Raw genomic sequence first — 57,671 nt, 5'->3', positions numbered from 1 at the left:
CCACCTCGACGGCCTCCTCTACACCGACCGCATGCGCCCCGACGTCCACCCGATCCCGGTCGAGGAGTACCGGGGTACCGGCTCGAAATGGGCCTACTAGATCAGTAGAGTGGTAGGGTTACCGTTCCAATTTTGCGGCACCAAATAGTGAAAGCATGGCCCCCGGATGGTCTCAGATGACTTCCAGGTCTCGGCATTTAAAAAGACCAAAGGCGCTATTTCCGACGGAATGGTCGCTTTTTCTTCGATGTCTGGTGTCGGCGTCGCTCGTTTTTTGCTGTGCTGAGATTTTCTCGCACGGCTCGGGTTTGCGGGTGATGTACTCCTAGTACTCGCCGGCAGTCGGCGAGGGTTTTCTCGTACATCGGGATGGCCAGCTTCAGATTGCCCGCTAGCCGATGGGCGTAGGCGAGGTTATTGCGGGACGTTAGAGTGTTTAGGTGATCTGCGCCCAAAACTCGAACCCACCCTGCAATTGCCCCCTCATGTAGCGGGATTGCTTGCTCCGGATTCCCTGAAGACGCGTATGCACTCGCGAGGTTATCCTGCGCGGTCAGAGTTTCAGGATGCTCCTCGCCCAAGATTCGGAGAAAGCTGGTGAGGACCTGTTCGTAGATGGGAATGGCCCGCTCTAGATCTCCTGCTTGCCGATATGCGGTGGCGAGGTTATTGCGCTTAATTAGGGTCTCAGGGTGTTCATCGCCCTGCACCCGGATGCCATCGGCCAGAGCGCGCTCGCACAGTGGGATCGCGCGGCCAGGGTTTCCTGCCTGGCGGTAAGCGGCGGCGAGGTTGCTGCGCAAGGTTAGTGCACCAGGATGGTCCTCGCCTATGACTTGCGCGTAGACCTCTAGGGTTTGTTCGTACATCCTGATCGCTCGATTTAGTTCCCCTGCCAGGCGGTATGCAGTGGCAAGGTTGTTTCGAGTAGTCAGGGTGCTAGGATGCTCTTCGCCATGGATCTGAATACACTTTTTGAGTGTCGTTTCGTACAGCGGAAAAGCCTGCTTCATTTCCCCGGCCGACACATAGGCGTATGCGAGGTTGTTTTGTGCCGTCAGGGTGTTAGGGTGCTCCTCGCCAAGGAATTTAATGCTGTCCGCAAGGGAATCACTGTAAAGTTGAGTGGCTCGTCTAATGTTGCCTGCGGCGTGGTGAGCGGTGGCCAGGTTATTGCGGATAGAGAAGATCCCCAAGTGGCCCTCGGGAAGGGTTTCAAGGGAATGGGTAAGGGTTTTCTCAAATAGTTCTATTGAATCTCGAAGGTTCCCCGACAGCTTGTATGCGCCAGCAAGAGCACCTTGTGTGACCAAACGGTTGGGATGGGTCACTTCTGGGGCTCGAGTATGGCTCGCCAGAACGCTTTCTAGTATCGGGATAGACCGTTTCGGATCTCCGGTCAATTGGTACGCTTGGGCTAGGTTGACCCGAGCGGTCATAGTGTCCGGGTGGTCCTCCCCCAGTAGGTGGGCGCTGTCGGTGACGAGCTGCTCGAACAATGGCGCTACCCGCTTTAGCTCACCCGCCAGTAGATATGCCTGAGCAAGATTGTTCCGTGCGGCAAGCGTGTCCTGGTTCTCCGGGCCAACCGTCTGTTCGAGGATTGCCAGAGCGCGTTGGATGCGCGGGAGAGCGCGGTCGATTGAGCCTGCGCGAAGGAGAAACTGACCCGTCTGGCTAAGGAGGCGGGCAGCGTCGGTGGTGTCGGGAGCAATTGAGGGGCGGTCGGAGAGGGCGTCGATATGAGGGAGTAAAGCGCGCCAGACGGGCCACGAACTCGGGTCTTCTGCATTGCCGTCAGGAATGGCGTCGGCTAGGCCAGCAGTGGCCTGGATGCGGGCATCTGCGATGTCGGCGGCTTGACGGTGAGGATCAGCCGGATCGGGAGTGCGGGCCACTGCTTGGACGAGCCGGTGGACCGTGAGGGATTCGTCGTGGAGAGTGATCATGCTGTGCGCCGCCAGCCGCCCGAGGGCACGAAGCAGTGCGGGGGCCGGTGCCAAATTAGTCAGGAGACTGCGGGGAATGGCGTCGGAGGCGTACCAGGCCAGAATCCGCAGGATCCGCCCTGAAAGCGGCTCGTCGGCCATACGGTCCAGCGAAAGGTGCCAGACCCGAGCCACGGTGCGTGATGCATCGCCGCCTTCGGTGGCGCTGGCATATAGGTCTGCCGGGTAGCGTGCCAATAGGTCCAGATATGCGCGCGGAGTGGTGCCGGTTTCGGCACAGAATGCGGCAGCCTGTTCCACTGCCAAGGGCAGATACCCCAGTGCGGCGCACAACTCGTCAGCACCGCCGGCGTCGCGGAATCCCTGGCCATGGGTAAAGATTTTGATGAACAGCGCGACGGCATCCTCATGGGGGAGGACATCCAAGGCGACTTGGCTTGCCGTACCATGCCAGCCGGTGGCCCGTCGACTAGTGATTAGGAACCTGCCAGTCGTTGCCCTCGCCAGCAGCGGCTTGATGTCTGCGGGATCGGCCACATTATCCAGGATCAGCAGCCAGCCCTTGTGACTGGCGAGCCACTGTAGCGCTCTCTCGCAGAGTGCTTCTTGTGGAAGTACTTGAGCCAGTGCGGGTTGAAGCGCTGTGGCTAAGAGGGCCAGACCAGCTTCGATAGATGTTGAGCTGTCCGCAGTGATCCACCAGACTGGGCTGTAGTCAGGAGCCCTGGTGGCGGCCCAGTGGGCTGCCAGTGTAGATTTGCCGATCCCGCCCATACCGTGAAGGGCCTGAACGACCACGGCTCCTGGGACAAGGACCGCTTGGTCGAGTAAAGCCAGCTCCCGACTACGGCCAACGAATAGCCCCGGAGCCCGTGAGACATTTGTCAGCCCTGGCGGGCAGGCCAGCGACGCTGGTGGTGTAAACGCCTCGTTGGGCAAGGTGATTGCCTGCTCGAACTGAATCCCGATTGCGCCGGCGCCGGTTATTGCCTGCTTGATGTCTCGACCTGCAGCGATCGCCCCCTGTCCAGAGGCACTCACTAAAGGCCCCGATAGGACACGAGGCGTAGCAGGCTTGCCGTGGTCCAAGCCGCTCATGACGATGTGGGTGGGGTCGCTGTATCCCCAGTAGAGGCGTATCCGATGTCTCCGCCTGCAGCAACGGACCGGTCCCCTGACGCTCGTACTGAACCGCGCGGTGCTGTTCTTGTTGACCCCAGGAGTCCTACTTCGCCCGGCGTTGACTGTGCGGAGTCGCCAGTGACGACCGTGCCGATGCTCCCGCCAGCCGCGACTGAGCGATGTCCTGGCGCAGACGTTGAAGGCCCGCGCGGCGTCTGTGCGGGTTGGTTTCCGAAGAGTGTGTACACAGAGATCCCGAGGCCTGCCAGCGCGACGATGGTTCCAGCGATGCTTGCCATTTGACCGGCCGTATCCAGATCTAGCGTCACTGCAACCACGATCAGCCCAACTGAGGCTGCAGTCCCGACTGCAACGCCGGACCAGCCCCATGCGTTCGTCCGTCCCGTCATGCAGCCATCGTTGCTCACGGGGCTTAGTTATGTGGCGGAATGCTGAGACTTCCCTCAACCTGGAGGACCGCCTATGCGGTCGGCCCACGTGGCTGACGTGCTGAGTGTGACGTGACGCGCAAGCCCAGTCTCTCAACCGCCGCGTAGAACATGTGTAAGCGACAGCCGGAGCCCACATGCGTCAGCCCTCGGGCCTGCCCATCGGCGGATCAGGTCCGCGGAAGGTGGGGCGTGGGCACATCGCCAGAAGGTGGCTGGCCTAGCGATCGGGAGCCTGCGAAAGCTACATCGCAGCCAAGTTGGTTTGCTCGGTGGCAGGTGGCGAGCCGAGATCTTGGGTCTGAGTGATTGAACATGGCGACAGGTTCCGGCTTGGTCCGCAGACAGTCCGCAGGACGCTCGACCTTGGCCGTCGCTTGCCATCGTTCACCAACCAGGAAGTTCCTGGTCAGAGGCATGATCGGCTTTCCGTCGCAGGTCGGGTTCGGCCGACATTGGTTCCGCTTCAACGTCTGACCGGGTAGCGCAACTCCCGTACGAGGGGCCGGACTTCCGTCGAAAGTCCGGCCCCTCCGGCGTTGTCCGGCCCGGCTCCGCGACGTCCAGGAGTGGTACGCTTTCCCGTACCACTTTGCGGAAGGGGTTGCCCATCATGTCCATCACCGCAAGCGAGGCGCGCCGAGATCTCTTTCCGTTGCTCAAGAAGGTCAACGAGGATCGCGAGGCCATCGAGATCGTCTCCAAGCACGGGAATGCCGTGCTCGTCTCCGCCGAGGACTACGCGGCCCTGCGCGAGGGCTCGTACCTGCTGCGCTCGCCTGCCAACGCCCGGCGGCTGCTCAAGGCGTACGAGAACGCCCTGGGGCGGACGAACCTCGCCGAGCGTGAGCTGATCGACCCCGACGTGGCCGACTCGGGGCCGGGTGCCAGGTGAGGCTCGTCTTCGAGGAGCAGGGCTGGGAGGACTACACCTCTTGGCTCAAGAGCGACCGGAAGATCCTCGCCCGGTTGAACAGGCTCATCGAGGAGACCCTGCGGGACCCGTTCTCGGGCATCGGCAAGCCGGAGCCGTTGAAGTTCCACCTGCCGGGCGCCTGGTCGCGGCGGATCGACGACGAGCACCGCTTGGTCTACCTGGTCACGCAGGACGAGATCATCGTCCTCGCCGCCAGGTACCACTACTGATCACGGTTCGCCGGAGGGGCCGGACTTCCACGGGAAGTCCGGTCCCTCCGCGTTGTCGGTCAGGGGTGGACGGTGAGGGTGAGGGTGCCGTCGGGGGACGGGGTGACGGTGACGGCGGTGAGGGTGGGGGCGAGGGCGTCCGGGTGGTGGGCGGCGGCGCGGGGGCCGATGCCGATGACGCGCATGCCGGCGGCGCGGGCGGCGGCGATGCCGGCGCCGGAGTCCTCGAAGGCCACGCAGTCGGCGGGGGCGAAGCCGAGGGCGGCGGCGCCCTTGAGGAAGCCCTCGGGGTCGGGCTTGCTGGCGCCGACGGACTCGGCGGTGACCAGGACGGGCGGCATCGGCAGGCCGGCGGCGTCCATCCGGACCCGGGCGAGGGGGAGGTCGGCCGAGGTGACCAGGGCGTGCGGCAGGCCGGCCAGCGAGGCGAGGAAGGCGTCGGCGCCCGCGACCTGGACGACGCCCTCGGTGTCGGCCCGCTCCTCGGCGAGCATCAGCTCGTTCTCGGCGAGGTTCTCCTCGACCGGGCGGTGCGGCAGCAGTTCGGCCATGGTCGCGTGGCCCTGGCGGCCGTGGACGACGGTGAGCGCCGCGACGGGGTCGAGGCCGTGCCGCTCGGCCCAGCGGGTCCAGCAGCGCTCGACCACGGCGTCGGAGTTGACCAGGGTGCCGTCCATGTCGAGGAGGAGGGCGCGGGTGGTGAACCGGACGGGGGTGGCGGTCATGGGGCGGCTCCTGGAGGCGGGGCGGAGAGGTGAGCTCTTTGTTCCTCGATGATACAAAAGATCACGGGAGCAGGTGGGCGTTGACCGCCCGGGCCTCCTCGGCCAGCTCCGGCAGTTCCACCACCTCGACCCCGGCCGCCTCCAGCAGTGCGGTGCCCTGGCAGTCGGTGACGAAGAGGTCCGGCTCGCGCCAGGCGACCACGACCCGGGGCACGCCCGCCGCGATGAGCAGCCGGGCGCACGGCACCGGGCGGGAGGCGCGCTGCCCGCAGGGCTCCAGGCTGCTGTAGACGGTCGCCCCGCGCAGTCGGGGGTCGCCCGCCGGGAGCTTGGCCAGGGCCGCCTCCTCGGCGTGGTCGTGCGCGTCCGCCTCCCGGCTGTAGCCCTCCGCCAGCACCTCGCCGTCGGCGCCGACGACCACCGCCCCGACCGAGAAGGCCGTCCCCGAGGGCGGGCAGCGGCGGGAGAGTTCGACGGCCCGGCGCAGGTGGTCGAGGTCGGTGGCGGCGGGGTGGGTCACGGCGCGGGCTCCTTCGGGGCGTACCTGAGCAGGACGACGTCGCCCACCGTACGTGCCTCCAGCAGCCGCATCCGCCGGGTCGGGCCGCCGGGGAACGCGGCCGGGCCGACGAACCGCGGCGCTCCGGGCTGGCCGACCAGCAGCGGGGCGACGGCCAGCTGGAGCTCGTCCGCCAGGCCCTGGGCGAGGAACTGGGTGTGCACCCCGCTGCCGCCCTCGACCATCAGCCGGCGCACCCCGCGCGCGCCCAGGTCGTCCAGCACCGCGCCGAGGTCGACCGAGTCGCCGAGCGAGACCACCTCGGCCAGCCCGTCGAGCCGGGGCCGCAGCACCGCCGCCCCGGCCGCGGTGGTGTAGGCGAGCTTCGCGCCGCCGGTGTGCCAGAACCGCAGGTCGGCGCCGAGGGCGCCGCTCGCGCTGAGCGTCACCTTCAGCGGGTGCTCGGGCCGCCCGGCGGCCACCCGGGCGGCCCGTCGCGCGGGGTCGTCGACCAGCAGGCGCGGGTTGTCGGCGCGCAGGGTGTTGCCGCCGACCAGGATCGCGTCGGCGGCCGCCCGCTCCTGGTCGACCCGGTCGAAGTCGGCGGCGCCGGAGAGCAGCAGGCGGTCGGGGGAGGCGTCGTCGAGGTGGCCGTCGAGGGAGACGGCGGCGCTCAGCAGGACGAAGGGGCGCTGGCCGGGGCCGGGCATGGGCGGACCGTTCTGTCGGGACCGTTCGGGACCGCTCGGGACCGCTCGGGGCGGTTCGGTCGGGCGCCTCCACGGTACGGCCGCCGGTGCCGGCGGGGCCGCCCTCCGATCGCTATGTGAGACGGTTCTTCTCGCCATGCGGGATGGAGCGTAGCGTCGGGGCATCGCGGAAACGGAAACGCCGACCACGTCTCAGGGGGACCCCATGCCCGGACCGCAGCCTGCCGCCGCCTACACCCACGGCCACCAGGAGGCCGTGCTGCGCTCGCACCGCTCCCGTACCGCCGCCGACTCGGCCGGCTACCTGCTGGCCGAACTGCGGCCCGGCCAGGCGCTGTTGGACGTCGGCTGCGGCCCGGGCACGATCACCGCCGACCTGGCCGAGCTGGTCGGCCCCACCGGGCGGGTGGTGGCCGTGGACGCCTCCGCCGAGGTGCTGGAGCAGGCCGCCGGGTACGTCGCCGGGCGCGGTCTGGCCAATGTCGTGTTCGAACTGGCCGACGTGCACCGACTGCCGTACCGGGACGGCGAGTTCGACGTGGTGCACGCCCACCAGGTGCTGCAGCACGTGGCCGATCCGGTGGCCGCGCTGCGCGAGATGGGCCGGGTGACGGCGCCCGGCGGGCTGGTCGCCGCCCGGGACGTCGACTACGCCACGATGACCTGGTTCCCGCAGGCGCCGGCGCTGGACCGCTGGCTGGAGCTCTACCGGCGGACCGCCCGGGCCAACGGCGGCGAACCGGACGCCGGACGGCGACTGCTGTCCTGGGCCCGGGCGGCCGGTCTGACCGACGTCACCGCGAGCACCGGCACCTGGACGTTCGCGACGCCCGAGCGGCGCGCGTGGTGGGCCGGGATGTGGGCGGACCGGGTGACCGGGACGGCCTTCGGCCGGACGGCGGTGGAACGGGGCTTCGCGGAGCCCGCCGAGCTGGAACGGATCGCGGCCGGCTGGCGGGAGTGGAGCGCCGCCGGCGACGGCTGGTTCTCGATGATCCACGGCGAGGTCCTGGCCCGGGTCGGAGCGGAACGGCCGGGGCCGTCATGACGGAGCGGCCGGAGCGGCCGGGTCGGTAACGGCGGGGCGGTAACGGCGGGGCGGGCGTTCGGAAAGATCAGGTAAAGTCGCGCGACCGTTCAGCTCGGGCCCGTCCGGCCCGCGGGGCGGTGTCGAGAGCCGAAACGCCGAGTCGAGGCCCGCCCCGGCGGGCCGGGGGAGTCCACGTGTCCGAGCCTGAGTCCGCGCCGCCCGCCGCTCCGGGGCCGGACCCGCGGGTGGACTTCCGCAAGGACCCGGGGCCCGCCGAGGAACGGGCCGCGGCCGCGCGGCCGCCGGGCCCGGCGGAGGCCGGACCGGCCGACCCCTGGGCCCCGCCGGTCGAGGCCGGCCCCCCGTCCCCGTCGGCCCCGTCCCCACTGGCCCCGCCCCAGCCGCCGCCCCCGCCGCTGCCCGCCGGCGGCTGGGCCTCGGTGCCGCCCTCCGCCGAGTCCGGCCTGCGGCCCGGCCACCCCCACCCCTACGCCCATCCCCGGCCGGGCCCGCCCGCGCAGCCGTACCCGCACCCCTACCCGCCGTACGTCCTCGACCCGTACGCCCCCCGGCCCGAGCCGCGCACCAACGGCTTCGCCGTCGGCTCGCTGGCGACCGCGCTGAGCCTGCTCTCGCCGGTGGCCCTGGTGTTCGGGATCCTCGCGCTGGTCCAGATCAAGCGGACCGGCCAGCGCGGCCGCGGCATGGCGGTGACCGGCCTGGTGCTCGGGGTGGCGGGCACCCTGCTGCTGTCGCTCCTGCTGGGCGCGGGGGACTTCGGCCCCGCGCGGAACGGACGGGGTGACCGGTACGCGGCCAAGCCGCCCGCCGGGTCGGTCCGCTGGTCGGCGCTGAAGGCGGGGGACTGCTACCTCTCCTCCGGGACGAGCGGGCAGCCGGACGAGAACGGCGACGAGACGGTGTACTGGGTGCGCCGGGTGGCCTGCGCGGAGCGGCACAACGGCGAGGTGGCCGGCACCGTGAAGGTCCCGGAGAGCAGCGGCGCCTACCCGGGCGCGACGGTCGTCCGCGAGCGGGCCGCCGCCCTGTGCCGCAGGGTGCTCGACGACTACGCGCTGGACCAGTGGGCCGTCCCGGACGGCATGGACGACGTCTACCTCTACCCGAGCGCGGGCAACTGGGCGGCCGGCGAACGGTACGTCACCTGCGGCTTCGAGGACCCGGACGACCAGCACCTGGGGACGGTCCGCACCGACCGACGCAGTCTGACCTCCGTCCAGCTGGCCTACCTGGAGGCCGTCCGGGGCTTCAACGCGGCCTACCTGGACACCCCGAAGCAGGACGTGGCGGTCGCCGAGGCCGAGTACCGGTCCTGGGCCCGCCGGATGGCCGCCGCCTCCCGGGCCGAGGCTGCCGCGCTGCGCAAGCCGACGGCGGAGTGGCCGACCGACGTCCAGGCGAAGATGGACAAGCTGGCCGAGACCCAGTCCCAGGCGGCCGTCGCCTGGGACGCCGCGGCCTCCGGCGGCGACGTGGCGGGCGACCTGCGCCGGGCCCGGGCGCTGGTCGCCAGGACGGTGCCGGTCAGCGTGGACATCCGGCGCTCGCTCGGCCTGTCCACCGGCGAGCAGGTGCCCGACCTCCGGGTCTGAGCCCGCCCGCCCCGAGAGGGCGGGGCCGGGCGCCGGGTTACCCGGCGTTAACCCCGCCCGTACCTGCCGGTAGCGCGGGAGCCGTAGGGTCACCCCGGTGTCCCCGGCCCGACCCCCACGCCGGCCGGGGACACCGCGCCGGACCCGGACCCCGGTCCGGACCGGGGTCCGGACCGGGGTCCGGGCCCGAACCGCGCCACGGCCGGGCCCCACCCGCTACCCTCCCGCCATGGGCACCTTTCGGGTGATGCGGCAGGACGACAACGGCAACCGCTTCCTGGTCGCCGGGAACCTGGCCGAGGCCGAGGCGCACCGCCTGGCGGCCGAGTTCGAGGCGCGCGGCCACAAGCAGCTGTACTGGGTCGAGGCCCAGGACCAGGACCCGGCCCCGTAGGGTCGGGGGCATGGAACAGGCCGGTGAGACCACTGTCGGAACCCCGCCGAGGATCGTCGTCGGCGGGGTGCTGATCCGCGGCGGCCGGGTGCTCGCCGCCCGCCGCAACGCGCCCGCGTCGGTCGCCGGCCGCTGGGAGTTCCCCGGTGGCAAGGCCGAGCCCGGCGAGACCGAGGCGCAGGCGCTGGAGCGCGAGCTGCTGGAGGAGCTGGGCGTACGGGCCAGGGCGCTGCGGCGGCTGTCCGGCGGGTGGGCCGTGCGGCCGGGGCTGGAGCTGCGCTTCTGGGCCGCCGAGCTGCTGTCCGGTGAGCCGAGCGCGCTGGAGGACCACGACGAGCTGCGCTGGCTGGGCCCGGCCGAGCTGGATTCGGTGGACTGGATCGGGCACGACCGCGAGGTCCTGCCGCAGGTCGCCGAGCTGCTCGCGGTGGCGGGCGACGCGCAAGCCGCCGGATAGGTCAATCGGACAAGACGACCCGGTGGCCGGGATAGCCTGGGTTCTGCTGGGTATGTCGCCTTTCGACACCATTCGTCACCATCGGTGAGCCGCCCCAGCCGGCGACGCCGATCCCGACCAGAGCCGGAGGCCCCGTCGGTGTCGACAACCGGGAACGGCGGCGGGGGAGCGCGCCGGGCAGGCACCGCGGGAGGCGCCGCCGCCCGCGCCCGGCTGCGCCGCGCCGCCCCCGCGGCCGCCCCGCAGCCGCCGTCGTCCGGCCGCCGCCGCGGCGGCTCCGACGTCCCGGGCCGTGCCCAGCCGGTCCAGCCGGCGCCGACCCTGGCCGTCCCCGAGCCCGGCGTCCGGCCAGCCCTGCGCGGCCGCCCCGGCCGGCCGTACCCCGGCGGCCCGGCGGACGCCCGGCAGGGCCTGGCCGCGCCGCCCGGGGGCAGCCTGCTGGACATGCTCAAGGTCGCCATCGCGATCCTGGACACCGCGGGCCGGGTGGTGCTGTGGAGCCCGGCCGCCGAGGAGCTGCTCGGCTGGCCGAGCGAGCTGCTGGTCGGCCGCCGGATCGACGAGCTGATCCCGGACCAGGAGCAGGTCGCCCGGATCCGGACCGCGGTCCAGGACACCCTGCGGCACGGCCGCTGGGCGGGCAACGCCGAACTGCGCGACCGGGACGGCGTGCCGGTCGCCGTGGACGCCCGGATCTCCCTGCTGGTGGACGGCGACGGCACCCCGTTCCTCCAGGTCAACCTGGCCGAGGCGGCGGCCGTACGGGCCGTCGAGCGGGACCTCGCGGTGCGCGACGCGCTGTTCGAGCAGTCCCCGCTGGGCATCGCCATCCTGGACACCGACCTGCGCTACACCGCCGTCAACCAGACCCTGGCCGAGATGAACGGCGTCGCCCTGGAGGACCACGTCGGCCGCACCACCGGCGAGACCCTGCCCGAGCGGGCCGCCGACGAGATCACCGCGATCCAGCGCCAGGTGCTGGCCACCGGCGAGCCGGTCATCGACGTCACCCTCGCCTCCCCGGTCACCACCCGGGCCGGCTACCGCTCGATCTCCTACAGCCGGATGACCGACCGGGCCGGCCGGGTGCTCGGCATCTCCGGCACCGTCATGGATGTGACGGAGCGTTACCGGGCGGTGGCCAAGGTCGAACACGCGCGGCGGCGGCTCTCGCTGCTCAACGAGTTCGGCTCCCGGGTCGGAGACCTGCTCGACGCCGCCCGGATCGCCCAGGAACTGGCCAACTCGGTGGTGCCCCGGCTGACCGACCACTCCGCGGTGATCCTGCTCCAGGCCGTCGCGCACGGTGACGACCTGCCCCGGCACGGCCACGACCGGCGCACCTCGCTGCTCCAGCTCGGCACCGCCTCGGTCCAGGACGGCCCCGAGGTCGAGGTGATGCTCCGGCGCGGCGCCCGGATCACCTTCGCCGAGGACTCCGCCTGCGGCCGGGTGCTGCGCACCGGGGTGCCCGAACTGCTGTCCGGCGCCGACCAGCTGGACGACGTCACCTACCCCGGCGACCCCAAGATGCAGGCCGCCCACGACCTGGGCGTGCACTCGATGCTGGTGGTCCCGCTGCGCGCCCGCGGCATCGTGATCGGCCTGCTGCTGGTCAGCCGGGCCGGCTACCGCGAGGGCTTCGACCGGGACGACCTCGCCTTCACCGTCGAACTCGCCGACCGGGCCGGCAGCTCGCTGGACAACGCCCGGCTGTACGCCCGCGAGCGCACCGCCGCGCTCACCCTCCAGCGCACCCTGCTCCCGCAGCAGGTCCCCCAGCCCACCGGCGTCGAGGTCGCCTACCGGTACGTGCCCGGCAGCAGCGGCACCGAGGTCGGCGGTGACTGGTTCGACGTCATCCCGCTGCCCGGCGACCGGACCGCGCTGGTGGTCGGCGACGTGATGGGCCACGGCCTGCGGGCCGCCGCCACGATGGGCCGGCTGCGCACCGCCGTCCGGGTGCTGGCCGCCCTCGACCTGCCGCCGGACGTCCTGCTGCGGCACGTCCACGAGCTGGCCGACGACCTCGCCCAGGGCCCGGACGAGGCGCTGCTCGCCACCTGCGTCTACGCCGTCTTCGACCCGGGCACGGCGAAGCTGACGGTGGCCAAGGCCGGGCACATCCCGCCGGTGCTGGTGGTGCCGGGCGAGGGGGCGGTGGAGCCGACCCGCACCGGTGGCCCGCTGCGCGGCGGGGCCGGGCGGATCCTCGACCTGCCCTCCGGTGCCCCGCTCGGCGTGGGCGGAGTTCCGTTCGAATCGGTCGAACTGAAGATCCCCGAGGGCAGCCTGCTCGCGCTCTGCACCGACGGCCTGGTGGAGTCCCGGGACAAGGACCTCGACGTCGGCCTGGGCCGGCTGGTCACCGTGCTCCAGGAGCCGCACGCCTCCATCCAGGCCGCCTGCGAGGCGGTGCTGGACACCATGGAGCAGGGCCGCGAGCCGGACGACGTCGCCCTGCTGCTGGCCCGGCTCGGGCACGGCCAGGCCGGTACCCCGACGGCCGGCTGGACGCTGCCCGCCGAGCCGACCGCCGTCTCCCGGGCCCGTCGGCTGGTCCGCGCCGCGCTCGCCGAGTGGGGCGTCGAGGACCTCACCGACACCGCGGAGCTGCTGGTCAGCGAGCTGGTCACGAACGCCGTCCGGTACGCCAGCGCCCCGATCGGGGTCCGGCTCACCCTCGGCGAGACCCTGCTGGTCGAGATCTCCGACCCGCTGCCGGACCCGCCCCGGGAGCGCCACGCGGCCGAGGCCGACGAGGGCGGCCGGGGCCTGGAGCTGGTGCACCGGCTCGCGCTGCACTGGGGTGCCCGGGCCGAGGGGATCGGCAAGGTGGTCTGGTTCGAGCTGGCACTGCCGGGTAGTGACACCGGCGAGGAGTGACGCGAGTAGAGCGTCCGGACCGTCGGGAGAACCGTGCTGCATATGCCAACGGGCGCTCAGGGGGAGCGCGCGCTCCGGAAGGGGGCGCGGGCGTGGCATTGTGGTTGCGCGGGCGGTAGGACAAAAACCTTCGCCCGATCTGATGTTGTGATGTTGAGGGCGTGTGAACGCACCCCTCGATGATGAATACTCGGTCTTCTCGACATCCGGACGGTCGCGGGTTGGAGGGGTCGGTCCGTTGAACAGCACTCCGGCGCGGAACGCGCCGAGCAGCAGCGGTCATGCCGCTGTGCCCGGGCAGGCCGGTTCCCCGCACCTGCCCGTACCGGCGCCGCCGCCGGCCCGCGCCACCGCCGGCCCGGGCCGCGACGGCCGCGCCGCGGCCCACCCGGCCGCCGAATCCCGGCCCTGGGGCGCCGGGGACCCGGGCTCGATCTACGACTACATCCGGGTCGCCACCTTCGCGATCGGCCCCGACGGCCGGATCAGCCAGTGGAGCGAGCGCGCCGCCGAGTTCTTCGGCGTCCCCGCCGCCGAGGCCGTGGGCGCCGACCCGATCAGCACCTTCGTCCCCCGCGAACTCTGGCGCCGCGGCCGCGCCCGGCTGGAGCGCACCCTGGCCGGCGAGGAGTGGGTCGGCACCACCCCCTACCGGGACGCCGCCGGCGGCGAGGGACTCGCCGAGCTCTACCTGATGCCCGACAGCGCCCTGCCCACCGCGGGCGCCACCTGTCTGGCGGTCGACCTCGGCCGGCTGCGCCGGATCGAGACCGACCTCGCCGCCTCCGAAGCCGTCTTCGGGCAGACGCCCACCGGCTTCGTGCTCTTCGACGACCGGCTGCGGCTGCAGCGGGTCAACGACGCCTTCGCCTCCGGAATGGGCCTCGTCCCCACCGACCTGGAGGGCCTCACCCCGCACGACCTCTTCCCGCCGTCCGAGGCCGACCGGCTCAGTGCCGCCCTGCGCAAGGTCCTCGCCACCGGGGAGCCCGTCTTCGACCTGCGCTTCCACAGCGCCGTCCCGACCCGCGAGGGCAACCGGCTCTGGGCCGTCTCGCTGTACCGGCTCAACGGCTCGGCCGGGCAGCCGATGGGCGTGGCCGGACAGGTCTCCGACGTCACCAGCCGGCACGTCGCCGAGCGCGAGGCCGACGGCGTGCGCCGCAACCTCGCCCTGCTCAACGAGGCCAGCGCGCACATCGGCTCCACCCTCGACCTGGAGACCACCGCCAAGGAGCTCCTGGACGTGGTCGTCCCGCCGTTCTGCGACCTCGCCACCGTCGACCTGTACACCGCGCTGCTCTCCGGCGAGACCGTCCCCAGCGCCGGGCGCCTCGGCGACACCGTGCTCACCGACGGCAGCGGCGAACTGCGCCGGGTCGCCGTCTCCAGCGTCATCGGCGGCGCCTCCTCGGTGCTCGGCTCGGTCACCGGCCTGCCGATCGCCGAAGCCGGCGGCACCCTCTGCTACCCGCGCCGCTCCCCGCACGCCCGGGCGCTGCGCACCGGCCGCAGCGTCGTCCCCGAGCCCGGCCGCGACCCGCTGCTGCGCTCCACCCTGATCGTCCCGCTGGTGGCCCGCGACCAGGTGCTGGGCCTCGTCCAGCTCTCCCGGGCGATCGGCAGCGAGCCCTTCGACGCCCGCGACGTGGCGATCGCCGAGGAGCTGGTGGCCCGCGCCGCCGTCTGCATCGACAACGCCCGGCTCTACCGCCGCGAGCACGAGCGGGCGCTGATCCTCCAGCGCAGCCTGCTGCCCCCGGGCAACCCGGCCGCCAGCGGTCTGGAGATCGCCTGCCGCTACCTGCCCAGCAACAACAACACCGAGGTCGGCGGCGACTGGTTCGACGTCATCCCGCTGCCCGGCAACCGCACCGCCCTGGTCATCGGCGACGTGATGGGCCGCGGTCTGCGCGCCGCCGTCGCGATGGGCCAACTGCGCACCGCGGTAAGGACCCTGGCCATGCTCGACCTCGACCCGGCCGAGGTGCTCGGCGCGCTGGACGAGATCGCCCGCGGCCTCGGCGACGACTCCGTCCCGGCCGGGCCGCCCACCCAGTACGGCCGGCTCACCTCGACGGCCGACGAGGAGGCCCGCGAGGTCTACCTGGCCACCTGCGTGTACGCCGTGTACGACGCCGTCACCCGCCGCTGCGTGTTCGCCAACGCCGGCCACCTGCCGCCCGTCCTGCTCAGCCCGGGCGAGCCCGCCCGGATGCTCGACGTGCCGCCCGGCCTGCCGCTCGGCGTCGGCGGCGAGCCCTTCGAGGAGGTCGAGCTGACCCTCCCGGACGGCGCCTTGCTCGGCCTCTACACCGACGGCCTGGTGGAGAGCCGCAAGCACCAGCTGGACGAGGGCCTGCGCGCCTTCCGGGCCGCGCTCAGCGACCGCGGCAAGGGCCTGGAGGACCTCTGCGACCACGTCCTCGGCGAGCTCGACCCGCACCACGGCGAGGACGACATCGCCCTGCTGATGGCCAAGGTGCACGCCTTCCCCGAGGACGCGGTCGGCAACTGGTTCCTGCCGCCCGAGCCGACCTCCGTCGCCAAGGCCCGTGAACTGGCCTGCAGTTGGCTGCTCGCCCGGGGGCTGGACGAGCTGGTCGACACCACCGAGCTGCTGGTCAGCGAGCTGGTGACGAACGCGCTCAAGCACGGCCGGGGCGAGATCCGGCTGCGGCTGCTGCGCGAGCGCAGCATGGTCTGCGAGGTCTGGGACGACGGCTACGCCCAGCCCCGGCAGCGGCGCGCCCAGGAGACCGACGAGGGCGGGCGCGGCCTGCAGCTGGTCAGCCTGCTGGCCGAGCGCTGGGGCAGCCGGCGCACGCCCAAGGGCAAGATCGTCTGGTTCGAGCTGGCGCTGTAGCGCCCGGCGGGGCTGGGCCGTACGGGTGCAGTCGCCCGGCGGCCCGCCGTGTCGGCGCGGGCCGGGCGGGGCGGGCGGCGTTCGATGGCCGCCATGCGCGTCCGCCAGCTCACCGCCGCAGCCGCCGCACTGCTGCTCGCCGCCGGGCTCGGCGGCTGCTCCGACGACCGGGGCCGCGGCCCCTCGCCCGCACCGGCCCGGGCCGAGCCCACCGCCACCACCGGGGACGTCCGCGCCGCCGAGCGCGGCGCCGTCCGGGACGGCGGCACGCTCAGCTGGGCGCTGGACGGCGTCCCGGCCACGCTCAACGTCTACCAGCGCGGGGCCGGCGCCGACTCGGCGCTGCTCGCGCACGCGCTGTACCCCTCGCTGTTCCGGCCCGACGAGCGCGGGCGGCTCGTCCCGGACCCGGACTACCTGGTGGGCGCCGAGTCCACCCCGCCCGGGCAGCAGCCGCAGGTGGTCACCTACCGGCTCAACCCGCACGCCGTCTGGACCGACGGCACCCCGCTGTCGGCCGCCGACCTCGGTGCCCAGCGGGCCGCCCTGTCCGGCCTGGACCCGGCCTACCGGGGCGGGCCGGCGGCCGGGTACGAGGCCGTCGACTCGGTCGCCGAGGGCGCCGACCCGCACGAGGTCAAGGTGACCTTCCGGCGGCCGTACGCCGAGTGGCGGGCCCTGTTCGGGCCGCTCTACCCGGCCGCCGAGACGGCCACGCCGGCCGCCTTCAACCGGGCGCTGACCGGCGCCGGCCACCTGAGCGCCGGGCCGTACGCGCTCACCCGGTACGACGAGGACGGCGGGCGGGTCACCGTGGAGCGCAACCCGCTCTGGTGGGGGGACCGGCCGAAGACCGACCGGATCGACTTCCTGGCCACGCCGCCCGAGCGGCGGCTGGACGCGCTGGACCAGGGCCGGCTGGACGTCGCCCCGCTCACCGCCGCGGTGGACCGGGCGGTGCCGCCGCCCGCGCCGTCGCCCGCACCGCCGTCGCCAGCACCGTCCTCCCCGGCCCCGTCCAAGGGCGGCTCCGCGGCCGCCGCCCCGCCCGAGGCGGCGCCCGAAGCGGTGCCCGAGGCGGCGGCGTCGGCGCTGCGGCGGGCCGAGTCGCTGCCCGGGGTCACCGTGCACCGGGCGGCCGCCCCCTCGCTCACCCAGCTCACCCTCAACGCCACCCGCGGCCCGCTCGGCGACCCGGCCCTGCGGCGGGCGGTGGCCCGGGCGGTGGACCGGCGGTCGATCGCCGAGGCCGCGCTGACCCCGCTCGGCCTGCCCGGCGCCCCGCTCGGCAGCCACCTGCTCGCCGGCGACCAGGAGGGCTACCGGGACGACAGCGCCGCGATCGGACCGGCCGACGCCGCGACGCTGCTGGACGAGGCCGGCTGGAAGCTGTTGAACGGGAGCACCCGGACCAAGGACGGCAAGGAGCTCGTCCTCACCCTGCTCGTCCCGGCCGGCTCCGCGACCGCCCGGCGCACCGCCGACGCGCTCACCGCGGACCTCGACGGGTACGGCATCGGGGTGAGGACGCTGACCGCGCCCGCCGACACCTTCGTCCCGGAGCAGCTGGCCGACGGCGACTACGACCTCGCGCTGTTCTCCTGGCCGGTCGGCCCCAGCCCGGCCGTGGAGCAGCGCGCCGCGTACGCCAAGCCCCGGCCGGACGCCGACGGCGCGCTCGAGTCCGGCGGCAACTACGGCCGCAGCGGCACCGAGGAGATCGACCGGCTGTTCGACCGGGCGGTCACCGAACTCGACCCGGCGGCCCGGCTGGACCTGTTGCAGGAGGCGGACGTCCGGATCTGGCAGCTCGGGCACTCCGTCCCGCTCTACCAGCGGCCGGAACTGGTGGGGGTGCGGACCGGCGTGGCCGGGGCGGGGGCCTTCGGCTTCGGCTGGCCGCGCTTCCAGGACGTGGGCCGGAGCCGGTAGCGGAGCCGGGCGGGCCGGGCCACCGGAGTGCGAACGGGGGAGTGTCGGAAGGCGACCGCGGGGTGACGGGGACGTGACTCGTCTGTGATCTTGATCCCGCCCGACCTGCTCGTTTCTGCCGCCTTGGACGGTTCCCCGTACCATAGGGAAAAGCCGAGGCATGTCCAGATGCCCGGCGGGTGGACCGGTAGTAGCAGGCGGAACGGGTGGCGCGGCCGAAGGGCCGCCGGTGCGCGTCTCGCGGCCGGGCCCGCCGTAACCCACGATTCCGGGAGAATCCGCAAGGCATGCCCACGCGCAACGACATCCGTAACGTCGCCATCGTCGCCCACGTCGACCACGGCAAGACCACGCTGGTCGACGCCATGCTCAAGCAGGCCGGTGCCTTCGCGGCCCACCAGCAGCTCGACGACCGCATGATGGACTCGAACGACCTGGAGCGCGAGAAGGGCATCACCATTCTCGCGAAGAACACCGCCGTCAAGTACCACCCGAAGGATGGTGGCGCTCCGATCACCATCAACATCATCGACACCCCGGGCCACGCCGACTTCGGTGGCGAGGTCGAGCGCGGTCTGTCGATGGTGGACGCGGTCGTGCTGCTGGTCGACGCCTCCGAGGGCCCGCTGCCGCAGACCCGCTTCGTGCTCCGCAAGGCGCTCACCGCCAAGCTGCCCGTCATCCTGTGCATCAACAAGACGGACCGCCCGGACTCCCGGATCGACGAGGTCATCAACGAGACCTACGACCTGTTCCTGGACCTGGACGCGGACGAGGACCAGATCGAGTTCCCGATCGTCTACGCCTGTGCGCGTGACGGCGTGGCCTCGCTGACCAAGCCGGAGAACGGCACCGTCCCGGCCGACAGCACCAGCCTGGAGCCGTTCTTCTCCACCCTGCTGGAGCACGTCCCGGCCCCGAGCTACGACGAGGACGCGCCGCTCCAGGCCCACGTCACCAACCTGGACGCCGACAACTTCCTCGGCCGCATCGCGCTGCTGCGCGTCGAGCAGGGCGAGCTGCGCAAGGGCCAGACCGTGGCCTGGATCAAGCGCGACGGCACCATCTCGAACGTCCGCATCTCCGAGCTGCTGATGACCGAGGCGCTCACCCGCAAGCCGGCCGAGGTGGCGGGCCCCGGTGACATCTGCGCCGTCGCCGGCATCGGCGAGATCATGATCGGCGAGACCCTGGCCGACCCGGAGAACCCGATCGCGCTGCCGCTGATCACGGTGGACGAGCCGGCCATCTCGATGACCATCGGCACCAACACCTCGCCGCTGGTCGGCCGCGGCGGCAGCGGCAAGGGCGCGGACGCCAAGGCCGGCGTCAAGGTGGACCGCAAGGTCACCGCCCGCCAGGTGAAGGACCGCCTGGACCGCGAGCTGATCGGTAACGTCTCGCTGCGCGTCCTGGACACCGAGCGTCCGGACGCCTGGGAGGTGCAGGGCCGCGGTGAGCTGGCGCTGGCCATCCTGATCGAGACCATGCGCCGCGAGGGCTTCGAGCTGACCGTCGGCAAGCCGCAGGTGGTCACCAAGGAGGTCAACGGCAAGACCCACGAGCCGGTCGAGCGCCTCACGGTGGACGTGCCCGAGGAGCACATGGGTGCCGTCACCCAGCTCATGGGCATCCGCAAGGGCCGGATGGACAACATGTCCAACCACGGCTCGGGCTGGGTCCGGATGGAGTTCGTCGTGCCGTCCCGCGGCCTGATCGGCTTCCGCACCGAGTTCCTCACCAACACCCGCGGCACCGGCATCGCCCACTCGATCCACGAGGGCCACGAGCCGTGGTTCGGCAACCTGACCACCCGCAACAACGGCTCGCTGGTCGCCGACCGGGCCGGCGTGGTCACCGCCTTCGCGATGACCAACCTCCAGGAGCGCGGCGTGCTCTTCTGCGAGCCGGGCACCGAGGTGTACGAGGGCATGATCGTCGGTGAGAACTCGCGCGCCGACGACATGGACGTGAACATCACCAAGGAGAAGAAGCTCACCAACATGCGGTCCGCGAACGCGGACGTGGCCGAGTCGATCGTCCCGCCGCGCAAGCTCTCGCTGGAGCAGTCGCTGGAGTTCTGCCGCGAGGACGAGTGCATCGAGGTGACCCCGGAGACGGTTCGCATCCGTAAGGTCGTGCTGGACCAGAAGGACCGCGGACGCACCGCCTCGCGCGCCAAGAAGGCGTGATCCGGACGCTCTGACCGGCCTTTGGCCGGAATGCTTCGCCCCCCTTTCCGATGGAGAGGGGGGCGAACTTTTTCAACTACTCCAAGTTGTCGGGGCCGCTATTAACGGAATAGCGCTCATCACACCCAGGTGTCCGCTGAGCGAACGTGACAGTTCGTCATCCGTGACGACTGTCCGTTTGGTGCCTGTCTGGCTATGTCTCATATGTCCGGTTTTCGAAACTTACCGACTGTTCATGTGACCTAATTGAGATCGTCACTGGTCACTTTCGTGTCCGTGCGTGACGGATAGTGGGTGCAGTCAGGCTCGGGTCAAGGGTGAACGCGCAGGGGTGCGCGCCGAAACCACGAGCGCGGACGGCATTGCGGGTCCGGTGATCACCGTTCCGCGTTGCCCTCCTCGTCGCAAACGTCGAATTCAGGAGGCACACCGATGCGTGGTGTGAGCCAGGCCAAGTGGGTTGTCGCAGCTGTTGCTGTCGCGCTCGCCGCGACTGCTTGTAGCAGCAGCGGCAGCAGCGACACCTCCGGGAGCTCGGACAGCGCCGCGGTCGACCCCTCGGGCACGTTCAGCTTCCAGAGCGCGGAGCCGCAGCGTCCGCTGCAGCCGGCCAACGCCATGGAGAACCAGGGCGGCCGTATCGTCAAGCAGCTGTTCACGGGCCTCGTCGACTACGACCCCGCGACCGGTGCTCTTCGCAACCAGGTGGCCGACAAGATCGAGACCACCGACGCCAAGAACTACACCGTCACGCTGAAGTCCGGCTGGACCTTCCACGACGGCACCCCGGTCACCTCCAAGTCCTTCGTGGACTCCTGGAACTGGTCCGCCAACCCGGCCAACAACCAGATCAACTCCGACTGGTTCTCGGACATCGTCGGCTACGACGCCGTCCACCCGGACAAGGGCGACCCGACCGCCAAGGAGATGGCCGGCCTCAAGGTCGTCGACGACACCCACTTCACCATCGAACTGGCCCAGCCCGTCTCGTACTTCACGTACAAGCTCGGCTACTCGGCCTTCTTCCCGCTCCCCACCGGGTTCTTCGCGGACCCGAAGGGCTTCGGCGAGAAGCCGGTCGGCAACGGCCCGTACCAGTTCGTGTCGTGGGAGCACAACAAGGCCATCACGCTCAAGGCCTACGACAAGTACACCGGCACCAACAAGGCGAAGAACGGCGGGATCGTCTTCCGCAGCTACACCTCGCCCGAGGCCGCGTACAAGGACCTGATGTCCGACACGCTGGACGTGCTGGACCAGGTCGACTCGACCGACCTGCCCAAGTACAAGGACGACCTGGGCAAGCGCGCGATCGACCAGGCCCAGGGCGCGATCCAGAACATCTCCTTCGCGCTGTACAACGCGGACTGGTCCTCCATGGACAAGGACAAGGCCGCCAAGGTGCGCCAGGGCCTGTCGATGGCGATCGACCGCGACACCATCACCAAGACGGTGCTGAACAACAGCCGTCAGCCCGCCGACTCGTTCGTGGCGCCGGGCGTCATGGGCTACAAGGCCGGCGTCTGCGGCGACGCCTGCAAGTACGACCCGGCCAAGGCCAAGCAGCTCATCACCGACAACGGTGGCGTCCCCGGCGGCAAGATCACCATCCTGTACAACTCCGATGGTGGCCACAAGGAGTGGGTGGACGCGGTCTGCAACTCGATCCGCCAGGCGACCGGCGTCGAGTGCCTCGGTGACCCGAAGCCGGACTTCAAGACCTCGCGTGACATCGTCACCAAGAAGCAGGTCCAGAGCATGATGCGGACCGGCTGGGTGCAGGACTACCCGCTGAACGCCAACTTCCTGCGGGACGTCTACGGCACCGGTGCCGCCGCGAACGACGCCGGCTACTCCAGCCCGGAGTTCGACAACCTGGCGAAGCAGGCCGACGCGGCCACCACGGTCGAGAAGACCGCCGAGCTCTACCAGCAGGCCGAGGCCGTTCTGGCCAAGGACATGCCGGCGATCCCGCTCTGGTACTACAAGACCAACTCGGGCTACTCGAACAACGTCCAGAACGTGAAGTTCAACTCCTTCGGCGACCCGGTCTACACCGACGTCGAGGTCAAGAAGAAGAAGTAATCGGTCGGCACCGCCTGACCCGGTGACAACGGCCGGTGCCCGTCCCATCCCCACAAGGGCGAGGACTGGCACCGGCCGTTGGCACGCCGACTTATCTCTTGCCGGGTTGACGGGCCCGGCAGAGCCATACATGGAGGCACGATGGGGCGCTTTGTCGCGAGGCGACTGCTCCAGATGATTCCGGTGTTCCTCGGAACGACCGCACTCATCTTTTTCATGGTGCACTTGCTGCCCGGTGACCCGCTGGCAGCACTGTGGGGCGACAAGGCGCCGGACCCGGTGCAGCTCGCAGCCCTGAAGCACCAGCAGCACCTGGACCAGCCGCTGGTCCAGCAGTACCTCTCCTACATGGGGGGCCTGCTCACCGGCGACTTCGGCAAGGCACTGGACGGACGTCCGGTGCTCGACAAGATCACCGAGGTACTTCCGGTCACGGTCCGGCTGGCGCTGTTCGCGTTCGCCATCGAGATCGTGGTCGGCATCGGCATCGGCCTGATCGCGGGCCTGCGCCGCGGCAAGATCTTCGACAAGGGTGCGCTGGTCTTCACCCTGCTGCTGATCTCGATCCCGGTCCCCGTGCTGGGCTTCCTGTTCCAGACGATCTTCGGCATCAACCTCAAGTGGGTCACGCCGACCGTCCAGCACAGCGACGACATCACCCAGCTGGTGCTGCCGGCCGTCGTGCTCGGCTCGCTGTCGCTGGCCTACGTCGCGCGCCTCACCCGTACCTCCATCGCCGAGAACATCAAGGCCGACTACGTCCGCACCGCGGTGGCCAAGGGCCTGCCGCGCCGGAAGGTCATCGGCACCCACCTGCTGCGCAACTCGCTGATCCCGGTGGTCACCTTCCTCGGCACCGACCTCGGCGCCCTGATGGGCGGCGCGATCGTCACCGAGGGCATCTTCAACGTCCAGGGTGTCGGCCACGCGCTCTACCAAGCGATCAACATGAAGGAGGGCGCGACCGTCTCCGGCTTCGTGGCCTTCCTGGTGATCGTCTACCTGGCCGCCGGCCTGATCGTCGACCTGCTTTACGCGGTCCTGGACCCGAGGATCCGGTATGCCTGACCTGACCGAGAAGAAGACGACCGGGAAGATCCCGGCCCAGGCCACCGTCGCGGCGGCCGCCAAGCCGGAGAAGGCGCGCAGCCTCGGCTCCGACGCCTGGCACGACCTCCGGCGCAAGCCGATCTTCGTGATCTCCGGGCTGCTCATCCTGCTGCTGATCGTGATCGCGATCGCCCCCGGGCTGTTCACCTCGGTGGACCCGCGCGCCGGCGACCTGCGCAACCACTTCCACACCCCGCCGGTCTACGACCACTTCTTCGAGGGTGACTGGTTCGGCTACGACGGCCAGGGCCGCAGCATCTACGCCCGCATCATCTACGGCGCCCGCGCCTCGGTCGTGGTCGGCATCTGCGTCACCGTCGGTACGACCGTCCTCGGCGGTATCGCCGGCATGGTCGCCGGCTACTTCGGCGGCTGGGTCGACACGATCATCTCCCGCATCACCGACATCTTCTTCGGCATCCCGCTGCTGCTCGGCGCGCTGGTGATCCTCAACGCCTTCCCGACCCGCACGATCTGGAGCGTGGTCTTCGCCCTGATCGCCCTGGGCTGGACCCAGATGACCCGTGTCATGCGCGGTTCGGTGATCACGGTCAAGCAGTCCGACTTCGTGACGGCGGCCAAGGCGCTCGGCGCCAGCACCAGCCGGATCATGTTCCGGCACATCCTGCCGAACGCGATCGCCCCGGTGATCGTGGTCGCCACCATCTCCCTCGGCGGCTACATCGCCCTGGAGGCGACGCTGAGCTTCCTGGGTATCGGTCTGCAGGACCCGACCATCTCCTGGGGCATCGACATCGCCTCGGCCCAGAAGCTGATCCGTACGGCGCCGTTCGCGCTGTTCTTCCCGGCAGGCATGCTGAGCCTCACCGTGCTGGCCTTCATCATGCTCGGCGACGCGGTGCGCGACGCCCTCGACCCGAAGCTCCGCTGAGAGAAGAGGTGACGACCCGATGACCACCGTGATCGAGAACAACCAGAAGAGCGATCGTCTCGAAGTTGGAACCCCGCTCCTGGAGGTCAAGGACCTCCACGTGGAGTTCCACACCCGGGACGGCGTCGCCAAGGCCGTCAACGGCGTCAACTACTCCGTCGCGGCCGGCGAGACCCTCGCCGTCCTCGGCGAGTCCGGCTCCGGCAAGTCCGTGACGGCCCAGACCATCATGGGCATCCTGGACATGCCCCCGGGCAAGGTGACCCAGGGCGAGATCCTGTTCCGCGGCCGGGACATGCTCAAGATGAGCAACGAGGAGCGGCGCAAGATCCGCGGCCAGAAGATCGCGATGATCTTCCAGGACGCGCTCTCGGCGCTCAACCCCGTGCTCAGCGTGGGCTACCAGCTCGGCGAGATGTTCCGGGTGCACCAGGGCGCCTCCAAGTCCGAGGCCAAGGCCAAGGCCATCGAGCTGATGGACCGGGTGCGCATCCCCGCCGCCAAGCAGCGGGTGAACGACTACCCGCACCAGTTCTCCGGCGGCATGCGCCAGCGCATCATGATCGCCATGGCGCTGTCGATGCAGCCCGACCTGATCATCGCCGACGAGCCCACCACCGCCCTGGACGTCACCGTCCAGGCCCAGGTGATGGACCTGCTGGCCGAGCTCCAGGCCGAGTACAACATGGGCCTGATCCTGATCACCCACGACCTCGGCGTGGTCGCCGACGTCGCGGACAAGATCGCCGTGATGTACGCGGGCCGGATCGTCGAGACCGCTCCGGTGCACGAGCTGTACGCGAACCCCGCGCACCCGTACACCAAGGGCCTGCTGCGCTCGATCCCGCGCCTGGACCAGAAGGGCCAGGAGCTGTACGCGATCAAGGGCCTGCCCCCGAACCTGCTCAAGGTTCCGGCCGGCTGCGCGTTCAACCCCCGCTGCGACGTCGCCACCGACCTGTGCCGCACGGAGGTCCCGCTGCTGCACCACGTGACCGACGAGGACGGCACGGAGATCACCGGCCGCCGCAGCGCGTGCCACCTCTGGAAGGAGACCCTCCATGGCTGAGAACATCCTGGAGGTCAAGGACCTGGTCAAGCACTACCCGCTGACCCAGGGCGTCCTGTTCAAGAAGCAGGTCGGCGCGGTCAAGGCCGTCGACGGCATCAGCTTCGAGCTCAAGAAGGGCGAGACGCTCGGCATCGTCGGCGAGTCCGGCTGTGGCAAGTCCACGCTGGCCAAGGTGCTGATGAACCTGGAGCGGGCCACCTCCGGTCAGGTGCTGTTCAAGGGCGAGGACATCTCCACCCTGAGCGGCGCGGCCCTCAAGGCCGTCCGACGCAACATCCAGATGGTGTTCCAGGACCCGTACACCTCGCTGAACCCGCGCATGACGGTCGGCGACATCATCGGTGAGCCGTTCGAGATCCACCCCGAGGTGGCGCCCAAGGGCGACCGCCGCAAGGCCGTCCAGGACCTGCTGGACGTCGTGGGTCTGAACCCGGAGTACATCAACCGGTACCCGCACCAGTTCTCCGGCGGCCAGCGCCAGCGCATCGGCATCGCCCGCGGCCTCGCGCTCAAGCCGGAGATCATCATCTGCGACGAGCCGGTCTCGGCCCTGGACGTGTCCGTCCAGGCGCAGGTGATCAACCTGCTGGAGCAGCTGCAGGGCGAGTTCGGCCTGTCGTACATGTTCATCGCGCACGACCTCTCCATCGTCCGGCACATCTCCGACCGCGTCGGCGTGATGTACCTGGGCAAGATGGTCGAGATCGGCTCCGACGAGCAGATCTACGAGAACGCCACCCACCCGTACACCCAGGCGCTGCTGTCGGCCGTGCCGGTGCCGGACCCGACGGCGCGCGAGTCCCGCGAGCGGATCATCCTCACCGGGGACATCCCCTCGCCGGCCAACCCGCCGTCCGGCTGCCGCTTCCGCACCCGCTGCTGGAAGGCGGAGGAGCGCTGCGCCGAGGAGATCCCGCTGCTGGCGATCCCGACCACGCTGGAGGGCCCGGCCGCCCACGAGTCGGCCTGCCACTTCGCCGAGGTCCGGGAGTCGGCCGCGGCCTGACGTCCCGTACGCACCAGGAAGGGTCCGCGGCTCCGGCCGCGGGCCCTTCCGGCGTTCCGGGCGCCGGGAGGACCCGGCGCCGCGTCAACTCGGCAGGGGGGTCACGGCACCCGTCCGGGTGCACCCGGCTCGCGCCGTCGCCGGGGCGCGCTTCTCATGGGGTGTGATGCGACACACACCCCTTGAGGAGGGACCTCCATGCCCGTAGCCGCCCGTGCTCGCCTGGTCCTCGCCGCTGCGACGTCCGTGGTCCTGGTGGCCACCGGGTGCGGCAGCAGCGGGGGAGGCGGTGGCAACGGCTCGTCGGACGCCGGCAAGACGTTCAGCTACCAGAGCAATGAGCCGCAGAACCCGCTGCAGCCCGCCAACGCCAACGAGGTGGGCGGCGGTCGCATCATCCAGAACCTGTTCAAGGGGCTGGTCGACTACGACCCCAGCAACGCCAAGATCCGGATGCAGGTCGCGGACAAGATCGACACCAGTGACTCGCAGACCTTCACCATCACCCTGAAGGACGGCTGGAAGTTCCACGACGGCACCCCGGTGCACGCCAAGAACTTCGTGGACGCCTGGAACTGGGGCGCCAACCCGGCCAACGCCCAGATCAACAGCTCCTGGTTCTCCGACATCGAGGGCTACCAGGACGTCCACCCGGCCAGCGGCAAGGCGACCACGGACAAGATGTCCGGCCTGAGCGTCACCGACGACCTGCACTTCACCGTCAAGCTCAGCCACAAGGTCTCGTACTTCGAGTACAAGCTCGGCTACATCGCCTTCTCGCCGCTGCCGGACGCCTTCTTCAAGGACCCGGCCGGGTACGGGCAGAAGCCGGTGGGCAACGGCCCGTACCAGTTCGTCAGCTGGTCGCACAACACCGAGGTGGTCACCAAGACCTTCCCGGACTACCAGGGCGTGGACAAGCCGAAGAACGGCGGCATCGTCTTCAAGATGTACACCACGTCCGAGGCCGCCTACGCGGACCTCCAGTCCAGCAACCTCGACGTGATGGACCAGGTGCCGCCGTCGGCGCTGGCGAACTACAAGAACGACCTCGGCGACCGGGCCATCGACGCCCCGCAGGGCGCGATCCAGAACATCGGCTTCACGCTGTACCAGGCCGACTGGTCCTCGCCGGACAAGGCGAAGGTGCGCCAGGGCCTGTCGATGGCGATCGACCGGGACATCATCACCAAGACGGTGCTCCAGGGCTCCCGCAAGCCCGCCACCGCCTGGGTCGCCGAGGGCGTCGAAGGCTACAAGGACGGCGCCTGCGGCGACTTCTGCAAGTTCGACGCGGCCAAGGCCAAGCAGCTGATCCAGGAGGGCGGCGGCGTCCCCGGCAACAAGCTGCTGATCACCTACAACGCGGACGGCGGCCACAAGGAGTGGGTCGACGCCGTCTGCAACTCGATCCGGCAGAGCACCGGCGTGGACTGCCTGGGCGACCCGAAGCCCGACTTCAAGACCGCCCGCGCGGCGATCACCGCGCACCAGCTCAACGGCGCCTTCCGCACCGGCTGGGTGCAGGACTACCCGCTGAACGCCAACTTCCTCTCCGACGTCTACCGCACCGGCGCGGCCTCCAACGACTTCGGCTACAGCAACCCGCAGTTCGACGACGCCGCCACCAAGGCCGACGAGGCCGCCAGCGTCGCCGACACGGTGACCGGCTACCAGCAGGCCGAGGCGGTGCTGCCGAGCGGCATGCCGGCCATCCCGCTCTGGTACTACCGCACCAACTCGGGCTACTCGAACAAGGTGCAGAACGTGAAGTTCGACTCCTTCGGCAACCCGGCCTGGACCCAGGTCGAGGTCAAGGGCTGACCCGCCCCCCACGCGGCCCCGCCCTCCCCGCACGGAGGGCGGGGCCCGGTCCTCCCGGCCGGTCGCCCCCGGCCGGGTCACGCCCTGGAAGGAGGCTCGGATGGGCAGTTACGTGCTGCGGCGGGTGCTGCAGATGATCCCGGTGTTCTTCGGCACCACGCTGCTGATCTTCCTGATGGTCTACACGCTGCCCGGAGACCCGGTGACGGCGCTGTTCGGGGAGAAGGCGGCCGACCCGGCCGTGGTGGCCAGCATCAAGCACAAGTACTTCCTCGACCAACCGGTCTGGAAGCAGTACCTGCACTACATGGCGAACCTGTTCCAGGGCGACTTCGGCACCAGCTTCACCGGCCGCCCGGTCTCCGACATCATGGCCGGGGCCTTCCCGGTCACCATCCGGCTCGCGCTGCTGGCCTTCGTGTTCGAGCTGGTCCTCGGCCTCGCCCTCGGCCTGGTCTCCGGACTGTGGCGCGGCAGCATCGCGGACACCCTGGTGCTGGTGCTGACCCTGGTGGTGATCTCGATCCCGGTCTTCGTGCTGGCGTACATCGCGCAGACGATCTTCGCCACCAATCTGGGCTGGGTCACCCCGACCGTGCAGGACAGCTACGACCTCTCCCAACTCGTCCTGCCCGCCGTGGTGCTGGGCTCGCTCTCGCTCGCCTACGTGGCCCGGCTGACCCGGACCTCGATCGGCGAGAACCTGCGGGCCGACTACATGCGCACCGCCGTCGCCAAGGGCCTGCCCCGGCGCACCATCATCCTGCGCCACCTGCTGCGCAACTCGCTGATCCCGGTGGTCACCTTCCTCGGCACCGACCTGGGCGCCCTGATGGGCGGCGCGATCGTCACCGAGGGCATCTTCAACGTGCAGGGCATCGGCAACGTCCTGTACCGGGCGATCAACACGAAGGAAGGGCCCACCGTGGTCGGCATCGTGACCGTCCTGGTGATCGTCTACCTGGTCGCCAGCCTGCTCGTCGACCTGCTCTACGCGGTCCTGGACCCGAGGATCCGCTATGCCTGACATCCACGACGAGGACTCGCCCAAGCCGCACCCCAAGCCCGGCGTCGCACGCCTGGACTACGCGGGCGAGCAGGGCATGGCGGTCGAGCAGGAGACCCTGGTCGAACCCGACGTGGAGAAGCGGGAGGAAGCCCGCAGCCTCTGGGGCGACGCCTGGCGGGACCTGCGCCGGCGGCCGATCTTCCTGATCTCCGCGGTGCTGATCCTGCTGCTGGTGGTGATGGCGGTCTTCCCGTACGCCTTCACCGACGCCGACCCGCGCAAGGCCGACCTGGTGAACGACTACCTGCGCCGGCCCGCCTGGGGCGACGTCTTCGGCACCGGCTGGTTCGGCTACGACGCCCAGGGCCGCTCCATCTTCGCCCGGGTCATCTACGGCGCCCGCGCCTCGATCACCGTCGGCATCTTCGTGACCGCCGCGGTCACCGTGCTCGGCGGGCTGACCGGCATGGTCGCCGGGTACTTCGGCGGCGCCGTGGACGCGGTGATCTCCCGGATCATCGACATCTTCTTCGGCATCCCGCTGCTGCTCGGCGCCCTGGTGCTGCTGAACGCCTTCGCCACCCGCACGGTCTGGAGCGTGGTCATCGCCCTCGGCGTGCTCGGCTGGACCCAGATCGCCCGCGTCATGCGCGGCGCGGTGCTGACCGTCAAACAGGCCGACTACGTGGTGGCCGGCCGGGCGCTCGGCGCCGGGACGGGGCGGCTGATGTTCCGGCACATCCTGCCGAACGCGATCGCCCCGGTGATCGTGGTCGCCACCATCGCGCTCGGCGGCTACATCGCGGCCGAGGCCACGCTGAGCTTCCTCGGCATCGGCCTCCAGGACCCGACCATCTCCTGGGGCATCGACATCTCCTCCGCCCAGAAGGTGATCCGCACGGCGCCGTACGTGCTGTTCTTCCCGGCCGCGGCGCTCTCCGTCACCGTGCTGGCCTTCATCATGCTGGGCGACGCGGTGCGCGACGCCCTCGACCCGAAGCTTCGCTGAGCGAGGGGAGCGCATCGTGAGTACAGCTGTGGACACCACCGGGCAGGAACGGCAGACGCCCTACGAGGGGCCGCTGCTCGACGTGCGGGACCTGCACGTCGAGTTCGTCACCCGGGACGGCGTCGCCAAGGCCGTCAACGGGGTCAACTACACCGTCCGGGCCGGGGAGACGCTGGCGGTGCTGGGCGAGTCCGGCTCCGGGAAGTCGGTGACCGCCCAGGCGATCATGGGCATCCTGGACATGCCGCCGGCCCGGATCCCGCGCGGGGAGATCCGCTTCCGCGGCCAGGACATGTTGACGATGGGCAAGGAGGAGCGGCGCAGGATCCGCGGCCGGAAGATCGCGATGATCTTCCAGGACGCGCTGTCCGCCCTCAACCCGGTGCTCAGCGTGGGCTACCAGCTCGGCGAGATGTTCCGGGCGCACCAGGGCGTCTCCCGGGCCGAGGCGAAGGCCAAGGCCGTCGAGCTGATGGAGCGGGTGCGCATCCCGGCGGCCAAGCAGCGGGTGAACGACTACCCGCACCAGTTCTCCGGCGGCATGCGCCAGCGCATCATGATCGCCATGGCGCTGGCCCTGGAGCCGGACCTGATCATCGCCGACGAGCCCACCACCGCGCTGGACGTCACGGTGCAGGCCCAGGTGATGGACCTGCTGGCGGAGCTCCAGGCCGAGTTCCACATGGGGCTCATCCTGATCACCCACGACCTGGGCGTGGTCGCCGACGTCGCGGACAAGATCGCCGTGATGTACGCGGGCCGGATCGTCGAGACGGCGCCCGTGCACGAGCTGTACGCCCGGCCCGCGCACCCGTACACCCGCGGCCTGCTGGACTCCATCCCCCGGCTGGACCAGAAGGGCCACGAGCTCTACGCCATCAAGGGCCTGCCGCCCAACCTGCTGCGGATCCCCCCGGGCTGCGCCTTCAACCCCCGCTGCCCGCGGGCGCAGGACGTCTGCCGGGCCGAGGTGCCGGAGCTGTTCCCGGTCACCGAGGAGGACGGCACCCCGCTGGAGGGTCGCGGCAGCGCCTGCTTCTTCTGGAAGGAGACCCTCCATGGCCGTTAACGGGGCCAGCGCGATGGGCGTGGCGGTGCCGGAGGAGGTCGCCTTCGAGCAGCCGGTGCCGCGCGGCGAGCCGATCCTGGAGGTCCGGGACCTGGTCAAGCACTTCCCGCTGACCAAGGGCGTGCTGTTCAGGAAGCAGGTCGGCGCGGTCAAGGCGGTGGACGGGGTCAGCTTCGACCTGATGCAGGGCGAGACGCTCGGCATCGTCGGCGAGTCCGGCTGCGGCAAGTCCACGCTGGCCAAGGTGCTGATGAACCTGGAGCCGGCCACCGGAGGGTCCGTCCGCTACAAGGGCGAGGAGATCTCCCGGCTCTCCGGGGCCGGGTTGAAGGCCGTCCGGCGCAACATCCAGATGGTGTTCCAGGACCCGTACACCTCGCTGAACCCGCGGATGACGGTCGGCGACATCATCGGTGAGCCGTTCGAGATCCACCCCGAGGTGGCGCCCAAGGGCGACCGCCGCAAGGCCGTCCAGGACCTGCTGGACGTGGTCGGGCTCAACCCGGAGTACATCAACCGGTACCCGCACCAGTTCTCCGGCGGCCAGCGCCAACGCATCGGCATCGCACGGGGGTTGGCGCTCAAGCCGGAGATCATCATCTGCGACGAGCCGGTCTCCGCGCTGGACGTGTCCGTGCAGGCGCAGGTGATCAACCTGCTGGAGCAGCTGCAGGGCGAGTTCAACCTCTCGTACATGTTCATCGCCCACGACCTCTCCATCGTCCGGCACATCTCCGACCGGGTGGGGGTGATGTACCTGGGGAAGATGGTCGAGCTCGGCAGCGACCTGGAGATCTACGACCACGCGACCCACCCGTACACCCAGGCGCTGCTGTCGGCGGTGCCGGTGCCGGACCCGACGGCGCGCGAGAGCCGGGACCGGATCGTGCTCACCGGGGACGTGCCCTCGCCGGCCAACCCGCCCTCGGGGTGCCGGTTCCGCACCCGCTGCTGGAAGGCGCAGGAGCGGTGCTCGGTGGAGGTGCCGCTGCTGGCCGCGCCGGGCTGGCTGAACGGCGCCGCGGTGCACGACTCGGCGTGTCACTTCGCCGCGGAGCGCGGGAGCGGGCAGGACACGGCGCAGAACGGGAGCGGGCCGGGCACCCCCTGACCCCCTGCCACCGAAGGGCGCGTCCTCGTACCGGGGGCGCGCCCTTCGCCGTGATGGAACCGAGATCTGCCGCGCACTCCCCAAGTGCACTCCGTTCCTTGATAGTTGCACTGCGCCTGGCTGTCGATGGTCGCTGCTGCGCTGAGGAGGCCTGCCCGGATGGATGCGGTCGAGGTGGTCGGCGGCGGACGGGAGAACCTGGTGCCCGGGACGCCGTTGCTGGAGGTCGAGGACCTGCACATCGAGTTCCACACCCAGGACGGCGTCGCCAGGGCCGTCAACGGGGTGAGCTACTCGGTGGCGGCGGGGGAGACGCTGGCGGTGCTGGGCGAGTCCGGTTCCGGGAAGTCGGTGACGGCGCAGGCGATCATGGGCATCCTGGACGTGCCGCCCGGCCGGATCACCTCGGGCCGGATCCTGTTCCGGGGTGACGACCTGCTGACCATGAGCCCCCGGCTCCGGCGGACCGTCCGGGGCCGGCAGATCGCGATGATCTTCCAGGACGCGCTGTCCGCGCTCAACCCGGTGCTCAGCGTGGGCTACCAGCTGGGCGAGATGTTCCGGGTGCACCAGGGGCTGTCGCGCGCCGAGGCGAAGGTGAAGGCCGTCGAGCTGATGGAGCGGGTGCGCATCCCGGCGGCCAAGCAGCGGGTCGGCGACTACCCGCACCAGTTCTCCGGCGGCATGCGCCAGCGCATCATGATCGCGATGGCGCTGTCCCTGGAGCCGGACCTGATCATCGCCGACGAGCCCACCACCGCGCTGGACGTCACCGTTCAGGCCCAGGTGATGGACCTGCTGGCCGAGTTGCAGGCCGAGTTCAACATGGGCCTGATCCTGATCACCCACGACCTCGGCGTGGTCGCCGACGTCGCGGACAAGATCGCCGTGATGTACGCGGGCCGGATCGTCGAGACCGCCCCCGTGCACCAGTTGTACGCCCGGCCCGCGCACCCGTACACCCGGGGACTGCTGGACTCCATCCCCCGGCTGGACCAGAAGGGCCAGGACCTGCACGCCATCAAGGGCCTGCCGCCCAGCCTGCTGCGCATCCCGGAGGGCTGCGCGTTCAACCCCCGCTGCGACCGGGTGCAGGACCGCTGCCTGACCGAACTCCCGCCGCTGGTACCGGTGGCGGACGCGGAGGGGGCCGAGCTGCCCGGCCGCCGCAGCGCCTGCCACTACTGGCGGGAGACCCTGCACGGCTGAGACCGGCCGGGCGCCGGGGCGCTACTTGGTGAAGCCGACGTTCTCCCAGACGATGTCGGACAGGCCCTGGGCGCCGATGTTGGCGAGGTCGGCGCGGGCGCCGTACAGCTGCGGGCGCTGGTAGAGCGGCAGGACGCCGGCCACCTTCCAGAGCTCGCCGTCGGCCTGGTTGATCGCCTCGGAGGCGGTGCCGGCGTCGGTGGCGCCGGCGGCCCGGTCGAGCGCGGCGTCCACCGCGGAGCTGCCGGCGCCGGCCCGGTTGGTGGAGCTGTTCTGGGCGTAGCTCGCGCGGCTGCCGCTGGCCGGGAACGGGGTGCCGAGCAGCGCGTAGACGGCGATGTCGAAGTCGTTGCGGTTGACGTACTTGTCGAAGAACTCGTTGGGGGCGGCGGTCACCGGGGTGACCTTGATGCCGACGTCCTTGAGCATCCTCGACACCGAGGCCGTCTCGTTCTGGGCCACGGCCACCCCGGCGGGGACGACCATCCGCAGGTTCAGCTCGTGGCCGTCCTTCTTCCGCACCTCGCCGTCGAGCTTCCAGCCCGCCGCGTCCAGCTTGCGGGCGGCCTCGGCCGGGTCGAAGCGCGACAGCCCCAGGGAGTTGTCGCGGTAGCCGTTCTGGTTGGCGACCAGCAGGTGGTTGTTGAGCGGGACGGCGGGCCAGTCCAGGCCGTTGAGGTCGGTGCGGATCAGGGCGTCCCGGTTGATCGCCTGGAGGACGGCCTGGCGGACGGTCGCGTCGGCGAGCACGGGGTTGCGGGCGTTCAGGGTGAGCTGGCGGAAGTCCGGCCCGCCGGCCCGGCGCACGGCCGCCCCCTTGGTGTTCCTGATGACCTGGTAGCCGGCCAGGTCCGGACCGTTGTTGAGGAGGTCGATCTCGCCCTTGGCGAAGGCGGTGCGCATCGCGTCGGGCAGCATGGCGTGGAAGACGATCCGGTCCAGCACCGGCTTGTCGCCCCACCAGGTCGGGTCGGCGACCAGGGTGACGGTCTGCGCCGACGGGTCCAGCCGCTCGACCTTGAAGGGGCCGGCGGTGAGCGGGATGGCGTCCAGGTAGGCCGAGTTGAACGACTCCGGGGTGGACACCTTGCTCGCGGGCAGCAGCGGCGCGTTGGCGGCGCCGTTGAACATCGACTGCCACTCGGAGAACGGCCGGTCGAAGGTCATCACGGCCTGGAAGTCGTCCTTGCCCCGCTCGACCGAGCTGACCAGCTCGAAGCCGGAGGTGCTGGAGGGCCGGTACGCCGGGTCCTTGCCGTTCATGGCGTGCCAGTTGGCCTCGATGTCGCGCCAGGTGATCGGGGTGCCGTCGGACCAGTGGGCCTTCGGGTTGAGCGTCCAGGTGACCACCTGGTGGCCGTCCCTGAGCTCGGCGTGGGCCTCCTGGAGGTAGGCCGGGTTGACGGTCTGGGTGCCCGCCGCGTCGGAGCGGAAGAAGGTCGGCAGCAGCGGCTTGCCGACCGCGACGGTCGAGGACTCGGTGCCGTCGGTGTGGATCGGCGACCACTGGTGGGAGAACTGGGAGATCGCCAGGTTCAGGGTGCCGCCCTGGCGCAGCCGGGCGCGGTCGTGGGCGTTGATGTCGACCGAGGTCAGCTTGGGCACCCCGGTGGCGGCGACCGGGGCGTCCGCGACGGTGCCGTCCGACCCCGCGGAGCAGGAGCAGAGCGCGAGGGAGAGCGTCAGGACGGTGAGGCCGGCGAGCAGTGCCGTCCGGTGGTGCTGGAGGCTGCGGCGGCCCATCGGCGTGGCTCCCGGGGTGACTGTGACGGATGGTGTGGCGTCACATCTTGCTGACGGGAGGGGGAGTTGTCGAGGGGCGGGACGGCCGCGACCGTGCGGTGCGGCGGCCCCGCCCCTCGTTCGTGCCCGGCTCGTCGGCCGGTGCCGTCGGACGGTGGGTGCCGTCCGGCGTCCGGGCGTCAGGCGTCAGGCGTCAGACGTCAGGCAACGGTGAACTTGAAGGTGCGTTCCTTGTCACCGGTCTTGTCGAACAGCGAGGTGACGGCGTCCGCGACGTCCTGGGTGGTGATCGCGGCGGTCTGGCCGTTCCTCTTGGCCTTCACCTTGTCGAACGCGCCGTTGAGCAGGGAGCCCAGCGCGTCGAGGTCCCACTTGGGCGCGATCTTGCCGGAGGCGTCCGGGGCCAGGGTGAGCGCCTTGGCCGCGGTCTTCGGGCCGAAGTCCCAGGTCTTGGCACCGGCCACGACGTGGATCTTCCCGCTGGTGACCTGCTTGCCGAGGCTGTCCGCGGCGGCCTGGAGGGCCTGGGTGGAGACCTTCGGCTGGGCGGCCGTGACGGCCAGCGCGATCGGCTGGTCCGGCTTGCCGGCGGCGCGGTCGCGGTAGGCCTGCTCGATCACGTCCAGCGCGGCGTTGGTGTCCACCGCCTGACCGGCCTTGCCGGGGACGACGACCGGGTCGCCGTTGTCGGCGAACTTGACGTAGCCCTCCTGCAGGCCCTGGCCCGAGCCGACCGCCAGCGAGTCCAGCGCGGCCTTGAGCTTGGCGCGGTCGACCCGGACCTCCGGGGCGACGGCCTTGGTGCCGCCCTGGATCGACGTGATCACGGTGACCGGGTTGTAGCTGTGCGCGGCGAGGCCGTCCACGGTGGCCGTGGTGTCGAAGCTCAGGCCGGCGACCGTCGGGTCCAGGTCGACGCTCTGGTCGCCGATCTTGAGCTTGAGCGGCTGCTGCCCGGCCTTGCCGACCGAGGCGTCCAGCGCGTGGATCGCCTGGTCACGGCCGTTGCCGCCGATGTCCGTGCCGAGCACCACGGTGCCCTTGGGGATGTCGGACTGGTTGAGCATCAGGCCGGTGCCGTAGGCGGCGGCGCCGAGGAAGAACACCCCGCCGACGGCGTAGACGCCGAGCTTGACCAGCTTCTTCGGGCCGCCGCGCTTGGCCTTCGCCTTGCCCTTGCCCTTGCCGTTGGCCGGGGCGGCCGGCTCGGTCTTGGCGGGTGCCGGGCCGGACGTGGGAGCCGGCCCGGGGACGGCGCCGGGGAGGAACGGGGCGGCGTCGACCTGGGCGCCGGGACCGTCCGCCGCGCCCTGGGGGCCGGGGGCGGGCAGCGGGGTGACCTCGGTGGCCTCCGGGTCACGACCCGCCCGCCGGGGCCCGCCGGGGGCGGGCTGCGGGGCCGGCTGGGAGCCGGGCTGGGGCGCGCCGGGGAAGAGCCCGCCGGGGCCCGCCGGGGTGGCGAAGGGGTCCTGGCCGGGGGCGGCCGGGCGCTGGGTGGCGAACGGGTCGGCACCGGTCGGGGCGGAGGCGAACAGGCCCGGCTGCGGACGGCCGTCGAAGCCGTCCGGGCCGCCGCCGTTCGGGCTGCCGTGCGGCGCGGTGCCGTTCGGGACAGCGCCGTTCGGGACAGCGCCGTTCGGGACAGCGCCGTTCGGGGCGGTGCCGTTCGGGACAGCGCCGTTCGGGGCGGTGCCGTTCGGCGCGGTGCCGTTCCGGGGCAGGCCGGGTATGGCGGCCGGGGGCGCGCCGTGCTCGCGGATCGGCGCGAAGCCGTCCACCGAGGTGTCCTCCGGGCCGGGCTCGGCCTGCGGGAAGCCGTTCTGCGGCAGCCCGCTCGGTGGGAACCCGCCCTGCGGGGCGCCGCCCTGCTGGAGGCCGCCTTGGGGCAGCCCGCCCTGCTGGGGGCCGCCCTGCTGGTGCGGCGACGGCTGCTGCGGACGGCTGCCGCGCGGGCCGCGCTGGTCGCCGCGGCCGCGCGCGCCGGCGGCGGCGGGGCCGGTCGGGCCGGTCGGGGCGAACGGATCGGCGACCGGTGCGAACGGGTCGGCGCTCTCGTACACCCCGGGCTCCTCGGCCGGGCCCCCGGCGCCGTAGGGCGAGGCGGGGGCGGCCGGGGCGGCGCCCTGGTGCGGGGCCTGGCCCCGGGTGGGCAGCGGGCGGCCGTTCGGCCGGGCGGCGCCGGCGTCCGGCGCCGGGCGGGCGCCGTTCGGGGCGGACTGCGGCCGGGCCTCGGCGCCGGGGCCGGGCACGGCCGGGGCCTCCGGCGTGCTCGGGACGCTCGGGGCGCCGACCGGCACGGCGGCCGGGGCGGGTTCGGCGGCCGGCGCCTTCTTCTGCCGCGGCCGGAACCACGCGCCGGTGGACTCGGACTCCGAGGTCGCCGGCGGGATCGGCGGGATCTGCCACTCCGGCGGCAGGTTGGGCGGGGTGGCGGAGCCGGAGCCGCCCTCCATCACGCCGAGGACGGGCGAGGCGGGTGCGGAGCGGTGTCGCGGGCCGCCCGGCTCGGTGCCCGGCGCGAACGGGTCGGCCGGGCCGTCGTCGCCCCGGGCGGTCTCGTTCTTGACGGTGCTGCGGACGACGACCGGCGGGATCGGGCGCGAGCCGGGGATGTTGATCCGGACCCTGGTGGTCAGGGTCGTCTCGGTCTTCGGACCGTCGTCCTCGCCGCCCGACCCGGTGTCGGCCCGGTCACCGCCGGGGCCCGCCGGGGTGCCGTAGGGCGGCGTGCCCGACGGGTAGGCGTCCGGACCCGTGCGCCGGGGCGTCGGGTTGGCGTTGTCAGATTCGCGGCTGCTCAATGCTGCTCTGCTCCGGGTTCGCGGGCGGGCCGTGCGGCGCGACCGCGGTTCGTGGTCGCCGGGCCTGGGGCAAACGGCGGTCGGGTACGACGTACTGCGGGACCACCATACTGGGAAGAACTGAGCGGTGAACGGCTTCGGACAGATCCTGATACGTCCGGTTCCTCCGGTATGAGAGTACGGCGGAGTGGTCCTGACTGCGCGTTGTGTGCGCTACCGTACGCGGCCGCCCGCCGGGTTCAGCGCTTGGGGTTGGGGACGCCGGGGAACCAGCTGGTGCGGGTGGGCAGGGTGGCGCAGATCACGCCCAGGATCGAGCCGACGAACAGCCAGGCCAGCGATGTGGCATTGGACCAGAGCACGTTGTCGCCCTCCGGCCGGGGCACCATCAGCAGCAGCATCGCCAGGAACCAGCCGCCGGCGGGCATCCCGGCGCCCAGCTTGGTGCCGGTGACCCGCAGGCCGGCGTAGAAGGTCGCGGCGGTGGCGGCGAGCGCCAGCAGAACTCCCACGGGCGGCCACAGGGCCTGCACAAAGGATCCGCACACCGACACCGCGATGCCCAGCAGGAAGAACAGGACATACGCCGCGATCCGGGCGGCGCGCGGGGGTTGGGGCTCGGCCAGCCGCTCCTCGCGGGTGCCGAGCACGGTGGCCGCGACCGATCGGGTCCTCGGCTTGGCGGCGGGCGCGGTCATCGGGCGTTCCCCTCGCTCGGGGCCGGGTCGGTTCCCGGGCCTGTCGGGTCGGTTCCCGGGCCCGTGGCGTCGGCGCCGAGGCCCGCGAAGAGGTCGTGCTCGGGCCGCTCCGGCCCGGCCTGGCCGCGTACCAACTGGTAGTACTCGGTGGCGAACAGGGGCTGGCCGAGGTGGTTGGAGAGCGCGAAGGAGTCGCCGGCCACGGTGATCTGGGTGGCGTGCGCGGTCAGTGCGGCGGTCTTGGGGGCGGCGTAGCCGGTGCCGTCCAGCACGGTGGTGACCACCTCGTCGGCCACCACCCCGGGGACGTCGCCGGGGAGCGCGACGCCCGGGAAGCGCGCCTCGGCCGCGGTGGCGGCGAGGCCGGCGTCCAGCACCGAGCGGGGCATCCGGTTCCAGTACACCTTGGCGATCCGCCAGGGAGCGCCCGCCTCCGGGGCGTGCGCCGGGTCGGCGGCCAGCTCGTACGCGCGCATCGCGACCCGGTGCGCCTGGATGTGGTCCGGGTGCCCGTAGCCGCCGTTCTCGTCGTACGTGACCAGCACCTGCGGCCGCACCTCGCGGATCACCGCGACCAGGTGGCCCGCCGCCTCGTCGACGTCGGCCCGCCAGAAGCAGCCGGGGGCGTCGTTCTCGGGCACGCCCATCATCCCGGAGTCGCGGTAGCGCCCCGGCCCGCCGAGGAAGCGGAAGTCCGTGACGCCGAGCGCGCGCATCGCCGCGGTCAGCTCGCCGATCCGGTGGGCGCCGAGGGTGTCGTCCCGATCGGCCGTCAGGTGGGCCAGCGCGGGCGGGATCACCTCGCCGCCCTCGCCGAGGGTGCAGGTCACCAGCGTCACCCGGGCGCCCTCGGCGGCGTACCTGGCCATGGTGGCGCCGTTGCCGATCGACTCGTCGTCGGGGTGGGCGTGCACCAGGAGGAGGCTGCGGCCGGTAGTCGCGGTCATGGGAGGAAGCCTAACGACCGCGCTGCGGGGTCAGAGCTTGAGGCCGTTGATCATCCCGGCGAGGTTGCTGGTGAACTGGCTGATCGACGGTGCGATCGAGCTGGACGCCAGGTAGAAGCCGAGCAGTGCGCAGACGATCGCGTGCGCCAGCTTGAGGCCGGAGCGGCGGATCAGCACCACCACGATGACGAGCATCAGCACGGCTGCGGAGATGTTCATGGCCATGTGGGCTCACACCCCTTCTCGGGCGCCGGCCCCCGGGGGAGGGCGGCGGTGGGACCGTACGGGAATCGGGGCCGGGTGGCCGGCGGGCCCGGGACGGGGCCCGACAATCACTCGCCTGACCAGTCATACCCGATGGGTAAGGGGAGCATTACATTCAGTGAGTCCGCGCGCGCCGGGGCAAGGAGGCACTCGTGGGGCGCACGGGCCGGTCGGAGGGGGTGCGGGGCCCTCCGAGGCGTACTCGGGGGTGATGCTCCGAACGAGTGATCGTCAGTCACCCGGCCGTGGCAGTCGCCCGTCGTAGGGTCTGGTGCCATGACCTCCCACACTCCTGCGGACACCTTCCCCCGGCAGTACGCGCGGACCCTGCGCTACACCGTCGGCGCCCCCCGCTCCTTCTCCGTCGTACCCGACGGCTCGCGGGTCGTCTTCCTGCGCTCGCGCTCGGGCGGCGACCGGGCCAACCTGCTCTGGACCCTCGACACCGCCACCGGCGAGGAGCGGATCGCCGCCGACCCGGCGGTGCTGCTCGGCGGCAGCGAGGAGGACCTCTCGCCGGCCGAGAAGGCGCGCCGCGAACGCAGCCGGGAGAGCTCGGCCGGCATCGTCGGCTACGCCCTGGACGCCGCCGGCGACCGGGCCGCCTTCGCGCTCTCCGGCCGGCTGTTCACCGCCGACCTGGCCGCCGGCACCACCGCCGAACTGCCCGCCGTGGGCCCGCTGCTGGACCCGCGGCTCTCCCCGGACGGCGCCCACGTCGCCTACGCCAACACCGCCGGCGAACTGCGGCTGACCCGCACCGACGGCGGCGGCGACCGGGCGCTCGCCGAGCCGGACGGCCCGAACGTCACCTGGGGCCAGGCCGAGTTCATCGCCCAGGAGGAGATCGACCGCACCCGCGGCTTCTGGTGGTCCCCGGACGGCGAGCGGCTGCTGGCCGAGCGCGCCGACGACAGCCCGGTGCGCCGCTGGTGGATCGCCGACCCGGCCAACCCGGACCGCGAGCCCGCCGAGGTCGCCTACCCGGCGGCCGGCACCGCCAACGCCGAGGTCGGGCTCTGGGTGCTCGACCTGCACGGCGGACGCACCGAGGTCTCCTGGGACCACGCGGCGTTCCCGTACCTGGCCCGGGTGCACTGGTCCGAGGGCGGCGTGCCGCTGCTGCTCGTCCAGTCCCGGGACCAGCGCGCCCAGCGGGTCCTCGGTCTGGACGTGACCACCGGCGCCACCGAGGTGCTGTTCGAGGAGCACGACGAGGTCTGGCTGGAGGCCTTCCCGGGCGTGCCGGCCTGGACCCCGGACGGCAAGCTGGTCCGGATCTCCGACCAGGGCGGGGTGCGGGCGCTGGTGGTCGGCGACCAGGCCGTCACCGGGGCCGACCTGCACGTGCGGTCGGTGGTCGCGGTCACCGCGCGGGAGGTGTTCTTCAGCGCCTCCGGCGGCGCCGAGGAGAGCGACCCCGAGCCCGGCTGGATCGCCGTCGGCCGGATCAGCCACGACGGCAAGGAGCTGGCCTGGGAGTCCGCCAACGGCCGCCCGTTCACCTCCGTCACCAGCGCGGTGCACGCCGGCGGGATCACCGTCCGGGCCACCGCCGAGCCCGACCTGCCCGGCACGCTGGTGCAGGTCGCCCGCGACCTGCCGGAGGGCGTGGTGGTCGACGACGTCGCCACCGTCGCCTCGTACGCCGAGACCCCGGCCATCACCGCCCGCCCGGTCTTCCGCTTCGCGGGCGAGCGCCGCATCCCGGCCGCCGTGTTCCTGCCCACCGGCTACGACCGCGAGCGCGACGGCCTGCTGCCCGTCCTGATGGACCCGTACGGCGGCCCGCACGGCCAGCGCGTCGTCCAGGCGCACAACCCGCACCTCAACTCGCAGTGGTTCGCCGACCAGGGCTTCGCGGTGGTCGTCGCCGACGGCCGCGGCACCCCCGGGCGCGGCCCGGCCTGGGAGAAGTCCATCGCCTTCGACTTCGCCGGGGCCACCCTGGACGACCAGGTGGAGGCGCTGCGGGCGCTGGCCGACGAGTTCCCGCTGGACCTCGACCGGGTCGCGATCCGCGGCTGGTCGTACGGCGGCTACCTCGCCGCGCTCGCCGTGCTGCGCCGCCCCGACGTGTTCCACGCGGCGGTGGCCGGGGCCCCGGTGACCGACTGGGAGCTGTACGACACCCACTACACCGAGCGCTACCTGGGCCACCCGGCCGAGCGGCCCGAGGTGTACGCGGCGAACTCGCTGAACGGGTACGCGGCCGGGCTGGAACGCCCGCTGATGATCATCCACGGCCTGGCCGACGACAACGTGGTGGCCGCCCACACCCTGCGGCTCTCCTCGGCGCTGCTGGCCGCCGGGCGCCCGCACACCGTGCTGCCGCTGTCGGGCGTCACCCACATGACCCCGCAGGAGGAGGTCGCGGAGAACCTGCTGCTGCTCCAGGTCGACTTCGTGAAGCGCTCGCTGGGCCTGTAGCCGCCCGGGCCGTCGTGCCTTCGGCATGACATCCGTCATACCGAAGGCACGACGGCCGACACTGCCGCCGGCCCCGGCCCCGGCGGGACCCTGGGGTGGTGCGGACAGCTCCGCACCGGACCCCACCAGGGAGAGGAGCCGGGCGATGGTTACCGAGGTGGCCGCCTTCCGCGGCGTCGGCAAGAGCTACGGGCGGGTGCGCGCCGTGGACGGCCTGGACCTCGTGCTGCGGCCGGGCGAGACCGTCGCCCTGCTCGGCCCGAACGGCGCCGGGAAGTCCACCAGCCTGGACCTGCTGCTCGGCCTGCGCGAACCCGACCAGGGCAGCGTCACGCTGTTCGGCGCCACCCCGCGGGCGGCGATCGCGGACGGCCGGGTCGGCGCGATGCTGCAGAGCGGCGGGCTGATGACCGACGTCAAGGTCCGCGAGATCGTCGAGCTCGCCTGCAAGGTGCACCCGCGCGGCCGGCCGGTCACGGAGGTGCTGGCCGACGCCGGGATCGAGGAGATCGCCGAACGCCGGGTCGACAAGCTGTCCGGCGGCCAGGAGCAGCGGGTCCGCTTCGCCCTGGCGATCGCCGGCGACAGCGACCTGATCGTGCTGGACGAGCCCACCACCGGCATGGACGTCAGCGTCCGGCAGGCGTTCTGGGCGAGCATGCGCGCGCAGGCCGACGCCGGGCGCACGGTGCTGTTCGCCACCCACTACCTGGAGGAGGCCGACTCGATCGCCGACCGCGTCCTGGTGCTGCACCGGGGCCGGCTGATCGCCGACGGCAGCTCCGCCGAGATCAAGGCGCGCGCCGGGGCCCGCCGGATCGCCTTCGAGCTCCACGACGCCGACCTCCCCGCGGACGTCCGCTTCGACGAGGCCGTGCTGCGCTCCCTGCCGGGCGTGCAGGCGCTGGACGTCACCGCCCGCGTCCCGGGGGTGCGGACGGTGCGGATCCGGACCGCGGACGCCGACGCCGGCGTCGCCGGGATCTACCGGGCGGGCCTGTACCCGCGCGGCCTGGAGGTCGCCGGGGTCGGCCTGGAGCAGGCCTTCCTGACCATCACGGGCGAGCTGGACCGCCGGGCCGACGCCGAGAAGGAGAGCGTGCGATGACCACCCTGATCAAGCTGGAGATCCTGCGGACCCTCCGCAACCGGCGCTACCTGTTCTTCACGGTGCTCTACCCGGCGCTGATGTACGTCTTCTTCATCAACGCCTACGGCTCCGGCAACCAGGCCGGAGGCCTGCCCGTGAAGACCTACTTCATGGTCTCGATGGCCACCTTCGGCGCGGTCGGCGCGGTGCTCACCGGCAACGCGCAGCGGATCTCGCTGGAGCGCAAGAGCGGCTGGACGCGCCAGCTGCGGCTGACCGCGCTGCCCGGCCGGGCGTACACCGTCGGCAAGATCACGGCGACCGCGGTGACCACGCTGCCGGCGATCCTGGTGGTCTTCGCGGTCGGGGCCGTCCAGGGCGTCCAGCTGAGCGCGCCGCAGTGGATCGGGCTGGCGGCCGCGCTCTGGCTGGGCAGCTTCGTCTTCGCCGCGCTGGGGGTGGCGCTGGGCTACGCGGCGGCACCGGACGCGGTGCAGCCGATCGTGATGATCACCTACATGGCGATGGCGCTGCTCGGCGGCACCTGGTTCCCGGTGAGCGGCTCGCTGGAGGGCCTCGCCCGCTTCAACCCGGTGTTCCTGTACAACAAACTGGCCACCTTCACCCAGCCCGGGCACTCCCTGGACCTGGCCGCGGTCGCCGGACTGGCCGCCTTCTTCGCGGTGTTCGTGGCCGGCGCAGCGGTGCTGTACCGGCGTGACGCCCGCCGGGCATGATGACCACCATGACCGACGCGCACCGGACCGACCGCCCCGACGAACCGGGGGAGGCCGGTCCGGTGCGCGCCTCCTTCATGAACGTCCCGGGCGCCCCGGTGGAGACCCGGCGGCAGATGACCGTCAAGGTCGCCTGGATGCTGCTGTGGATGACCTACCTGGCCTACCCGGCGAGCAGCCTGCTGAACGGCGGGCACAGCGGGGCCGAGCAGGTCTTCGGCTGGGCCTGCCTGGCGGTCTTCGTGGCCGCCTACGTCCTGCTGGTGATCTTCCGCTCGCAGGCGGGGATGAAGCCGCGGGCCTGCCAGGTGGTCGTCGGGACGATGATCGTGCTCGCGGTGGCCTCCGCCGCGGTGCTCGGCGGCGCGTTCCTGACCATGTTCATCTACGCCTCGGTGTGCCTCGCGGTGATCACCCCGGTGAAGCACGCGCTGCGCGCCCTGGTCGCGATGGCCCTGCTCACCGCCGGGACCGGCCTGGCGATCCACGCCGACAACGACAGCACCACCACCTTCGCCCTCAGCGCCTTCCTCTCCGGCGTCGCGATGACCGGCCTGCAGCGGCTGGTCACCACCATGAAGGAACTGCGCGAGGCCCGGGCCGCGGTCGCCCACCTGGCCGCCTCCGAGGAGCGGCTGCGGCTCGCCCGCGACCTGCACGACCTGCTCGGGCACTCGCTCTCGCTGATCACCCTCAAGAGCGAGCTGGCCGGCCGCTTCATGGACGCGGGCAAGGACGAGGCGGCGCGGGCGCAGGTCGCCGAGATCGAGCAGGTCGCCCGGCAGTCGCTGATCGACGTGCGGGAGGCCGTGACCGGCTTCCGCCGCCCCACCCTGCCGGTCGAACTCGCCGCCGCCCGTACGGCGCTGGCCGCCGCGCAGGTCCGGCTGGAGGCCGCGCCGGAGCTGGTGGACGCCTGGCCGTCGCTGGCCAACGAGGAGGCGGGCGCGCTGGCCTGGGCGCTGCGCGAGGCGGTCACCAACATCGTCCGGCACGGCGAGGGGGCCACCGTCTGCACGGTGACGGCGGACGAGAGCTGGGACGGCGGCGGCGAGCGGTACGCCGTCCTGGAGATCACCGACAACGGTCCCGGCCCGGGCAAGTCCCAACCGGGGAACGGGCTCTCCGGACTGGAGGAGCGCCTCGCCCTGGTCGGCGGCCGGCTGGAGACCGGCCCGGGGGAGCGCGGCAAGGGCTTCCGGATCCGGGCCTCGGTCCCCCTGCGCCCGGTGCCCGCCCCGTCCCCCGGGGCCTCCACGGCCTCCTAGGAAGCGTCCAGGGCGCGGCGGTAGCGCAGGCCCGGGTGCCCGCCGAGCCGGCACTGCCCGGTGACCGTGAATCCGCTGCCGGTCAGGACGGCCCGGGAGGCCGGGTTGTCGAGGGTGGTGGCGGCGGTCAGCGCGTGCAGGCCGTAGGCGTCGGCGGCGAGTCGGCAGACCAGCGCGACGGCGGCCTTGGCGAGGCCCTGCCCGGCGGCGGACTCGGCGACGCGGTAGCCGAGTTCGGCGCTGCCGTCCACGAGGTCCACCAGGTTGATCCGGCCGACCAGCGCGCCGTCCGGGCCGAGGACGAGGTGGAACCGGCCGGTGCCCTCGGCCTGTTCGGCGAGCAGGGCGGCGTGGCGCTCGGCGAACCCGGCCGCGGTGAAGTAGGCGTCCCCGCGGTCGGGCACGGTCCGGGCGAACCAGGCGCGGTTGGCGAGCTCGAAGGCGAGGACGGCGGCGGCGTGGTCGGGGCGCAGGGGTTCCAGGGTCAGCATCCGGTCAGTCTGCTGCGCAGGGCTTCGGTGAGCCATCCGAATACCTCCCGCAGGCCCTCCGGCACCGGCCAGCCGTTGATGACGGCCAGCAACTGCCAGTAGCGCTCGGCGCGCGGGTCGTCGGCCGTGGTGAGGCGGGCCAGCAGCCACGAGCGGAGGGCGGGGTCGTCGGGGCGGCGGAAGGTCTCGGCGTACGCGGCGGTGAGGGTGTCCAGGACGGGGTCGGCGGCCGGGGAGGAGGGCGTGATGCCCTCGGCCAGGGCCGCGCCGACCACCGTCCGTACCGTCCCGGTCAGGGCCGCGTGCAGCCCGCCCCGGTCGCCGTCCGCCCGTTCGACGGCCTGGTGCTCGGCCATCCGCCGCACCGCCGCCCGGAAGTCCGGGTCCTGGACGAGTTCGCCCAGCTCGACCCAGGCCTCGACCTGCTCCGGCCGCGGTTCGTCCGGCAGTTCGGGCATCGCCGAGCGCAGCATGGCGACGAACTCGGGGTTGGCGTCCAGGTCGCCGAAGGTCTCGTCGATGAAGTCGTGGACGAGCCGGCGGCGTTCGGCGTCGGACAGTCGGGCGAGCTTGTGCATGAGTGTCATCTCCTCGGGGGTGGACGAACGTTGGGCGACGGCGAGCAGGACGGCCCGGCGCAGCCGCAGGGTGCGGATCTGCACCTCCAGGGCCTCCGCGTGCGCCGAGACGACCTCGTGCAGCGGGGCCTGGCGCTCCAGCACCCGGCGGATCGCGGGCAGGTCGAGCCCGAGTTCGCGCAGGGTGCGGACGAGGTCCAGCCGGGCGAGGCCGTGGAGGTCGTAGCGGCGGTAGCCGGCGGTGGTGCGGTCGGTGGGCGGGACCAGGCCGGTGTCGGCGTAGAACCGGATGGCCTTGACGGTGAGTCCGGTGCGCCGGGAGAGGTCGCCGATCGAGTAGAGCGTTTCGCTGCCGTCCATGGGCACCACTGTGGGGTCTCCCCCTGCCGGAGACTCAAGCCCCTCTCCCTCTAAGGTCGTGGCCATGGGTACTGCAGAGAACGGCCCCTCGATCCGCGTGCTGCTCGCCGAGGACCAGGGGATGGTCCGGGAGGCGCTGGCGGCGCTGCTCGGGCTGGAGGGGGACATCGACGTCGTGGCGCAGGTCGGCCGCGGGGACGAGGTGGTGGCGGCGGTGCTGGCGAACGAGGTGCAGGTCGCCGTGCTGGACATCGAGATGCCGGGGATGACGGGCATCGAGGCGGCCGCCGAGCTGCGCAGCCGGGCGCCGGGGACGCGGGTGGTCATCGCGACGACCTTCGGCCGCCCCGGCTACCTGCGCCGGGCGATGGAGTCGGGGGCGGACGCCTTCCTGGTGAAGGACGCGCCGGCGTCCGAGCTGGCCGAGGCGATCCGCCGGGTGCTGCGCGGCGAGCGGGTGATCGACCCGGCGCTGGCGGCGGCCGCGCTGGCCGAGGGCGCCAATCCGCTGACCGCGCGCGAGCGGGACGTGCTGGGCGCGGCCGCGGACGGCGCGGTGAACGCGGACATCGCCAGGCGGCTGCACCTGTCGGAGGGGACGGTCCGCAACTACCTCTCGATGGCGATCCAGAAGACCGAGGCGCGCAACCGCACCGAGGCGGTCCGGATCGCCCGGGAGAAGGGCTGGCTGTAACCGCCTCTCGGGGCAGGTCAGTTGAGCCGGTGGCGGGCCGCCCGGGCCTCCTGGCGGACCTTGGCGGCGGTGTCCGGGTCGAAGGCGTCCAGGATCCGCGCGTAGTCGTCCATCTCCGCCGAGCCGCCGAGGAAGTCGCCCATCCGCACCAGGAGTTCGGCCCGTTCCAGGCGGAGCTGGGCCGGGTGCCGGGGGAGCAGCAGGGCGAGTTCGGTGGCCCACAGCTGGGTGCGGGCCTGTTCGGGCCGGTCGGCGGCCCAGGCCCGGATGTTGCCGAGCACCCGCAGCACGATGTCCAGCGGCTGGGCGGGGGTGAGCAGCGCGGGGGTGAAGTCGTGCCCGGAGGCGGCGACCAGGCGCTCGACGTCGGCGGGGTCGAGCAGCCGCCCGCCGTGGAAGGGGTCGGCGAGGACGTACTCCTCGCCGCCGGCCGGGCCGCCGACCGCGACGATGAAGTGGCCGGGCAGGGCGATGCCGTGCACGGTGAGCCCGGCCCGGCGGCCGACGGCCGTCCACACCAGCGAGAGCATGATCGGCAGTCCGCGACGGCGCCGCAGGACGTCGGGCAGCAGCGAGGACTCCAGCCGGCGGTAGTCGGACTGGCGCCCGTGGAAGCGTTCCCGGCCGCCGAGCACGGCGGCGAGCAGTGCGGCGGTCTCCTCCGGCCCGGACGGCGAGCGTTCGGCGACGGCTAGCCGGACGGCGGCCGCGTGCCGGTCGAGGGCGGCCTCGCAGGCGGCCAGCAGGGTGTCGACGCCGGGCGGTTCGCCCGGATCGCCCGGGTCGAGGACCGGGTCGTGCTCGGCGGCGGCGAGCAGGCAGAGCAGCACCGGGTCGGGCTGCTCGGAGCGGGCGGCGGTCCGGAAGCGGTCTCTGCTGTGCTCGGTCACGGTGACGGCGACGGCCTTCGTACGACGGACGGACAAGCGGACATACCAGGAGGGAACGGTCGGGCGCCTACTCCTGGGGGAGGAGCGCGTAGTGGTAAGTGTGACTGGTCGTGAAGCCGAGTCCGTCATAGAGCGCCCCCGCACCGTCGTTCTCCGCCTCGACCTGCAGGTACGCGCCGCTCGCCCCCTCCTCCGCCGCGCGGGCGGCGAGCACCGCCATCACCGCGGTCGCCAGTCCGGCCCGCCGGGCGTACGGCTGGACCTCGATGGCGCCGAAGCAGGCCCACGGGCCGTCGATGACGCAGCGTCCGATCGCCAGCGGCGGCTGCCCGGGGGCGCCGGGGACGGTGGCGAACCAGACCGAGGGGCCGCCGTGCAGCACCCGGCGGGCCGCCTCGCGCGCCGCCGGGTCCTCGCTCAGCTTCCCGTACAGGGACATCCAGTCCTCGCCCGCGGTCCGCGCGAGCCGCACGCGCCCGTGCCCGGTGCCGGTCCGGGCGAGCGCGGCCAGCGGGGCGGTGCGCACCTGGGTGGGGGAGCGCGGCGGGCCGAGCAGCGGCCTGAGGTCGTCGGCCGTCCCGGGGGTGATCACCTCGACCAGGGCGGGCAGTCCGCGCGCCGCGTACCAGGCCCGGACGGCGGCCAGGGCCGCGGGCAGCGGCGTCCCCGGATCGCCGAGCGCCTGGACGGAGTTGGCGCGCTGGGTGAACCCGGCCGCGGCGCGCAGCGTCCACTCGCCGAGCGCCTCCTGCTCGACGCCCGGCCAGCCGCGCCCGGCGGTCCGCTGGAGTTCGACCGGCGTGGCGGCGGGCAGCTCCGCGCGCCGCGCGGGGAAGAGCGGCACGACCTTGCCCGCGACCAGCAGCTTCTCCGGGAAGGTCACCGGACCGCCCGACCGGGGCTCGACCGTGAGCCCGTGATCGTCCCACGATGTGAGCACGCCGATCACATCGCGGAACACCGGACGGTCGTCCACGAACTCCGAGAGGCGCCGCACGGACACGCGAAGACCCACGTCAGAGCGATCTATCCGGACTTCCGGACGCCGTTCCAGCTGGTCTCGGGTCATGATCCGGCCACCTCCTGTGCATTTGCCTGCTCCGACCCGCGATACTAGGGGCGGGCATCGACGACGCCGCGCTCACACCGCGCACGGCAGCAGAACAGAACGGGCCGACAGGCCCTTCCGAGGAGGAACGACAGCGTGACCTACGTCATCGCGCAGCCTTGTGTCGACGTGAAGGACAAGGCGTGCATCGAAGAGTGCCCGGTTGACTGCATCTACGAGGGCCAGCGCTCCCTCTACATCCACCCGGATGAGTGTGTCGACTGCGGCGCGTGCGAGCCGGTCTGCCCGGTCGAGGCGATCTTCTACGAGGACGACACTCCGGAGGAGTGGAAGGACTACTACAAGGCGAACGTCGAGTTCTTCGACGACCTGGGTTCGCCCGGCGGCGCCTCCAAGCTCGGCCTGATCGAGCGGGACCACCCGTTCATCGCCGCGCTGCCGCCGCAGAACGCCGACCACTGACGATCGGTGGCTACTGAGCTGTGAACACCAACAGCACGCGCGCGCCGTTCCCGGGTCACCCGGGGGCGGCGCGCCGCGTTTCCGACCGGCTCCCGGTGTTCCCCTGGGACAAGCTGGAGCCCTACAAGGCCACCGCCGTCGCCCACCCCGGTGGCCTCTGCGACTTCTCCGTCGGCACCCCGGTGGACCCGGTCCCCGAGCTGATCCAGAAGGCGCTGGCGGCCCACACCGACACGCCGGGGTACCCGACCGTCTGGGGCCCGCTGGAGCTGCGCGAGGCGATCGCCGGCTGGCTGAACCGCCGCTGCGGCGCCGGGATCGGCCCGCGGGCCGTCCTGCCGACCGTCGGCTCCAAGGAGCTGGTGGCCTCGCTGCCGACCCAGCTCGGCCTCGGCCCGGGCGACCAGGTCGCCTACCCGCGACTGGCCTACCCGACCTACGAGGTGGGCGCCCGGCTGTGCGGCGCCGAGCCGGTCGAGTACGACTCGGTGGACGAGCTGGACGGCTCCCGGGTGCGCCTGCTCTGGGTGAACTCGCCGTCCAACCCGACCGGCCGGGTGCTCGGCGCGGACGAGCTGCGCCGCGCCGTCGAGTGGGCCCGGGAGCACCGGGTGCTGCTGGTCAGCGACGAGTGCTACTTCGAGCTGGGCTGGGAGGCCGAACCGGTCTCCGTCCTGCACCCGGACGTCTGCGGGGACCCCGGGGACGGAACACAGCACGAGGGCCTGCTGGCCGTCCACTCGCTCTCCAAGCGCTCCAACCTGGCCGGCTACCGCGCGTCCTTCGTGGCGGGCGACCCGGTGGTGGTCGAGGAGCTGCTGGGGCTGCGCAAGCACGGCGGCATGATCGTGCCGGCGCCCGTCCAGGCGGCGACGATCGCGGCGCTCGCCGACGACGCGCACGTGGCCGAGCAGCGGGAGCGGTACGCGGCCCGGCGCTCGGCGCTGCGGGCGGCGCTGGAGGCGTACGGCTTCCGGGTCGAGCACTCCGAGGCGAGCCTGTACCTGTGGGCGACCCAGGACCGCCCGTGCTGGGAGACCGTGGCCGAACTGGCCGGGCTGGGCATCCTGGTGGCGCCCGGTGACTTCTACGGGCCGTCCGGCGCCGGCTTCGTCCGGGTCGCGTTCACCGCGACCGACGAGCGGGTCGCCGCGGCCGTGGAGCGGCTGGCCGCGGCGCGCTGACGGCGGGTACGACGGAGGGGCCGGTGTTCCGGAACGGAACACCGGCCCCTCCCGCGCGTGCGGACCGCGGCGGGGGCTGCCGCGGTCGACCGCGGACCTAGAGCGGCAGGCCGCTGATGCTGCCGCCGTTCACGCCGCCCAGCAGGCCGCCGACCGGGCCGAGCGAGTTGGTGAGGCCGGACAGCGGGTTGTTCGGGCCGAGGTCGGCGCCGCCGAGCCGGTTGGCCGAGCCGTGCTCGGCCAGGCCGAGGACGTCGGTGGCGGGCAGGCCGCCGGGCAGCGCGTGCTCGACCGAGCCGAGCGGCAGGGCGCGCTCCACGGCGCTGGTGGGCAGCGCGCCGGTGAGGGCGTCGGTGCCGGGGACGGCGCCGGAGAGCTTGTCGGCGCCGGGCACCGCGTGGGCGAGCGCACCGGCCTGGCCGAGGCCGCCGACCGGGCTGCTGCCGGCGTTGGCGCTGCGGGTGCCCATGCCCTTGCCGGTGACGGCCTCGCCGAGCTTGCCCGCGAGCGCCGAGGCGACCCTCGGGGTGACGGCGGAGAGCTGGCCGGTGGTGGCGGCGGTCTGGTCCACCGGGGCGGTCAGCGAGCTGGCCTTCTCGTTCGCCTCGGGGAGCTGGTGGGCGACGATGTTCCCGGCGGCGTCGGCGGAGGCCGGTACGCCGGCGGCGACGGTGGCCGCGCCGGTGGTGCCGGCGGCCTGGCCGAGCTGGTGGGTGGTGTGCTGCAGGGTGGAACCGGTGTCGGTGTTGGTCAGCTGGCCCAGCGGCGCCGCGAGGTCGCTTTTGGGAAGCAGGGCGTCCCCGCCCAGGGCGGACGCGGAGCCGGCCGCGACCAGCGGGGTCGCTCCGGCGGCCACGACGAGCGCGGCCTGGGCGATCCGGCGCGTGAGGGGGTGAGACATGAGGCTCCTCGAAGGGGTCTGGGTCCGTCCCGTCCGCCGGGTGGACGATCCGGGTGCGGACGGGACCTGGCGGACGACGTTGTTACCGCTTGAGAAGCCAGAAGGTTTCGGCCGGAGCAAGGAACGCGCCTGACCGACCATCGGATCGTACGACCGCAGCAGGCGTCCGTCCCGGCCCCGCGGGAGGCCGTCGGGCCGCCCCGGGCAAGGGGAGTGACGGTTCTCCGGCCGGGGTCGCCGGAACGGGCGGCCGGTCCACCGCGGTTGACCGGAATCACCCGTCCGGCGGCTACCCGAACGTGAGTGCGTCAGCCCTTTCCGTACGGCGCCAGGGTGACCTGGACGAGCTTGGTCGACGTCCCCGAGGTCTGGGTCTGCCAGCCGTCCTCGGACTCGGACTTGCGCCAGATCTTCCCGTCGTAGGCGACCGTCGCGATGCCCAGCTGCTGGGCCTGGGCGACCGCCCAGTGGGCCACCTCCCAGCCGCTGGCCCGCTCGGCGGACGCCCCGGCGTCGGCCCCGGCGTCCGCCGAGGTGGTCAGCGCGGCGGCGGCCGGGTCCGGGGTCAGCGCGACGGCGTTCTCCGCGCCCTTGATCGTCGAGGCGTAGCCGGCCGCCGGGTTGACCGTCTTGCCGAACTCCCGGCGCACCCGGTCGGACAGCACCTGGGTGCGGTCCGGCTGCGCGGCCGGGGCGGACGTCGCGCCCGCCGTCGGCGACGGCGAGTCGGCCGGGTCCGGCTTGGCGTAGTCCTTCACCACGCAGGTGAACGAGGCGGGCTCCCGGCCGGCCAGCGCCGAGGTGAGCAGCGTCGCCTTGGTCTCGTGCTTGGCGTACGCCTGCGGGTAGCCGCTCTTCTGCACCGCCTGGGCCGCGTCGGTCAGCGGCAGCCGGGTGTAGCCGGGCACCTTGACCAGACCGTCCAGGAACTTGTTGGTCGCGTACACCGGGTCCGCGATCTGCTCCGGGGTGCCCCAGCCCATCGAGGGCCGCTGCTGGAACAGGCCGATCGAGTCCCGGTCGCCGCCCGCGAGGTTGCGCAGCTTGGACTCCTGCATCGCGGTCGCCAGCGAGATCGCCGTCGCCCGGTCCGGCAGGCCCCGGGAACGCGCCACCGCGGCGATCGTCGCCGCGTTGGCGGCCTGCGGCAGCTCCAGCGTGCCGCTGCCGGCGGCCGTCTTCACGGAGCACTCCTCCGTGGCGCCCTGCCGGAAACCGAACCACCAGATCCCGACCACCGCCAGGCCCGCGACCATCGCCAGGCCGATCAGCCCGACCAGCACGAGCAACAGCGCGCGGACCGGACCACGACGGCGGGGCGCCTCTTCGTCGCCCAGCTCGTCGCCCAGCTCCTCGCTGTTCCTTCTCCTGGCCACCGTCGCCCCTCTCGCGCCCGCCTTCTTGATCCGACACCGTACCCACTCGGACGGATGTGCGGCGCATTCCGGTTGCCGGTCCGCGGGCGTTCCCGGTCACAGGACGACCACGCGGAGTGCCGATCCGACGGCACTAGGCTGACGTCATGAGCAGCCCGAACCCGACGCCCCTGGACCTGACCCTCGACGGCGGCACGCTGACCGCGCGCCTCGTCGACTTCCCCTCGGTGAGCGGCGACGAGCAGGCGCTCGCCGACGCCGTCGAGGCCGCCCTGCGCGGCTACCCGCACCTGACCGTGGACCGCTACGGCAACAACGTGGTCGCCCGGACGAACCTGGGCCGCGCCGAGCGCGTCGTGCTGGCCGGCCACCTGGACACCGTGCCGATCGCCGACAACCTGCCCTCGTACGTCGACGGCGACCTGCTCTACGGCTGCGGCACCTCCGACATGAAGTCCGGCGTGGCCGTGGCGCTGCGCCTCGCCGCCACCCTGACCGAGCCCAACCGCGACCTCACCTACGTGTTCTACGACTGCGAGGAGGTGGAGGCCTCCCGCAACGGCCTCGGCCACCTCGCCAAGGACCGCCCGGACTGGCTGGCCGCCGACTTCGCGGTGCTGATGGAGCCCAGCGGGGCCATGGTCGAGGGCGGCTGCCAGGGCACCCTGCGGGCGCAGGTCCGGCTCAGCGGCGTGCGCGCCCACGCGGCCCGCAGCTGGCTCGGCGACAACGCCATCCACCACGCCGCCGAGGCGCTCACCCGGCTGGCCGACTACCGGCCGCGCCGGGTGGAGATCGACGGCCTGGAGTACCGCGAGGGCCTCAACGCGGTGCGGATCGACGGCGGCGTGGCCGGCAACGTGATCCCGGACGAGTGCGTCATCACGGTCAACTTCCGCTACGCGCCGGACCGCAGCGAGGCCGAGGCGGAGAAGCACGTCCGCGAGGTCTTCGACGGCTTCGAGCTGACCGTGACCGACTTCGCCCCCGGCGCCCTCCCCGGCCTCTCCCAGCCCGCCGCCAAGGCCTTCCTGGCGGCCACCGGCGGCCAGGCCCGGGCCAAGTTCGGCTGGACCGACGTCGCCCGGTTCAGCGCGCTCGGCGTCCCGGCGGTCAACTACGGGCCGGGCGACCCGAACTTCGCGCACAAGCGGGACGAGCACTGCTCGCTAAGCGCCATCGCCGAGACCGAGGACCGCCTGCGGGCCTGGCTGACCAGCTGAATCGAAAGCGTTCGCGGTCGGTCCCCGGGGCGGTCGAACGCCATCTTCCGGTTGCCCAACCGACCTTCCCCCGTTGCCTGAAATCGGGGGAAGGTCGGCGTAGGGTTTCGTCATGACAGGCACAGGAGACGACAAGCAGTACGGACACGGCCCCGAGCAGGTCGGCGTGCCGCGGAAGAAGAAGGCCTGGCCCGAGAAGCAGAAGGGCCCGGTGCTCGTGCGCCGGGACCAGGTCGGCACCAGCACCACGGACCAGCGCCTGCTGGACACCACGGGCCCCACCGACTGGCTGCACACCGATCCCTGGCGGGTGCTGCGGATCACCTCCGAGTTCGTCGAGGGCTTCGGCGCCCTCGCCGAACTCCCGCCCGCGATCAGCGTGTTCGGCTCGGCCCGGACCCCGGCCGACTCGCCCGAGTACGAGGCCGGGGTGGCCATCGGCCGGGCCCTCGCCGAGGCCGGCTACGCGGTGATCACCGGCGGCGGCCCGGGCGCGATGGAGGCCGCCAACCGCGGCGCCACGGAGGCCGGCGGCCTCAGCGTCGGGCTCGGCATCGAGCTGCCCTTCGAGCAGGGCCTCAACGAGTTCGTCGACCTCGGGCTGAACTTCCGTTACTTCTTCGTCCGCAAGACGATGTTCGTGAAGTACGCCCAGGGCTTCGTGGTGCTGCCCGGCGGGCTCGGCACGCTGGACGAGCTGTTCGAGGCGCTCACCCTGGTGCAGACGAAGAAGGTCACCCGCTTCCCGGTGATCCTCTTCGGCAGCGCCTACTGGGGCGGCCTCTACGAGTGGTTGAAGAACACCCTGGTCGCGCAGGGCAAGGCGGCCCCGCGCGACCTGGAGCTGTTCCACATCACGGACGAGATCGACGAGGTGCTGAAGATCCTCGCCGACGCCCGCCGGCCCGCGAACGAGATCTAGCGGGGGCACGCGAGCGAGCCGCACCGGGTCCGAGCGCCCCGGAGGCGAGCCGAGCGCAAAAAAGAGGGATTCCTAGGCCAGCCCCCGGCGGGCGACCGCCGGGGGGCGGGTGCCCCGGATCGAGGCGACCATGTCCAGCACCTGGCGGGTCTCCTCGACCTGGTGCACCCGGTAGACGCGGGCGCCCAGCCAGGCCGAGACCGCCGTGGTGGCCAGGGTGCCGAGCAGCCGCTCGTCCACCGGCCGGTCCAGGGTCTCGCCGACGAAGTCCTTGTTGGAGAGCGACACCAGCACCGGGAAGCCGGTCGCGGTCATCTCCGGCAGCCGCCGGGTCGCCTCCAGCGAGTGCCGGGTGTTCTTGCCGAAGTCGTGCCCCGGGTCGATGATCACCGCGTCCCGGCGGACGCCCAGGCCCACTGCCCGCTCGGCCAGCCCGACGGTGACCCGCAGGATGTCCGCCATCACGTCCTCGTACCCGGCCCGGTGCGGCCGGGTGCGCGGCTCGGCGCCGCCCGCGTGGGTGCAGACCAGCCCGGCGTCGTACCGGGCGGCCACCTCGGCGAGCTTCGGGTCGACCCCGCCCCAGGCGTCGTTCAGCAGGTCCGCGCCGGCCTCGCAGACCGCCTCGCCGACCTCGTGCCGCCAGGTGTCCACGCTGATCACCGCCCCGGGGTGGCGCTTGCGCAGCTCGGCCACGAACGGCACGGTGCGCCGCAGTTCCTCCTCGACCGTGACCTCGTCGCCCGGCCCGGCCTTCACCCCGCCGATGTCCAGGATCGCCGCGCCCTGCGCCATCGCGCGGTCGGCGGCGGCGAACGCGGCCTCGTCCGCGAAGGTCGCCCCCTTGTCGAAGAACGAGTCCGGGGTCCGGTTCACGATCGCCATGATCACCAGCTCGTCGTCACCGAATTCGCGCGGTCCCAGGCGCAGTGCCACCGATGTCTCCTCCACAGCTGCTGCGGGTGCGATGATGGCCCCCGGCCTCACTAGGGACCATGCTGTCATGATCAGCCCGGTTCCCTGGCCCCTCGGAGGAGGCCGACCGGGAGTTCGGGAGGACAGCTCGTGTTCTGGGTGATCGTGGTCGCCATGGCCGTGGTGGTCGGCGGCGCCGCGCTGGTTGCGCTCGGTGGGGGCGGCTCGATGCCGGAGGCGGTGCCGGACCGCATCGCCGCGCGGCTGCCGCAGGACCGCCCGCTGAGCAAGACGGACGTGGACGAGCTGCGCCTGCCGATGGCCGTGCGCGGTTACCGGATGGACGAGGTGGACGACGTCCTGGACCGCCTCGGCGCCGAACTCGCCTACCGCGACGCACGGATCGCCGAACTGGAGGCCGCGGCCCACCTGCGCGGTGCGGTCGAGGCCACCGGCGCCCCCGACCCGGCCGCCGAACCGCTGCCCGGCCTGGAGCAGTTCGCCACGGTGGTCGAGCCCGCCGTCGCGCTCACCAAGCCGCAGGCCCCCGAGGACGCGAAGCCGGTGGAGGACCGGTGACCGGGGCGCCGGGTGGCACCGTGCTCGGCGCGGACGGCCTGCGCCGCTGCGGCTGGGGCGACTCCACCGACGACTACCGGGTCTACCACGACACCGAGTGGGGCCGGCCCGTGCACGGCGACGACGCCCTGTTCGAACGGGTCTGCCTGGAGGCCTTCCAGTCCGGCCTGTCCTGGCTGACCATCCTGCGCCGCCGGGAGGGCTTCCGGGCCGCGTTCGCCGGCTTCGAGATCGGCAAGGTCGCCGAGTTCGGCGAGGCCGACGAGGAGCGGCTGCTCGCCGACACCGGGATCATCCGCAACCGCGCCAAGATCCGGGCGGCGATCGCCAACGCCCGGGTCGCCCGCGACCTGGACGGCGGTCTGGACGCGCTGATCTGGCAGTTCGCCGTCGACCCGGACCGGCCGGCCCCCCGCACGATCGCTGAGGTGCCGGCCGTCACGCCCGAGTCGACGGCGCTGGCCAAGACGCTCAAGAAGGCGGGCTTCCGCTTCGTCGGCCCGACCACCGCCTACGCCCTGATGCAGGCCTGCGGCCTGGTCGACGACCACCTGGCGGACTGCCACGTCCGCACCGGCGGTCGCCGAGCCCGCTAGGGCCTGTCCGGCGGATCTTGCCAGGCGCGCGACGCCGGGCATCCCGCCTGGACGCACGCCCGAATCGCCCAAGTACGTCCAGTACGA

At 72.1% G+C, this 57,671-nt stretch carries 47 protein-coding genes and 1 pseudogene (1 of these 48 running past the window's edge); 33 read left to right on the top strand and 15 right to left on the bottom strand.

The genetic code is table 11. From position 1 onward, the window contains the following. Positions 1–100 carry the final stretch of a peptide deformylase gene (locus tag ACFY2K_RS22155; RefSeq protein ID WP_387713382.1) on the top strand. Its footprint begins 464 nt before the window's first position, so only the last 100 of its 564 coding nucleotides appear in the window; its start codon lies beyond the left edge, outside the window; the stop codon is at positions 98–100. A 115-nt stretch (positions 101–215) separates the two neighbouring features. On the opposite strand, the gene ACFY2K_RS22150 is transcribed toward ACFY2K_RS22155, so the two are convergent. After that, a complete protein-coding gene (locus tag ACFY2K_RS22150; protein ID WP_387713379.1) occupies positions 216–2,747 on the bottom strand; it encodes a tetratricopeptide repeat protein in 2,532 nt (843 codons plus the stop codon). A gap of 1,386 nt (positions 2,748–4,133) precedes the next feature. On the opposite strand from ACFY2K_RS22150, the gene ACFY2K_RS22145 reads away from it, so the two are divergent. Then, positions 4,134–4,415, top strand: coding sequence for a type II toxin-antitoxin system Phd/YefM family antitoxin (locus ACFY2K_RS22145; protein WP_380527853.1), 282 nt, complete (start codon positions 4,134–4,136; stop codon positions 4,413–4,415). Next, positions 4,412–4,666, top strand: a complete 255-nt coding sequence (locus ACFY2K_RS22140; RefSeq protein WP_387713376.1) for a Txe/YoeB family addiction module toxin — start codon at positions 4,412–4,414, stop codon at positions 4,664–4,666. Before ACFY2K_RS22145 ends, ACFY2K_RS22140 begins: the two co-directional genes overlap by 4 nt. Before the next feature lie 59 nt (positions 4,667–4,725). Here the strand turns inward: ACFY2K_RS22140 and ACFY2K_RS22135 are convergent, their stop codons facing one another. Both ACFY2K_RS22135 and ACFY2K_RS22130 read right to left on the bottom strand, forming a co-directional pair. After that, positions 4,726–5,391 (bottom strand): HAD-IA family hydrolase, encoded by a 666-nt coding sequence (locus ACFY2K_RS22135; protein WP_375884684.1) that lies wholly within the window; start codon positions 5,389–5,391, stop codon positions 4,726–4,728. A gap of 61 nt (positions 5,392–5,452) precedes the next feature. After that, positions 5,453–6,600: pseudogene (locus ACFY2K_RS22130) on the bottom strand (dihydrofolate reductase family protein). Positions 6,601–6,805: 205 nt separating this feature from the next. Between ACFY2K_RS22130 and ACFY2K_RS22125 the strand changes: the two are divergent. From ACFY2K_RS22125 to ACFY2K_RS22035, 19 genes are all read left to right on the top strand, one after another. After that, the gene (locus tag ACFY2K_RS22125; RefSeq protein ID WP_375884686.1) at positions 6,806–7,648 is read left to right on the top strand and encodes a methyltransferase domain-containing protein; all 843 of its coding nucleotides are present in this window, start codon (positions 6,806–6,808) and stop codon (positions 7,646–7,648) included. 176 nt (positions 7,649–7,824) lie between these two features. Then, a complete protein-coding gene (locus ACFY2K_RS22120; RefSeq protein ID WP_380527860.1) occupies positions 7,825–9,243 on the top strand; it encodes a DUF4190 domain-containing protein in 1,419 nt (472 codons plus the stop codon). Between the two features lie 229 nt (positions 9,244–9,472). Further along, positions 9,473–9,637 carry an SPOR domain-containing protein gene (locus tag ACFY2K_RS22115; protein WP_375884692.1) on the top strand — a complete coding sequence of 55 codons (165 nt, stop codon included), beginning with the start codon at positions 9,473–9,475 and terminating at the stop codon, positions 9,635–9,637. A gap of 10 nt (positions 9,638–9,647) precedes the next feature. Then, a complete protein-coding gene (locus tag ACFY2K_RS22110; protein ID WP_375884695.1) occupies positions 9,648–10,094 on the top strand; it encodes an NUDIX domain-containing protein in 447 nt (148 codons plus the stop codon). A 138-nt stretch (positions 10,095–10,232) separates the two neighbouring features. Then, a complete protein-coding gene (locus ACFY2K_RS22105; RefSeq protein WP_375884698.1) occupies positions 10,233–12,980 on the top strand; it encodes a SpoIIE family protein phosphatase in 2,748 nt (915 codons plus the stop codon). A 238-nt stretch (positions 12,981–13,218) separates the two neighbouring features. Beyond that, positions 13,219–15,846, top strand: a complete 2,628-nt coding sequence (locus ACFY2K_RS22100; protein WP_380593403.1) for a SpoIIE family protein phosphatase — start codon at positions 13,219–13,221, stop codon at positions 15,844–15,846. A 93-nt stretch (positions 15,847–15,939) separates the two neighbouring features. Then, the gene (locus ACFY2K_RS22095) at positions 15,940–17,778 is read left to right on the top strand and encodes an ABC transporter family substrate-binding protein (protein WP_387713370.1); all 1,839 of its coding nucleotides are present in this window, start codon (positions 15,940–15,942) and stop codon (positions 17,776–17,778) included. 287 nt (positions 17,779–18,065) lie between these two features. Beyond that, a complete protein-coding gene (gene typA / locus ACFY2K_RS22090; protein ID WP_380526650.1) occupies positions 18,066–19,970 on the top strand; it encodes a translational GTPase TypA in 1,905 nt (634 codons plus the stop codon). 432 nt (positions 19,971–20,402) lie between these two features. After that, positions 20,403–22,055: an ABC transporter substrate-binding protein gene (locus tag ACFY2K_RS22085; RefSeq protein WP_375884705.1), complete on the top strand. Its 1,653-nt coding sequence runs from the start codon at positions 20,403–20,405 to the stop codon at positions 22,053–22,055. A 141-nt stretch (positions 22,056–22,196) separates the two neighbouring features. Beyond that, positions 22,197–23,123, top strand: a complete 927-nt coding sequence (locus ACFY2K_RS22080) for an ABC transporter permease (RefSeq protein WP_380526651.1) — start codon at positions 22,197–22,199, stop codon at positions 23,121–23,123. Further along, positions 23,116–24,057, top strand: coding sequence for an ABC transporter permease (locus ACFY2K_RS22075; RefSeq protein WP_380526652.1), 942 nt, complete (start codon positions 23,116–23,118; stop codon positions 24,055–24,057). The genes ACFY2K_RS22080 and ACFY2K_RS22075 overlap by 8 nt, the downstream gene beginning before the upstream one ends. 19 nt (positions 24,058–24,076) lie before the next feature. Further along, a complete protein-coding gene (locus ACFY2K_RS22070; protein WP_375884713.1) occupies positions 24,077–25,126 on the top strand; it encodes an ABC transporter ATP-binding protein in 1,050 nt (349 codons plus the stop codon). Continuing rightward, the gene (locus ACFY2K_RS22065) at positions 25,119–26,135 is read left to right on the top strand and encodes an ABC transporter ATP-binding protein (RefSeq protein WP_375884716.1); all 1,017 of its coding nucleotides are present in this window, start codon (positions 25,119–25,121) and stop codon (positions 26,133–26,135) included. Before ACFY2K_RS22070 ends, ACFY2K_RS22065 begins: the two co-directional genes overlap by 8 nt. A 198-nt stretch (positions 26,136–26,333) precedes the next feature. Next, positions 26,334–27,959 (top strand): ABC transporter substrate-binding protein, encoded by a 1,626-nt coding sequence (locus tag ACFY2K_RS22060; RefSeq protein ID WP_380593405.1) that lies wholly within the window; start codon positions 26,334–26,336, stop codon positions 27,957–27,959. A 100-nt stretch (positions 27,960–28,059) separates the two neighbouring features. Then, the gene (locus ACFY2K_RS22055; RefSeq protein ID WP_375884720.1) at positions 28,060–28,986 is read left to right on the top strand and encodes an ABC transporter permease; all 927 of its coding nucleotides are present in this window, start codon (positions 28,060–28,062) and stop codon (positions 28,984–28,986) included. Between the two features lie 76 nt (positions 28,987–29,062). After that, positions 29,063–29,977, top strand: coding sequence for an ABC transporter permease (locus tag ACFY2K_RS22050; protein ID WP_375884880.1), 915 nt, complete (start codon positions 29,063–29,065; stop codon positions 29,975–29,977). Between the two features lie 16 nt (positions 29,978–29,993). Next, positions 29,994–31,046: an ABC transporter ATP-binding protein gene (locus ACFY2K_RS22045; RefSeq protein WP_387713362.1), complete on the top strand. Its 1,053-nt coding sequence runs from the start codon at positions 29,994–29,996 to the stop codon at positions 31,044–31,046. Then, a complete protein-coding gene (locus tag ACFY2K_RS22040; protein WP_375884724.1) occupies positions 31,036–32,157 on the top strand; it encodes an ABC transporter ATP-binding protein in 1,122 nt (373 codons plus the stop codon). Before ACFY2K_RS22045 ends, ACFY2K_RS22040 begins: the two co-directional genes overlap by 11 nt. 159 nt (positions 32,158–32,316) lie before the next feature. Then, complete coding sequence (locus ACFY2K_RS22035) at positions 32,317–33,366, top strand: ABC transporter ATP-binding protein (protein WP_387713358.1); 1,050 nt, start codon at positions 32,317–32,319, stop codon at positions 33,364–33,366. Between the two features lie 21 nt (positions 33,367–33,387). On the opposite strand, the gene ACFY2K_RS22030 is transcribed toward ACFY2K_RS22035, so the two are convergent. The 5 genes from ACFY2K_RS22030 to ACFY2K_RS22010 form a co-directional block, all read right to left on the bottom strand. Then, a complete protein-coding gene (locus tag ACFY2K_RS22030; protein WP_387713355.1) occupies positions 33,388–35,109 on the bottom strand; it encodes an ABC transporter family substrate-binding protein in 1,722 nt (573 codons plus the stop codon). A gap of 200 nt (positions 35,110–35,309) precedes the next feature. Next, a complete protein-coding gene (locus tag ACFY2K_RS22025; protein WP_387713352.1) occupies positions 35,310–37,910 on the bottom strand; it encodes a peptidoglycan binding domain-containing protein in 2,601 nt (866 codons plus the stop codon). Between the two features lie 239 nt (positions 37,911–38,149). Beyond that, the gene (locus tag ACFY2K_RS22020) at positions 38,150–38,608 is read right to left on the bottom strand and encodes a DUF6113 family protein (RefSeq protein ID WP_380593409.1); all 459 of its coding nucleotides are present in this window, start codon (positions 38,606–38,608) and stop codon (positions 38,150–38,152) included. Continuing rightward, a complete protein-coding gene (gene mshB / locus ACFY2K_RS22015) occupies positions 38,605–39,555 on the bottom strand; it encodes an N-acetyl-1-D-myo-inositol-2-amino-2-deoxy-alpha-D-glucopyranoside deacetylase (protein ID WP_387713349.1) in 951 nt (316 codons plus the stop codon). The genes ACFY2K_RS22020 and mshB overlap by 4 nt, the downstream gene beginning before the upstream one ends. 30 nt (positions 39,556–39,585) lie before the next feature. Further along, a complete protein-coding gene (locus ACFY2K_RS22010) occupies positions 39,586–39,780 on the bottom strand; it encodes a DUF2304 domain-containing protein (protein ID WP_387713346.1) in 195 nt (64 codons plus the stop codon). Between the two features lie 315 nt (positions 39,781–40,095). Here ACFY2K_RS22010 and ACFY2K_RS22005 point away from each other — a divergent pair, with 315 nt between their 5' ends. The 4 genes from ACFY2K_RS22005 to ACFY2K_RS21990 all read left to right on the top strand — a co-directional run bounded on the left by ACFY2K_RS22005 (position 40,096) and on the right by ACFY2K_RS21990 (position 45,344). Continuing rightward, entirely contained in the window at positions 40,096–42,249 is a 2,154-nt protein-coding gene (locus tag ACFY2K_RS22005) for a prolyl oligopeptidase family serine peptidase (protein ID WP_387713343.1), read from the top strand. A 145-nt stretch (positions 42,250–42,394) separates the two neighbouring features. Beyond that, a complete protein-coding gene (locus ACFY2K_RS22000) occupies positions 42,395–43,357 on the top strand; it encodes an ABC transporter ATP-binding protein (RefSeq protein WP_375884744.1) in 963 nt (320 codons plus the stop codon). Then, a complete protein-coding gene (locus tag ACFY2K_RS21995; RefSeq protein ID WP_375884746.1) occupies positions 43,354–44,076 on the top strand; it encodes an ABC transporter permease in 723 nt (240 codons plus the stop codon). The genes ACFY2K_RS22000 and ACFY2K_RS21995 overlap by 4 nt, the downstream gene beginning before the upstream one ends. Before the next feature lie 8 nt (positions 44,077–44,084). Then, positions 44,085–45,344, top strand: coding sequence for a sensor histidine kinase (locus tag ACFY2K_RS21990; protein WP_387713340.1), 1,260 nt, complete (start codon positions 44,085–44,087; stop codon positions 45,342–45,344). On the opposite strand, the gene ACFY2K_RS21985 is transcribed toward ACFY2K_RS21990, so the two are convergent. Beyond that, positions 45,341–45,835 carry a GNAT family N-acetyltransferase gene (locus ACFY2K_RS21985; RefSeq protein WP_375884751.1) on the bottom strand — a complete coding sequence of 165 codons (495 nt, stop codon included), beginning with the start codon at positions 45,833–45,835 and terminating at the stop codon, positions 45,341–45,343. The genes ACFY2K_RS21990 and ACFY2K_RS21985 overlap by 4 nt on opposite strands. Further along, positions 45,829–46,773 carry a MerR family transcriptional regulator gene (locus tag ACFY2K_RS21980; RefSeq protein WP_375884753.1) on the bottom strand — a complete coding sequence of 315 codons (945 nt, stop codon included), beginning with the start codon at positions 46,771–46,773 and terminating at the stop codon, positions 45,829–45,831. Before ACFY2K_RS21980 ends, ACFY2K_RS21985 begins: the two co-directional genes overlap by 7 nt. Before the next feature lie 64 nt (positions 46,774–46,837). Here ACFY2K_RS21980 and ACFY2K_RS21975 point away from each other — a divergent pair, with 64 nt between their 5' ends. Next, entirely contained in the window at positions 46,838–47,467 is a 630-nt protein-coding gene (locus ACFY2K_RS21975; RefSeq protein WP_375884756.1) for a response regulator, read from the top strand. Positions 47,468–47,484: 17 nt separating this feature from the next. Here the strand turns inward: ACFY2K_RS21975 and ACFY2K_RS21970 are convergent, their stop codons facing one another. Both ACFY2K_RS21970 and ACFY2K_RS21965 read right to left on the bottom strand, forming a co-directional pair. After that, positions 47,485–48,393 (bottom strand): transglutaminase family protein, encoded by a 909-nt coding sequence (locus ACFY2K_RS21970; protein ID WP_375884759.1) that lies wholly within the window; start codon positions 48,391–48,393, stop codon positions 47,485–47,487. Between the two features lie 31 nt (positions 48,394–48,424). Further along, positions 48,425–49,426 carry a GNAT family N-acetyltransferase gene (locus ACFY2K_RS21965; RefSeq protein ID WP_380640430.1) on the bottom strand — a complete coding sequence of 334 codons (1,002 nt, stop codon included), beginning with the start codon at positions 49,424–49,426 and terminating at the stop codon, positions 48,425–48,427. A 135-nt stretch (positions 49,427–49,561) separates the two neighbouring features. Here ACFY2K_RS21965 and fdxA point away from each other — a divergent pair, with 135 nt between their 5' ends. Together fdxA and dapC are read left to right on the top strand one after the other, a co-directional pair. Further along, a complete protein-coding gene (fdxA, locus tag ACFY2K_RS21960) occupies positions 49,562–49,888 on the top strand; it encodes a ferredoxin (RefSeq protein WP_030287402.1) in 327 nt (108 codons plus the stop codon). Between the two features lie 20 nt (positions 49,889–49,908). Then, on the top strand, positions 49,909–51,072 hold the full coding sequence (gene dapC / locus ACFY2K_RS21955) for a succinyldiaminopimelate transaminase (RefSeq protein ID WP_375884764.1): 1,164 nt from the start codon (positions 49,909–49,911) through the stop codon (positions 51,070–51,072). 97 nt (positions 51,073–51,169) lie between these two features. On the opposite strand, the gene ACFY2K_RS21950 is transcribed toward dapC, so the two are convergent. Together ACFY2K_RS21950 and ACFY2K_RS21945 are read right to left on the bottom strand one after the other, a co-directional pair. Beyond that, the gene (locus tag ACFY2K_RS21950; RefSeq protein ID WP_375884767.1) at positions 51,170–51,973 is read right to left on the bottom strand and encodes a hypothetical protein; all 804 of its coding nucleotides are present in this window, start codon (positions 51,971–51,973) and stop codon (positions 51,170–51,172) included. A 308-nt stretch (positions 51,974–52,281) separates the two neighbouring features. Beyond that, positions 52,282–53,349: a hypothetical protein gene (locus tag ACFY2K_RS21945; protein ID WP_375884770.1), complete on the bottom strand. Its 1,068-nt coding sequence runs from the start codon at positions 53,347–53,349 to the stop codon at positions 52,282–52,284. 146 nt (positions 53,350–53,495) lie between these two features. Between ACFY2K_RS21945 and dapE the strand changes: the two genes are divergently transcribed. Both dapE and ACFY2K_RS21935 read left to right on the top strand, forming a co-directional pair. Then, a complete protein-coding gene (dapE, locus tag ACFY2K_RS21940; RefSeq protein WP_375884773.1) occupies positions 53,496–54,572 on the top strand; it encodes a succinyl-diaminopimelate desuccinylase in 1,077 nt (358 codons plus the stop codon). A 112-nt stretch (positions 54,573–54,684) separates the two neighbouring features. After that, positions 54,685–55,494 carry a TIGR00730 family Rossman fold protein gene (locus ACFY2K_RS21935; RefSeq protein WP_375884776.1) on the top strand — a complete coding sequence of 270 codons (810 nt, stop codon included), beginning with the start codon at positions 54,685–54,687 and terminating at the stop codon, positions 55,492–55,494. 72 nt (positions 55,495–55,566) lie between these two features. Here the strand turns inward: ACFY2K_RS21935 and folP are convergent, their stop codons facing one another. Beyond that, a complete protein-coding gene (folP, locus tag ACFY2K_RS21930) occupies positions 55,567–56,379 on the bottom strand; it encodes a dihydropteroate synthase (RefSeq protein ID WP_380401966.1) in 813 nt (270 codons plus the stop codon). Between the two features lie 180 nt (positions 56,380–56,559). Here folP and ACFY2K_RS21925 point away from each other — a divergent pair, with 180 nt between their 5' ends. Together ACFY2K_RS21925 and ACFY2K_RS21920 are read left to right on the top strand one after the other, a co-directional pair. Further along, positions 56,560–56,988: a DivIVA domain-containing protein gene (locus tag ACFY2K_RS21925; protein ID WP_375884778.1), complete on the top strand. Its 429-nt coding sequence runs from the start codon at positions 56,560–56,562 to the stop codon at positions 56,986–56,988. Beyond that, on the top strand, positions 56,985–57,584 hold the full coding sequence (locus tag ACFY2K_RS21920) for a DNA-3-methyladenine glycosylase I (protein WP_375884781.1): 600 nt from the start codon (positions 56,985–56,987) through the stop codon (positions 57,582–57,584). Before ACFY2K_RS21925 ends, ACFY2K_RS21920 begins: the two co-directional genes overlap by 4 nt. Positions 57,585–57,671 lie beyond the last annotated feature (87 nt).

It is taken from the genome of Kitasatospora sp. NPDC001309 (assembly GCF_042896295.1).
GTDB lineage: Bacteria > Actinomycetota > Actinomycetes > Streptomycetales > Streptomycetaceae > Kitasatospora.
This window is presented reverse-complemented; position numbering and strand designations above follow the sequence as displayed.

Bases quoted from the DNA above. Each gene is read 5' to 3' on its own strand.
- ACFY2K_RS22145 (WP_380527853.1), top strand. From the start codon at position 4,134: ATGTCCATCACCGCAAGCGAGGCGCGCCGAGATCTCTTTCCGTTGCTC.
- ACFY2K_RS22135 (WP_375884684.1), bottom strand. From the start codon at position 5,391: ATGACCGCCACCCCCGTCCGGTTCACCACCCGCGCCCTCCTCCTCGAC.
- ACFY2K_RS22125 (WP_375884686.1), top strand. From the start codon at position 6,806: ATGCCCGGACCGCAGCCTGCCGCCGCCTACACCCACGGCCACCAGGAG.
- ACFY2K_RS22115 (WP_375884692.1), top strand. From the start codon at position 9,473: ATGGGCACCTTTCGGGTGATGCGGCAGGACGACAACGGCAACCGCTTC.
- ACFY2K_RS22110 (WP_375884695.1), top strand. From the start codon at position 9,648: ATGGAACAGGCCGGTGAGACCACTGTCGGAACCCCGCCGAGGATCGTC.
- ACFY2K_RS22095 (WP_387713370.1), top strand. From the start codon at position 15,940: ATGCGCGTCCGCCAGCTCACCGCCGCAGCCGCCGCACTGCTGCTCGCC.
- typA (WP_380526650.1), top strand. From the start codon at position 18,066: ATGCCCACGCGCAACGACATCCGTAACGTCGCCATCGTCGCCCACGTC.
- ACFY2K_RS22085 (WP_375884705.1), top strand. From the start codon at position 20,403: ATGCGTGGTGTGAGCCAGGCCAAGTGGGTTGTCGCAGCTGTTGCTGTC.
- ACFY2K_RS22080 (WP_380526651.1), top strand. From the start codon at position 22,197: ATGGGGCGCTTTGTCGCGAGGCGACTGCTCCAGATGATTCCGGTGTTC.
- ACFY2K_RS22075 (WP_380526652.1), top strand. From the start codon at position 23,116: ATGCCTGACCTGACCGAGAAGAAGACGACCGGGAAGATCCCGGCCCAG.
- ACFY2K_RS22070 (WP_375884713.1), top strand. From the start codon at position 24,077: ATGACCACCGTGATCGAGAACAACCAGAAGAGCGATCGTCTCGAAGTT.
- ACFY2K_RS22065 (WP_375884716.1), top strand. From the start codon at position 25,119: ATGGCTGAGAACATCCTGGAGGTCAAGGACCTGGTCAAGCACTACCCG.
- ACFY2K_RS22060 (WP_380593405.1), top strand. From the start codon at position 26,334: ATGCCCGTAGCCGCCCGTGCTCGCCTGGTCCTCGCCGCTGCGACGTCC.
- ACFY2K_RS22055 (WP_375884720.1), top strand. From the start codon at position 28,060: ATGGGCAGTTACGTGCTGCGGCGGGTGCTGCAGATGATCCCGGTGTTC.
- ACFY2K_RS22050 (WP_375884880.1), top strand. From the start codon at position 29,063: ATGGCGGTCGAGCAGGAGACCCTGGTCGAACCCGACGTGGAGAAGCGG.
- ACFY2K_RS22040 (WP_375884724.1), top strand. From the start codon at position 31,036: ATGGCCGTTAACGGGGCCAGCGCGATGGGCGTGGCGGTGCCGGAGGAG.
- ACFY2K_RS22035 (WP_387713358.1), top strand. From the start codon at position 32,317: ATGGATGCGGTCGAGGTGGTCGGCGGCGGACGGGAGAACCTGGTGCCC.
- ACFY2K_RS22030 (WP_387713355.1), bottom strand. From the start codon at position 35,109: ATGGGCCGCCGCAGCCTCCAGCACCACCGGACGGCACTGCTCGCCGGC.
- ACFY2K_RS22020 (WP_380593409.1), bottom strand. From the start codon at position 38,608: ATGACCGCGCCCGCCGCCAAGCCGAGGACCCGATCGGTCGCGGCCACC.
- mshB (WP_387713349.1), bottom strand. From the start codon at position 39,555: ATGACCGCGACTACCGGCCGCAGCCTCCTCCTGGTGCACGCCCACCCC.
- ACFY2K_RS22010 (WP_387713346.1), bottom strand. From the start codon at position 39,780: ATGGCCATGAACATCTCCGCAGCCGTGCTGATGCTCGTCATCGTGGTG.
- ACFY2K_RS22005 (WP_387713343.1), top strand. From the start codon at position 40,096: ATGACCTCCCACACTCCTGCGGACACCTTCCCCCGGCAGTACGCGCGG.
- ACFY2K_RS22000 (WP_375884744.1), top strand. From the start codon at position 42,395: ATGGTTACCGAGGTGGCCGCCTTCCGCGGCGTCGGCAAGAGCTACGGG.
- ACFY2K_RS21995 (WP_375884746.1), top strand. From the start codon at position 43,354: ATGACCACCCTGATCAAGCTGGAGATCCTGCGGACCCTCCGCAACCGG.
- ACFY2K_RS21990 (WP_387713340.1), top strand. From the start codon at position 44,085: ATGACCGACGCGCACCGGACCGACCGCCCCGACGAACCGGGGGAGGCC.
- ACFY2K_RS21985 (WP_375884751.1), bottom strand. From the start codon at position 45,835: ATGCTGACCCTGGAACCCCTGCGCCCCGACCACGCCGCCGCCGTCCTC.
- ACFY2K_RS21980 (WP_375884753.1), bottom strand. From the start codon at position 46,773: ATGGACGGCAGCGAAACGCTCTACTCGATCGGCGACCTCTCCCGGCGC.
- ACFY2K_RS21975 (WP_375884756.1), top strand. From the start codon at position 46,838: ATGGGTACTGCAGAGAACGGCCCCTCGATCCGCGTGCTGCTCGCCGAG.
- ACFY2K_RS21965 (WP_380640430.1), bottom strand. From the start codon at position 49,426: ATGACCCGAGACCAGCTGGAACGGCGTCCGGAAGTCCGGATAGATCGC.
- ACFY2K_RS21950 (WP_375884767.1), bottom strand. From the start codon at position 51,973: ATGTCTCACCCCCTCACGCGCCGGATCGCCCAGGCCGCGCTCGTCGTG.
- dapE (WP_375884773.1), top strand. From the start codon at position 53,496: ATGAGCAGCCCGAACCCGACGCCCCTGGACCTGACCCTCGACGGCGGC.
- ACFY2K_RS21935 (WP_375884776.1), top strand. From the start codon at position 54,685: ATGACAGGCACAGGAGACGACAAGCAGTACGGACACGGCCCCGAGCAG.
- folP (WP_380401966.1), bottom strand. From the start codon at position 56,379: ATGGCGATCGTGAACCGGACCCCGGACTCGTTCTTCGACAAGGGGGCG.